General features: G+C 54.3%; 31 protein-coding genes, 2 tRNA genes, 1 rRNA gene and 1 pseudogene (1 of these 35 running past the window's edge). 22 read left to right on the top strand and 13 right to left on the bottom strand.

Features of this window, described 5'->3' with window-relative positions; genetic code table 11:
• Positions 1-616: ribosomal RNA gene (locus H8527_RS09750) — 16S ribosomal RNA — on the bottom strand; the annotation flags it as partial.
• 1,229 nt (positions 617-1,845) lie between these two features.
• On the opposite strand from H8527_RS09750, the gene H8527_RS07995 reads away from it, so the two are divergent.
• The 5 genes from H8527_RS07995 to H8527_RS08015 all read left to right on the top strand — a co-directional run bounded on the left by H8527_RS07995 (position 1,846) and on the right by H8527_RS08015 (position 6,331).
• The gene (locus H8527_RS07995; protein ID WP_187547184.1) at positions 1,846-3,138 is read left to right on the top strand and encodes an inositol-3-phosphate synthase; all 1,293 of its coding nucleotides are present in this window, start codon (positions 1,846-1,848) and stop codon (positions 3,136-3,138) included.
• 503 nt (positions 3,139-3,641) lie between these two features.
• The gene (locus H8527_RS08000; RefSeq protein ID WP_187547185.1) at positions 3,642-3,848 is read left to right on the top strand and encodes a hypothetical protein; all 207 of its coding nucleotides are present in this window, start codon (positions 3,642-3,644) and stop codon (positions 3,846-3,848) included.
• Positions 3,849-3,965: 117 nt separating this feature from the next.
• Positions 3,966-4,808 (top strand): threonine/serine exporter ThrE family protein, encoded by an 843-nt coding sequence (locus tag H8527_RS08005; RefSeq protein ID WP_222935135.1) that lies wholly within the window; start codon positions 3,966-3,968, stop codon positions 4,806-4,808.
• 77 nt (positions 4,809-4,885) lie between these two features.
• Positions 4,886-5,413 (top strand): threonine/serine exporter family protein, encoded by a 528-nt coding sequence (locus H8527_RS08010; RefSeq protein ID WP_187547189.1) that lies wholly within the window; start codon positions 4,886-4,888, stop codon positions 5,411-5,413.
• Positions 5,414-5,425: 12 nt separating this feature from the next.
• On the top strand, positions 5,426-6,331 hold the full coding sequence (locus H8527_RS08015) for a LysR family transcriptional regulator (protein ID WP_187547190.1): 906 nt from the start codon (positions 5,426-5,428) through the stop codon (positions 6,329-6,331).
• A gap of 241 nt (positions 6,332-6,572) precedes the next feature.
• Here H8527_RS08015 and htpG read toward each other — a convergent pair whose 3' ends face one another.
• Positions 6,573-8,630 carry a molecular chaperone HtpG gene (gene htpG, locus H8527_RS08020; RefSeq protein ID WP_187547192.1) on the bottom strand — a complete coding sequence of 686 codons (2,058 nt, stop codon included), beginning with the start codon at positions 8,628-8,630 and terminating at the stop codon, positions 6,573-6,575.
• A gap of 229 nt (positions 8,631-8,859) precedes the next feature.
• Here htpG and H8527_RS08025 point away from each other — a divergent pair, with 229 nt between their 5' ends.
• From H8527_RS08025 to H8527_RS08035, 3 genes are all read left to right on the top strand, one after another.
• The gene (locus H8527_RS08025; protein WP_187547194.1) at positions 8,860-9,675 is read left to right on the top strand and encodes a class I SAM-dependent methyltransferase; all 816 of its coding nucleotides are present in this window, start codon (positions 8,860-8,862) and stop codon (positions 9,673-9,675) included.
• 898 nt (positions 9,676-10,573) lie between these two features.
• A tRNA-Leu gene (locus H8527_RS08030) sits at positions 10,574-10,657 on the top strand.
• Between the two features lie 12 nt (positions 10,658-10,669).
• Positions 10,670-10,742: transfer RNA gene (locus tag H8527_RS08035), tRNA-Gly, on the top strand.
• A 165-nt stretch (positions 10,743-10,907) separates the two neighbouring features.
• Here the strand turns inward: H8527_RS08035 and H8527_RS08040 are convergent.
• The 4 genes from H8527_RS08040 to H8527_RS08055 form a co-directional block, all read right to left on the bottom strand.
• A complete protein-coding gene (locus tag H8527_RS08040; RefSeq protein ID WP_187547196.1) occupies positions 10,908-14,663 on the bottom strand; it encodes a T9SS type A sorting domain-containing protein in 3,756 nt (1,251 codons plus the stop codon).
• A gap of 117 nt (positions 14,664-14,780) precedes the next feature.
• Positions 14,781-16,571 (bottom strand): SusD/RagB family nutrient-binding outer membrane lipoprotein, encoded by a 1,791-nt coding sequence (locus H8527_RS08045; protein WP_187547198.1) that lies wholly within the window; start codon positions 16,569-16,571, stop codon positions 14,781-14,783.
• A 21-nt stretch (positions 16,572-16,592) separates the two neighbouring features.
• A complete protein-coding gene (locus tag H8527_RS08050) occupies positions 16,593-19,973 on the bottom strand; it encodes a SusC/RagA family TonB-linked outer membrane protein (protein ID WP_255498553.1) in 3,381 nt (1,126 codons plus the stop codon).
• A 315-nt stretch (positions 19,974-20,288) separates the two neighbouring features.
• Positions 20,289-20,963: a lipocalin-like domain-containing protein gene (locus H8527_RS08055; RefSeq protein ID WP_187547202.1), complete on the bottom strand. Its 675-nt coding sequence runs from the start codon at positions 20,961-20,963 to the stop codon at positions 20,289-20,291.
• Positions 20,964-21,685: 722 nt separating this feature from the next.
• On the opposite strand from H8527_RS08055, the gene H8527_RS08060 reads away from it, so the two are divergent.
• Positions 21,686-23,185: a PepSY-associated TM helix domain-containing protein gene (locus H8527_RS08060; protein ID WP_187547204.1), complete on the top strand. Its 1,500-nt coding sequence runs from the start codon at positions 21,686-21,688 to the stop codon at positions 23,183-23,185.
• 185 nt (positions 23,186-23,370) lie between these two features.
• Here the strand turns inward: H8527_RS08060 and H8527_RS08065 are convergent, their stop codons facing one another.
• From H8527_RS08065 to nadC, 7 genes and pseudogenes are all read right to left on the bottom strand, one after another.
• Positions 23,371-24,555, bottom strand: a complete 1,185-nt coding sequence (locus H8527_RS08065; RefSeq protein WP_187547206.1) for an AAA family ATPase — start codon at positions 24,553-24,555, stop codon at positions 23,371-23,373.
• 269 nt (positions 24,556-24,824) lie between these two features.
• Positions 24,825-27,056, bottom strand: coding sequence for a ferrous iron transport protein B (gene feoB / locus H8527_RS08070; protein WP_187547208.1), 2,232 nt, complete (start codon positions 27,054-27,056; stop codon positions 24,825-24,827).
• Between the two features lie 1,157 nt (positions 27,057-28,213).
• Positions 28,214-30,937, bottom strand: a complete 2,724-nt coding sequence (ppdK, locus tag H8527_RS08075) for a pyruvate, phosphate dikinase (protein WP_187547210.1) — start codon at positions 30,935-30,937, stop codon at positions 28,214-28,216.
• Positions 30,938-31,193: 256 nt separating this feature from the next.
• Complete coding sequence (locus tag H8527_RS08080; protein WP_187547212.1) at positions 31,194-33,215, bottom strand: bifunctional (p)ppGpp synthetase/guanosine-3',5'-bis(diphosphate) 3'-pyrophosphohydrolase; 2,022 nt, start codon at positions 33,213-33,215, stop codon at positions 31,194-31,196.
• A gap of 79 nt (positions 33,216-33,294) precedes the next feature.
• On the bottom strand, positions 33,295-34,947 hold the full coding sequence (locus tag H8527_RS08085) for a dipeptidase (protein ID WP_187547214.1): 1,653 nt from the start codon (positions 34,945-34,947) through the stop codon (positions 33,295-33,297).
• Between the two features lie 71 nt (positions 34,948-35,018).
• A pseudogene (locus H8527_RS08090) lies at positions 35,019-35,591 on the bottom strand (virulence RhuM family protein); the annotation flags it as partial.
• Between the two features lie 80 nt (positions 35,592-35,671).
• The gene (gene nadC / locus H8527_RS08095) at positions 35,672-36,526 is read right to left on the bottom strand and encodes a carboxylating nicotinate-nucleotide diphosphorylase (RefSeq protein WP_187547218.1); all 855 of its coding nucleotides are present in this window, start codon (positions 36,524-36,526) and stop codon (positions 35,672-35,674) included.
• A gap of 1,074 nt (positions 36,527-37,600) precedes the next feature.
• Here nadC and H8527_RS08100 point away from each other — a divergent pair.
• The 13 genes from H8527_RS08100 to H8527_RS08160 form a co-directional block, all read left to right on the top strand.
• Positions 37,601-39,115, top strand: coding sequence for an alpha-L-fucosidase (locus tag H8527_RS08100; RefSeq protein WP_187547220.1), 1,515 nt, complete (start codon positions 37,601-37,603; stop codon positions 39,113-39,115).
• Between the two features lie 16 nt (positions 39,116-39,131).
• Entirely contained in the window at positions 39,132-41,276 is a 2,145-nt protein-coding gene (locus tag H8527_RS08105; protein WP_187547222.1) for a GEVED domain-containing protein, read from the top strand.
• Positions 41,277-41,485: 209 nt separating this feature from the next.
• Positions 41,486-44,497, top strand: a complete 3,012-nt coding sequence (locus H8527_RS08110; protein WP_187547223.1) for a glycoside hydrolase N-terminal domain-containing protein — start codon at positions 41,486-41,488, stop codon at positions 44,495-44,497.
• Between the two features lie 320 nt (positions 44,498-44,817).
• A complete protein-coding gene (locus tag H8527_RS08115; RefSeq protein ID WP_187547225.1) occupies positions 44,818-47,727 on the top strand; it encodes an ATP-binding protein in 2,910 nt (969 codons plus the stop codon).
• A gap of 525 nt (positions 47,728-48,252) precedes the next feature.
• Positions 48,253-48,888, top strand: coding sequence for an outer membrane lipoprotein carrier protein LolA (locus tag H8527_RS08120; protein ID WP_187547227.1), 636 nt, complete (start codon positions 48,253-48,255; stop codon positions 48,886-48,888).
• Entirely contained in the window at positions 48,863-49,327 is a 465-nt protein-coding gene (locus H8527_RS08125) for a hypothetical protein (RefSeq protein WP_187547229.1), read from the top strand. The genes H8527_RS08120 and H8527_RS08125 overlap by 26 nt, the downstream gene beginning before the upstream one ends.
• On the top strand, positions 49,302-49,655 hold the full coding sequence (locus tag H8527_RS08130) for a hypothetical protein (RefSeq protein WP_187547231.1): 354 nt from the start codon (positions 49,302-49,304) through the stop codon (positions 49,653-49,655). Before H8527_RS08125 ends, H8527_RS08130 begins: the two co-directional genes overlap by 26 nt.
• Positions 49,648-51,105 (top strand): glycosyltransferase, encoded by a 1,458-nt coding sequence (locus H8527_RS08135; protein WP_187547233.1) that lies wholly within the window; start codon positions 49,648-49,650, stop codon positions 51,103-51,105. Before H8527_RS08130 ends, H8527_RS08135 begins: the two co-directional genes overlap by 8 nt.
• Positions 51,080-52,573, top strand: coding sequence for an NAD(P)/FAD-dependent oxidoreductase (locus tag H8527_RS08140; protein ID WP_187547235.1), 1,494 nt, complete (start codon positions 51,080-51,082; stop codon positions 52,571-52,573). Before H8527_RS08135 ends, H8527_RS08140 begins: the two co-directional genes overlap by 26 nt.
• A 28-nt stretch (positions 52,574-52,601) precedes the next feature.
• Complete coding sequence (locus H8527_RS08145) at positions 52,602-54,089, top strand: NAD(P)/FAD-dependent oxidoreductase (RefSeq protein WP_187547237.1); 1,488 nt, start codon at positions 52,602-52,604, stop codon at positions 54,087-54,089.
• 374 nt (positions 54,090-54,463) lie between these two features.
• Positions 54,464-55,810 carry a phenylacetate--CoA ligase family protein gene (locus H8527_RS08150; protein WP_187547239.1) on the top strand — a complete coding sequence of 449 codons (1,347 nt, stop codon included), beginning with the start codon at positions 54,464-54,466 and terminating at the stop codon, positions 55,808-55,810.
• A gap of 12 nt (positions 55,811-55,822) precedes the next feature.
• On the top strand, positions 55,823-56,956 hold the full coding sequence (locus tag H8527_RS08155) for a 1-acyl-sn-glycerol-3-phosphate acyltransferase (protein WP_187547240.1): 1,134 nt from the start codon (positions 55,823-55,825) through the stop codon (positions 56,954-56,956).
• Positions 56,953-57,671 carry the start of an MMPL family transporter gene (locus H8527_RS08160; RefSeq protein WP_187547242.1) on the top strand. It continues 2,782 nt past the right edge of the window, so only the first 719 of its 3,501 coding nucleotides appear in the window; its start codon is at positions 56,953-56,955; the stop codon falls past the right edge of the window. Before H8527_RS08155 ends, H8527_RS08160 begins: the two co-directional genes overlap by 4 nt.

A 57,671-nucleotide genomic window follows, 5' to 3' on the forward strand; every position in this document is an offset into this window, starting at 1 on the left:
ACACTCTTTAACCGCTGACTTAACAGTCCGCCTACGCTCCCTTTAAACCCAATAAATCCGGATAACGCCTGGACCTTCCGTATTACCGCGGCTGCTGGCACGGAATTAGCCGGTCCTTATTCTTTCGGTACATTCTTCCCAGGGACACGTCCCCGTCGTTATTCCCGAACTAAAGCAGTTTACAACCCGGAGGGCCGTCATCCTGCACGCTACTTGGCTGGTTCAGACTTCCGTCCATTGACCAATATTCCTCACTGCTGCCTCCCGTAGGAGTTTGGACCGTGTCTCAGTTCCAATGTGGGGGACCTTCCTCTCAGAACCCCTACTGATCGATGGCTAGGTGGGCCGTTACCCCGCCTACTACCTAATCAGACGCATCGCCATCACATACCAATAAATCTTTGGTTTAGTCTCCATGCGGACTCTAAACAACATCAGGTATTAATCTTACTTTCGCAAGGCTATCCCTGAGTATGTGGTAGGTTCGATACGCGTTACGCACCCGTGCGCCGGTCGCCGGCACAGAAAGCAAGCTTTCTGCCCGCTGCCCCTCGACTTGCATGTGTTAAGCCTGTAGCTAGCGTTCATCCTGAGCCAGGATCAAACTCTTCATTGTAAATATAATCATTTGTTTGTTTCTCTGTCGTTGCTCAGAACCTATCCTTATATGAGTAGAATTGAACGGTACAATTTCATTTCACCCGAAACCTCGATTGCTCATTGCATTCGTTGTTTCATTGTTGATTGTTCCTTGTACTTCTCTACAATCTGTTATGTAATTCTTTCAAAGAGCATATTGCAATCTTTCCTTCCATCCCACCCACCTTGCGGCAGAGCGTATCGAAGTGAGCAAGATAGCCTTGCGTCCCGATTGCGAGTGCAAAAGTACAACAAACTTCCGTTACCTCCAAACAATCCCGCAGAAAAGTTTTCAAAAAAGTTACAACACCGCGATTTTGATGCTCCTATTTGACAGAAATCGCTCATAAGCCCGATTTTCCTCCCTTCACCCCTTCCTCCCGCTTTCTGTCTCCTTTTTTGTCCCGACGTACATCCAAGAGCCACAAAACTGCATCTGAGATAAATCCAACTAACTCGGAGGTCGTTTTTTCTATCTCTGAGGTAGAAAAAATTATCTCTGAAGTAAATCGAACTATATCAGAGGTAGAGCAAATCATCTCGGAGATGGACAAAGCCTCCTCCCTCTTTCAACACCAAGCCCAAAAAGTAGCGCTCCCCTACTCTATCCACTTTTCTCTCGCACGCGTGCGCACATTACGCGCATACATACACTATAATCCCATGTTTTTTGCCTTCACTGCCTTCACTACCCACAGAAAAACACCTCGCAACGGCCTAATTTGCATTTAGGGCCTTGCTTTTCAACTCCATGTCTTCACTCTTTCCCTTCACCTTTGCCTTCACCCCTATTCCCCTGATTTTCAACCCCTCTCCCCCAATGGTGAAGGAGTGAAGGCAATTTGCAAGCACTATATAGTGTATACGCGCGTGCGCGCGAGAGGGAATGAGAATAAAGAGAAAAGAGGAAAGAAACAAAAGAATTGTCTACCCCCACTTTCTGAGAAAGTGCCGACTCATAGAAGCGCTTCGATGGCCTAAATTCCCCTTTTTATCGCCAAAACCTCATAAACGACACGTCTTTGGTTGATATTACAGAAAAACGCAGAAAGAAAAACGTTTTTATCCGAAAAAGTTTTGTACCTTTGCAAACAACATAGAGCGGAGGGCAATTTGCTGCGGCAGAAACTTCATCGTTTGAGTTCTCCCCTCGGTCTATGCTTTTGTCAATCATTCATCTCATCCTGAAAAAGCAACAAAAAAAAAATGAAACCTGCAACAGGTAAACTCGGTGTGATGACCGTCGGACTCGGTGCGGTCAGTACTACATTCATCACAGGCGTGCTGATGGCTCGCAAGGGTTTGGCCAAACCCATCGGCGCCCTCACCCAGTATGACAAAATCCGTGTGGGACATGGTGTAGAAAAGAAATACCTCCCGATGGGTGAAATCATCTCGCTCGCTCAGCTCAACGACATCGTGTTTGGCGCTTGGGACGTCTATCCCGCCAACGCCTTTGAGAGCGCGGTAGAAGCCGAGGTGCTTCGTGCGAAGGACATTTTGCCTGTGGAGGACGAACTGAAAGCCATCCGCCCCATTCCCGCTGCTTTCGACCACAACTATGCCAAGCGCTTGGACGGCAACAACGTGAAAGACTGCGCCACCCGCTGGGAAATGGTGGAAGCTCTGCGCGAAGACATCCGCCGCTTCAAGAGCGAGAACGGTGTGGACCGCATCGTGGTGCTGTGGGCGGCTTCGACCGAAGTGTACGTGCCCGTCGATAAAGCAGTGCACTATCATCTGGCCGATTTGGAAGCTGCGATGAAAGCCGACGACCGCGAACGCATCGCCCCCTCGATGTGCTACGCCTATGCAGCGCTGAGCGAAGGTTGCCCCTTCGTGATGGGTGCCCCCAACACCACCATCGACATACCCGCCATGTGGGAACTGGCAGAAAAGACCAAGATGCCCATTGCCGGCAAGGACTTCAAAACCGGACAAACCTTGGTGAAGAGCGGTTTCTCCCCCATCATCGGTACGCGCTGTCTGGGCCTAAACGGATGGTTCTCGACCAACATTTTGGGCAACCGCGATGGCCTCGTGCTCGACGAGCCTGCCAATTTCCACACCAAGGAAGTGTCGAAACTCTCAACGCTCGAAAGCATCCTGCGGGCAGAGGATCAGCCTGACCTCTACACCAACTACTACCACAAGGTGCGCATCAACTACTATCCTCCGCGTGGTGACGACAAAGAGGGTTGGGACAACATCGACATCTTCGGATGGATGGGCTACCCGATGCAGGTGAAGATCAATTTCCTCTGCCGCGACTCCATCCTCGCTGCTCCCCTCTGCCTCGACCTCGTGTTGCTCATCGATGCCGCTGCCCGTGATGGTCGCTACGGCACGCAACGCTTCCTGAGCTTCTACCTCAAAGCCCCCCAACATGACTATACGCAGGGAGAGGTACCTATCAACCATCTCTATCAGCAATACACCCATCTCAAGAACGCCATTCGCGAAATGGGAGGTTACGAAGCTGATGAAGAGATAGATTGATAAGTAGGTGTTCAAAATTAATTGATAGTATATTTGTTTGATTTTTTCGCCAAGTCGTCTTTGTGAAGAAGGAGTGTAGCTCGCTACACGAGGGATGATCAAAGGCAAGACGGCAAAAAGGTAACAAAGAGGGTATCAAAGTAGAAAACTTACTACGACTAAGATAACTACGATTAATTCTGAACACCGACTTACGACCCAAACTCCACTTTTCCACCGGCTCCACGCGCCTTTCGGAATGCGTGAAGCCGGGTTTGGAAATCTCTTTCTACACTTTTTTTCATCCTTACGGGAAGAAATTTTAGCGGGTTTTATCGGTGTAACTCCACTGAAAATGAGCGTCCTAACGATTTTTATGGGCGATTTCGATACTTACTATCGAATCAAACCATAAGAAAGACTGTTGTTCGGCAGGAAATGTACGTACCTTTGCACTGTCAAAACGAGGAAGCCCTCTCCGACGGACATCAACAACAGTACAAATCCTAAAATTCACAACCATCATGACACTCCTTGCAGCCCTCCAAGTTCACACCAATCCCTACGCCCCCTTCATCATTGCCGCTTTCATCATCGTGACCGCTGCTCTCTATTGTGTGCCCACTCTCTATCGTCTCGTGACCCACAGCCGCCACAACATCTTGGAGAGCCAAGACGACCTCTACACCTGCCACGATGAAGCCTTTCTCCACCACGGCGTAAAGGCATAAGTAGGCGTTCATAGTTATCTTAGTTGTAGGTGGCTCTCGACTTTGATGCTATCTTTGTATTCATTCTGAACACCTACTTAAGCCGTGCGAAGGGACACCCGAAAGCGCTCGGACCGAATGCGGCCAAAATCTTCCCTATCAACGACGCTCAATCTCCTGATGCCCACCTCCACACGCTCTCCACAGGAAGAAACTCATCAACGGCTCAAAGTACTTGCCAAGTTTTTCAGCGACTATGCTGGTGCCCTGCTCAGCAGCGCCGCTTCGACCATGCGCATTGAGCGCAACCTCAAACAGATGGCCGAATCTTGGCAAGTGAAAGCCCAGTTTACTATCCTCCCGACCAACGTCATCCTCAACCTTTGGGACTTGTCGGGCGAACACTCTTATACCTGCATCTCCCCAATCGGTCATGCGGGTATCAATTTTGATACCATCACTCGTCTGAGCCGCCTCAGCGACGAGGTGCTCACGCAAAACCTCGACCTGGAAGAGGCGCGCCGCTGTTTCCTCGAAGTGCAACAAATCCCTCGTCTCGATGGGCGATGGGTGCTCCTGCTGGCCAGCTTGGCCAACGCCTCTTTCTGCCGCTTGTTTGGCGGTGACTGGGCCGCCATATTCATTGTATTTGTGGCCACGCTGTTCGGATTTTACCTCAAACAGCGGCTCACCAAATGGAAGGTAGACTACCGCGCCGTCACCATCTTTTCTGGACTGACAGCGGCCGTCATCTCCTGCGCCGGCTTCGTGTTCCACTTGAGCGGCACGCCCGATATCGCTTTGACCACCAGCGTGCTCTATTTGGTGCCGGGTGTCCCCTTCTGCAACGCCGTGAGCGACCTCATCTATGGGCACTACGTCTGCGCTATGAGTCGATTTTTTCACGCCATGATGATTGTGGTCAGTCTCTCCATCGGCCTTTGTTTGGGACTGATGCTCATCAATATCTCGATGTTGTAACGTTGTCTCCCTTTGCCGACCATCGATCTCGTCCTCAGCGCCTTCTTTCGTCCCATTTCTTTACGCCCAACTCCTCTATGGATTTCACTCTACAACTCCTCAATGATGGTTTCTTTGCCGCCATCGCTGCTGTGGGCTTTGCCAGCATCAGCAATCCCAACCGCGGCACTTTCCTCGCCTGCGCACTCTTGGCAGCCATCGGGCACATGACCCGCTTTGTTCTGCTGGGCTATGGTGTCCACCTCACCCTTGCCTCCTTTGCCGGCGGCATCGCCATCGGTGTGCTCTCTATCCCTGCGGCCGTATGGGTCAAGTCGCCCGCCGAAGGGCTTTCCTTCCCCGCCCTGCTCCCCATGGTGCCGGGTAAGTTTGCCTACGGCACCATCCAAGCGTTGCTCGAATGTCTGCGCCATAGCGGTGAGGACGACTTCATGCACTATTTCTACCTGCTCAACTACAACTGGCTCACCTGCTTGCTCACCATCGTGATGATGGTCATCGGGGTAACCATACCGCTCTTTACCTTCCGCAACCATGGGATGGACATGCTCCGCAAAGCCCGCCGGCAGCTCCATCGCGCCCATATTCTCAAAGCCACAAGATAGTTCGCACACCTTATGGAACTCCGACAACTGCGTTATTTTATCAAAGTGGCTGAATGCCAAAGTTTTTCCGAGGCTTCGCGACAACTGCACGTGACTCAAAGCACCCTCTCTCAACAAACCAAACAATTGGAAGACGAGATTGGTGCACAGCTGTTTGTGCGCGACTCTCACCACGTGGGGCTGACCGATGTGGGGGAGGCGTTCCTGCCCTCAGCCCTCCGTGCCGTGAACGAGGCTGATGCTTGCTTGGATAGTATTGCCGAAGTGACGCACTGCGTACGCGGAACGGTGAACATCGGCGCGACCTATACGTTCAGCCCCATCCTCAAAGAGGCTATTCTCCTCTTTATGAAGGAACATCCCAACGTGCGTCTCAACGTGGTGAGCCACGCCATGAGCGAACTGATGCAGATGCTCATGCGACGCGAGGTGGACTTGGTGCTTTCCTACAAACCGACACAAAACTACGAGCGCATCGAGTCGCACTACCTCTTTGAGAATGCCCTCTGCGTGGTGGTGAGCGACACGCATCCACTGGCCGAAAGCGCCTCCATCACGCTCGACGAGCTGCAACACCAGCGACTCGCCCTTCCGGCACAAGGATTGCAGGCACGCAACAAGTTTGACGCGCTGCTTCAAAACCGCAACCTCGACTTCAACATCTGTCTTGAAATCAACGATGTCAACGAACTGGTGCACTTGGTGCGCGACAGCCGGCTTGTCACCGTCCTCTCCACCGCCACCATCTCTCAAGCACGCGGTGTAGTGGCCGTCCCTCTGGCGAGTGTCGACAGCAGTATGGAGGGCTCGTATCACTTTCTGAAAGGAGCTTACAAGAAAGTCGCGGTGCGAGAGTTTCTCCGCATCCTCTGCGAAAGCAAAAGTTATGGTATGGCACAGATGGAAGTGGTGCACTAACGCCCTCGCTCGTCGCTGCCACGCCCTTTCCTCCCAATGCTGCCTCCCACTCGGTCGCATCTTCTCACGAAGACTACTCAACTTTCCCGCGCCCCCCTATCGTTCTCTTCAGAATGCCCCAAAAACATCGAGGCCGAACTTCCACGCAGAAGTTCGGCCTTTTCTTTGAGGAAAAAGAAAACGGAGGAAGCACCACCATAAATAGTGCTTCCTCCGAGGTGGAAGGATGAGTAGAAGAAAGTTAGATAAGTTCTACCGAACGCTTGACAAAGGCGTTGAGCGCTTCGCCACGAAGGAGACCATTTTGCAAGAGCGCAAGGTCGATGAGTTGCGGCACGAGTTTGTTGGTGCGAGCATAGTCGGCCAGCGCCTCTTCGCGGAGTTTTTCTTGTACGGCAATGTCGTCGTTCACCTGTTTGCGGTCGGCCTTTTCAGCCTCGGTGAGGTCTTCAGACTTGGTGTTCTGCTGTGCCGTTTCGATGGCTTGTCGGCGTGCGTTGAGTCCGCGGAGTTCGGCATCGATGGGCGCCAGACGATCGGCAAGAGAAGTGTTGAGCTCGTCGTTCACCTGCTTCACCAGTCGGTGGTCGGTGTTGAGCACGAGACTATACATATCGGGCATCTCACCATAGAAAGCCATACCCTGTTGCAACTGCGCCATTTCCTTCATGCGGCGCATATATTCGCTTTGGGTGATGACCACCGGTTGTGCCTCTTCGCCCATGGCTGTGGCATCGACTTGGAAGTCCACCTTTTCCACTTTGGGGAGCATTGTCTTGAACACGGTGCTGAGATTGGCGCGTACTTGCTCGTCGGCTTCGCTCACGGTCTTGTCGTCCTTTTGAATGAGGCGTTCCACCGTGTCACTATCCACGCGGACAAAGCGTGTCTTTTCCCACTTGCGTTCCAGTTCGCTCACAAGCGGTGCATCCAGTTGGCCGTCTAGCAAGAGGACGTTGTAGCCCTTGGCAGTCGCTGCCTCCACGTGGGCAAACTGTGCCTCACGGTCGTTGGTGTAGAGGCAGATAAGGTTGCCGTCTTTGTCGGTCTGCGCTTCTTTCGTGGCTTCACGATATTCGTCGTAGGTGTAGTACTTGCCTTCGATGTCTTTGAGCAAGGCAAAGTTTTTGGCCTTGTCGTAGAAGTCCTGCTCCGAGAGGATACCATAGTGGATGAAGAGTTTGAGGTCGTCCCACTTTTGTTCAAACTGCTCGCGGTCGTTTTTGAAGATGCCGTTGAGGCGATCGGCCACTTTCTTGGTGATGTACTGCGAAATCTTCTTCACATTGCGGTCGCTCTGCAAGTAGGAACGGCTCACATTGAGGGGTATGTCGGGACTGTCGATGACACCATGGAGGAGGGTGAGGAAGTCGGGAACGATGTTCTCAACAGAGTCGGTGACGAACACCTGGTTGCAATAGAGTTGAATCTTGTTGCGATGCACCTCGATGTTGTTCTTAATCTTGGGGAAGTAGAGCACGCCCGTGAGGTTGAAGGGATAGTCCACGTTGAGGTGAATCCAGAAGAGGGGTTCATCCTGCATGGGATAGAGGTCGCGGTAGAACTTCTGGTAGTCCTCATCGGTGAGGGTCGAAGGCGTCTTTGTCCACAAAGGAGTGGTATCGTTGATTTGGTTCGGCTCTTCTGTGTCTACCTGCGTGCCGTCTTTCCATTCCGTTTTCTTGCCAAACACCACGGGGATGGGGAGGAAGCGGCAATATTTGCTCAAGAGGCCCTCGATGCGCCCCTTTTCGAGAAATTCCTTGTTGTCGTCGTCAATGTGGAGGACGATGTCCGTGCCGCGGTCGCTGCGCTCGGCATCTTCGATGGTAAACTCGGGCGTTCCATCGCAACTCCACTTCACGGCCTGTGCGCCCTCGCGGTGACTACGCGTGATGATGTCTACACGGCTTGAAACCATGAAGGTAGAGTAAAACCCTAAACCAAAATGTCCGATAATGGTGGCCGCATCGTCCTTGTACTTCTCAAGAAAGTCCGTTGCGCCGGAAAAGGCGATTTGGTTGATGTAACGATCTATTTCTTCAGCGGTCATACCGATACCACGGTCGCTCACAGTGAGCGTGCCGGCATCGGCATCAATCTTCACTTCTACGTTCAGTTCGCCCAATTCGCCCTTAAACTCACCCTTTGCAGCAAGCGTTTTGAGTTTTTGGGTGGCATCGACCGCATTGGCCACGATTTCACGGAGGAAGATTTCGTGGTCACTATACAAGAATTTCTTGATGACAGGGAAGATGTTTTCGGTCGTGATGCCGATATTTCCTTTTTGTGTTGCCATGTTGTAGATGGATTTATGTTTGTGATAATGATTTGCTGTGATTCCTTTCTGCAACATTTGTGCCAACAAACATTTTGGCAGATGCCACTGCCGCAAAAGAGGGAGGCAGAGAGCAGCCACCTTGGCAGAAATACCCCTATTTGGGTATTGTCGGAGCAAGAAGAAAGACCTACTTTTGCAGCAGATTTATCCCATATCATATCTACGATTTTCAAACTTTCAAGTACTCATGGAAGCAAAATCTCTTTCTGCCATTCCCGAAACCATGCTCATCCCCCTTTGGGCAAAAGCCACCGAACAAAATCGCCACTGCCCCATCCTCGTAGACAAGACGGCTGCCGATATCATCTCTAAAATAGACTACGACTTCTCGCGTTTCCGCAATGCCACTATGTCGCAGGTGGGCTGTTGCGTCCGTGCCGCCCTCATCGACCGGGAAGCGCAACAGTTTCTGACACAGCATCCCGATGCCGTCGTCATCCAGCTCGGGGCAGGGCTCGATGCGCGCTATCAACGCTTGGGACAGCCGGTCTGCACGCACTGGTACGACCTCGACCTGCCTGAAGGCATTGCTTTGCGCAGGGAATACATCCCCGAAAGCGAACACAACACTTACCTCTCGCTGTCGCTCTTCGACGAAACGTGGATGGAGCAACTCGCCCAACAGCACCGCCCGACCCTCATCATCATCGAAGGCGTGTTGATGTACTTCGACCGAGCCGAAGTGCAGGCCTTCTTCACGACCTTGTGCCGGCACTTCGATCGGGCCACGGTGCTGATGGACATGCTGGTCTATTGGGGAGTAAAGCACAGCAAGCGCCACGATGCCGTCAACAAAACCGATGGAAAAAATGTCTTTCGCTGGTCAGAACTTCATTCCGAAACCCTCGAAACGTGGCACCCCCACCTGCATCTGGGCAGGGAATATTTCATGAGCGACCACGACCAAGGGCGCTTCCCCTTCCTCATGCGACTACTCTACAAGTTGCCCTTCTTCTACCGCCGCGGCAACCAACGCATCATCCGTCTCGAAATCCAACCGTGATATGCGCTTTGGCACTCACGCGTGCGCGCGCACTCCCCTACAATAGTCAGTGTTTTTATCCTTCACGCCTTCACCAGAAGGATAAATCCCTGATAAGCAACCAGATATGGGTGAAGGCAATCCTCAGAAAGCCTTCACCCCTCTTTTTCTTCTCCTTCCCTTTTTCCGAGCAAACAAGCACCTATTCCTTTCACCATAAGTCGTTGATACAGAAGGTTATTGTCCACCGGGTGAAGGCAGTGAAGGAAAAATGCAGGGACATAGTGTAGTGACGCGCGCGTAAGGCCATCACTTCTTCCTCCGAAAGAGAACTCGGAAGAAAGAGAATTCGGAAGAAGGGTAACGTTCCGTTTCAACTACCTCAGAGGTAGTTTTTCCTACGTCAGAGGAAAATCAAACTACCTCTGAGTTTTGTTTTGAGTGATCCACACCCCCGAAGTGTTAAATCAACGTTAAAGTCGATAGCCAGTGGCTGAAATGGAAAGCGAGATGTCTATATAGTAACAGGGGGGACAACTACAGAGGCAACTACAACAACTAAGTAGGTCTTCAAAATTAATCGTTGTTTTCTTCATCGTAAGATGTGCTCTACTTTGAGACCCTCTTTGTTTCCCTTTTCCGTCATCTCGCCTTTGTTCATCAGTCGTGTAGCCCGCTACACTCCTTCTTCGCAAAGACAAGTTGACGAAAAATTGAAACAAATAGAGTATCAATTCATTTCGAACACCTACTTACCCTTTCAAACTTTTCATCCAAAAGCTTGGTTATTTCAGAAAAAAGAAGTACTTTTGCACTCGCAATTAGGAAGCAACATGAGTTTGTCAGCCTAAGGCACTCTCTTCAAGAAGAAAATAAATACCCCCTTATTTTTCTATATTCTTGTAGTGAGTGATAGAATGGAGAGGTGGCGGAATTGGTAGACGCGCTACTTTGAGGGGGTAGTGTCAATTGCGACGTGGGAGTTCGAGTCTCCTCCTCTTCACTTCTTTAGTTTGCGGAAATAGCTCAGTTGGTAGAGCACAACCTTGCCAAGGTTGGGGTCGCGAGTTCGAGTCTCGTTTTCCGCTCTCAAATGAGTGAACGTGCTAAAACAAGGTTTTAGCACGTTTTTCTTTTCCGCTCACCTTTCGGAAATCTCCAGCAATGCCTGAAGTCTCACCGGTAAAAAAGCAACCGCCCCACTTCTGCCGAAGTGGGGCGGTCTTTGTTAGCACGCGAATGCGGTGAGGAGATTAGTGCTTGATGAGCTTAACGGTGCGCACCAGTTTGCCATCACGTTCAACGCGGAGGAGATAAGTGCCCGGAGTGCCGAGACGGAGGCTGACATTGTTACCCTGGGCAATGTTGGCTGCCTTTTGGGCCACCATCTGTCCGGCAACATTGTAGAGCGAGATGTTGTAGCGGCCGGCTTGTTCAAACTCAACCAAAACATTTTCGCCAACAGTTACGGCCTTGAAATCACCCATCTGAGCAGTTTCGATACCGCTGATACCTGTGCCGACTTTGACCACGGAGAATGTCTTACTGTCGCTACCCAAAGCATTGGAGAGCGTGAGGGTTACATCGTAAGTGCCATCCTTGGCAAAGGCAATCTTAGCAGAACCGGCTTGGTCATTGCCCGTGGCATCGGTAATGGTGGCTTTCTTCGCTGTCCAGCTGGCAGTGGTTGTTACGGGGAAGGCAGTACCTGCAATGAAGGGACATCCGGAAGTATAGGTAGGTTCTACCCAGTTGATGTTGCCCTGACCTTCGCCACCGGAAGCTACGTAGTTATGCAAACCTGCATCAACCGTGAGGGTACCAACAGATTTGAACTTCTTATCAGCAGCCTTATCCTCAAATGTCCAGAGTGCAGCGAGACCTTCGGGGAGCGCTTCCTTCTTGAGGGTCTTCATCGAAGTTTGAACATCGGCATTGGTAATAGCCCTGTTCCAAACTTGGAAGTTGTCGATGACACCATCAATACCTGCACGGCCGTGGGCTGTACCACCTGCGGCAAGTACCATGCCATTCGTAATCGCGTAGACATCAGATTCGAAACCAACGGGGGTAGTCTTTTCCGCGCCACCATGCTTCCATTTCGTTACTTCTTGTTTGATACCATTGACATAGAAGTCGGAACGGAAAGCACCACTGGCGTCATACTCGAAGTTGTAAGCGAGGTGCACCCAGTTGCCTACGGGGAGTTTGGTATTACCAAAGGTGTATTGCAACTCCTTATTATTGGTCGCATCAGTGCCACGGAACGTGTAACTACCGATTGTACCATCTTGGTTGAGAGAGGTCCAAATCCAGCCCCAGTCAGTCTTGGGCCATCCATCCTTCTTGCTGGCTACGCTGAGAAGTTGCGTGGATCCTGCGGAAAGCTTGTTGATCTTGAGCCAGTAGGCCACACCGAAACTCTTATTGCCTACCACGTTGATATCGGCAGCAGGAACACCGAAGCGTTCTTCTTTGAGTTCTACACCTTGAGAGCCGGAACCATCGGCTTCGCGGCCGGTGTAGGCAAACTGAGCAGCTTCATTGACTTTAATCTCGATGTTGGAGGTTTCACCGTTGGCGGTGAGCGTCTTGATTTCGGGGAGAGCACCCACTTCCTTGCCGGAGATCTGAACGAAGGAGGCAAATTCACGAGTGGTTTCCTTACGGCCTGTAGAGGTTTCTTCGTTACCTACCAGCTGGAGCGTGTAGCTACCCACATTGGCTAAACCAGGCACTTGAACCTTATTGCCCGTTCCGGTGAAGACCACAGCGCCATTGGCATCAAGCAGTTTCCAAGTTCCGTCTTCATGGAGAGGATCAATGTAGCTCATTTCGAAAGCTTCGTTGGGCTTGATGGTCTTTTTGTTGATTTGTATATCGTCGCTATAAGCGTAGTCGGTCGCTTCGAGGAACTCTGTCCAAGTAATGGCCGATTCTGTCTTATGGTCGAGTGAGAGCGCCGAAACACCCAGTTTAACTTTGGCTTTTGTTTCGGTCAGTTCAAGAGGAATGTTGTAGTACATTGCAGCCCAAGAAGTGGTTACGCCCATCAGTACGGGAGCCTTACCTTCTTGTTGAGCATAGATCTTGAACATAGAGGTCTTCACATCGCTATTGTAGCAAGGTTCACCGGCAGCTTTGTTGTTCTGCATATTGAAGATGAGCTTCGCATCGACACCACTACGACTGAAAGCAAGCAGCTTAGAAGAAGTGATTTCAGGAGCGTTGGGAGTAGCTACAGCCACAGAAGGACGAGAGAGAGAGAATTCACCCAAGTAGAAGTCGAGGTTGTCGGCATTCTCGAGGTGAAGCGCAACAAGTGCCAACTTCTTACCATTGAAAGCGTCGGTAAGGGTGAACTTCTTTTCTACCCAGACATCCTCATCGGCTTCGTGAGTCGTTGTGAGCACATTGAAGTCGCTTTCGTTAATTACGGTGCCTTCCGCGCCTTCGGCTGTGAGAGCCAGGCGTACATCTGCCTTACCACTCTTCACCTTGTAGCGCAGTGTAATCACATCGCCTGTGGCAAGGGCATATTGAGTTTTGAAGAGGTGCAGATACTCATTGGCAGAAGTACCATTGATGCGCAAGCTGGAACCACCCATATAGGCTTCATCCCAAGAGAATTCTGCGTTCAGTCCATTGGCCACCACATCGCTGCTTTCACGACCGAGTACCTTGTTGGCAAACCACCAGCGCCAAGTGGGCAGGTAGTCTTGCACACCAATGTTGTACCATTCGCGATTGTTCTGCTGCTTACCCATCCAGTTGAAGTACTTACCATTACCCAAGTTGAAATAGGTGATGAAAGGTTCTTCAGCCAAATCCCAAGACAATGTGGAACGTGCAGACATCATGCTCGACATACCGGGGAAGTCGAAGTTGTCGGCATTGTACTGGAGCGAGTTCTTCATCGCGGGGTTATTGGCCGGGTTGCGCGTACCGCCGGTGAACCAGCGTTCGGTGCGCAGCATATACGTGCGTTGCTTGATGTCGGGAGTTGATCCCTTTTCACCACGGCTCTCCCAGAACATATTCTGAGTGTGCGCTCCCCAAAGACCGATAGAGATGGGATAATCTTTAAGCAGCGTCCAGTTGATACCATTCTTCGGCTCACCTCCCTGCATATTTACACCTGCATAAAGATAGAGAGGATCACGATTGATGCTCTTGGCGTATTTTACGGAGTTATCCAAGAGCCATGTTTTACTCCAGTTGTAGTTAAAGAAGAGAGATGCTGCAGGCTTGCCATCTTTACCGAAGTTGTCGTCGTTGTGTGTACCAAGCCCGTTGTCAAACATGATAGAGCCCTGGTCATTCGTGCCATCGTACCACATGTTTTCAAAGATGGGGTTCTTGTCCTTCATTTTTTCATTCAGGGCAACGTGGAACTCACGAATAGCCTTAGTAGGAGCATAGCCACCGCCATATTCAGAGTTGTAGCCAAAGCCATCTACACCGTAATAGTTGAGGAACTGAGCAGCTTTGTCTGCACCAGCCTTGCTCATCTTTTCCAAACATTCCTTCCAAGAATAGGCCAAAGAACCATAAGGGATGCCGGCGACAGAAGTGACTGCCACACCATTCTTGTGGGCTGCATCCAAGAAGGCAGCAGGAACGCGGCCGAGTGGTGCAGACCAGTTGCCCCAGTGGTCAACGTAGTTCCACATGGAAAAGACTTCGCTGTCGAAAATGCCATTGGGCAGAGCGTTGGTCTGAGGGTCATTTACCGGAACCCAAGCCACAAGACGCTTGTCAATGGTGGGATCGATGCCCAAACGCACCTGTGTGGCATTGTTGCGGAAGTGCTTGCGCGGCTTCACGCGAGAGATGAAGAAGTTGTCGTCTTCTGAGATTTGGCTACCGGGCGTCCATTTGGTGAGTTCTTGACCAAATTTTTCGCTGCTGTAGCCCCACGTGATGTAGCCATCTTTGAGGTGTTGAGCACGACCATTCATGGCCATCATAGCCAATACGGATGAGATGAGTAGAGTTGCTTTTCTCATAGCATGTTGATGTTTAAGTATTCAACAAAGTTGGTTAGTTGTAGTGATAAAAGAAAGAGAGGCTTCTGCACAGAGCCGATTGCAACTATGCAAAAGCCTCTCCGTTAAAGGTTTCGATTAGAAATTAGGGGCATTGACGTCCCACCACAAGCGAGTGGACTGGAGGTCTTCACCACCTAAGGCATTGAGACCCGTAGCCTCGATGTTGCCCTTGGTGATGGGGTCGGTGGCATTCCAAGGAATGCGACGGATAAGGTCGCCATATTGGAGCGAACCATCACCATCATCGGCATTGAGCACAGGGAAAAGCTTGGGATAGCCCGTGCGACGAAGTTCCGTCCAAGCTTCTGTGGAGAGGGGGAAGAGAGCAATATACTTCTGAGTCATGATCTTTTCGAGTTTCACTTCAGGCGTATCACCATCATTCCACTTCACACCTACTTTCGTCACCGAAGGCCAGTCTTCACCACCCATGGGGTCTTTTTGGACGTAAGCCGTAGGAGTTTCTTTCTTGAGATAGTCTTCGATGAGCTTGCTATAGGGGCTGCTGCCGATGAGAGAGGGATCTTCCACGTAAGCGTGGCGGACACCTTCATTGTAGAAATGTTCGGCAGTGCCGCCCATGTTCCAACCGCGCAAAGCACCTTCGGCACGCAAGAAGCAGACTTCGGCGTACTTCACGTAGTAGAGAGGAGCATTCTGCATCACATCGAACGCAAAGGAGGAGTAGCGTCCATACTGGTTGCCCGATGATTTCTTGCCTTCGCCCACGAACGTACCTACGCGAATACCCACAATGCGATCATTGTCGGGCGTCACTTCTTTCTTGCTATTCGTGATTTCGCCACTATTGTTTTTCCACAAGTAGTGGGTGGTGGGATGATCGAGGCTCATGAGGAGAGATTCCAAGGAGGCGCTCAGGCGAGAGTCGTCCCAGTTGACCATAATTTCGGCCAAGGCGTGCTTACCGCCCATCTTCTTGACAAAGATACCGTGTTGATCATTGACACTCTCTATCACACCACTCTTCACAGCCTCTTCTGCCCATTTCTTTGCCGTTTCGGGCTCTACTTTCACGATGTGCATCGCCATACGTAGTTTGAGCGAGTTGGCCAAAGCAATGTAGCTGCGCATACCTTCAAAACCACGTTCGCTGTCGAGATTGCTTTCATTGTAGGTCATGCAAAGGTCGGTGATACCTTCTTTGTACCAATCGGGGCGTTTGTCATAGGCTTTGAGTGTAGCCACGATGGTATCAATGTTTTGCACGATGCCATGGTAGATGGTCTTCAAGTCGTTGTAGACTTTCGGATTTTGCGAGTTCTGCTTATCTTCAAGGTAAGTGAACGGACCTGCCATGTCTGCACGTTCTTGTGCACCAATGCAATAGTAGAGCAGGTTGATGGCTTTCATTTCAGGGATGCTGTCCGACATGGGATGGTGCAGAATGGGCATCAACGCATTCTTAGCCCCTGTGTAAGCTCCGAAAGGCCCACCATTGAAGTCGTCGGATACACGATAACTGGAAGTGAGACGACCACCGAAGTTGTGAGGGACAACGAGATAGCCTGCATAGGCATCCGGACCGAGCGTATAGAAGAACTGATAGTTGTGAGGGCTGGAAGGCACTAAGCCCCAATTTTCAGTCTTTCCTCCACGCAATAAGCATTGAGCGGTTTTGCTCTGAGGATAAACATCTTTTTCGAGCACTTCGCGTGCTTTGGCGAATCCCTCTTTGCTCACCTGCTTGTGGTAGTCGATGACATCGACATTGCCCACATAGACCGTATTGTCGATGGTACGATCGTTCACTTGCATCGAGTCGAGAGGATCATCATAGTCCATACATGACTGCACGCCAAGAGTGGCGCACGCCAAAAGACCAATGGCATAGATATTCTTGTTCATGATAATGTTGCGATATTAGGATTAGAAATTGAGCTTGACATTCACACCAAAGGAGCGGGCAGAGGGGAGGTTGAAGATTTCGAAACCGCCCAAGCCGTTGGCAGTAGAGAGAGAAATGTCGGGATCGACGGGAGCATCCTTGTAGAAGAAGAAGAGGTTGCGTCCGATGGCCGATACGCTCACATTCTTACCTTCGCCCAAGAGGTTGCGCCAAGTGTAGCCCAAAGAAAGTTCACGAAGACGGAAGTTGGTGGCGTTATAGATGTAGTCGATGGCGCTACTGCTACCCACGGCTTCGTAGTACTTACGACCATTCACGATGTCGCGACCTTCGTTGATCGAAAGTCCCCATGAGCCATCAGCAGCTTTGAGACCGGTGGCTTCAGCATGACGACGAGCATCTCCTGTGCGCTTCGACACTCCCAAACGGTCGAGATAACCTTCGGTGAGCGATACCACTTTTCCGCCAATGCGACCATTGATGAGAAAGTAGAGCGAGAAATTCTTGTAGGAGAATGTATTGCTCCAAGAGAGCTGTACGTTGGAGTTCATATTACCTACATTCAGCCCAAAACGTTCACCGCCTTTGTCGACACGCACATTGCCTGCAGAGTTGACATAGCGCTTCTTACCATCGAATGAAGGCTGACCTTGGTCGTTGATGTAGATGTCACCAGCCTTGTGGACAAGCGTACCATTGCCATCGGAATTGAGCTTGCCGTTGGCATCACGGTAAACGTCATCGCGCCAGCGAGTGTAGTCGTTGACATACATTTCGCCATAAGGACGGCCCACTTTATAATTCACCTGCACCTTACCACCGGCCACTGTGATGGCCATTTCCTTGTTGCGGCCATCTTCCACATAGGTCTTCTCGATACGGTTGTGGTTGTAAGAGAAGTTTACACTCGTTTTCCAGCGAAGGCCGGGGATGATGTTGTTCCAGTCGTATCCCACCGTAGCTTCGATACCTTGGTTGCGGATGACACCACTATTCACCGGTTGCGACTTACCATTGGAAGCGGCGATCGTGAGGTAAGAGTTGTGCATCGCTGCGTTGTAGTAGGTCAGGTCGATGTTCAGGCGATTGTTGAAGAACTGAGTTTCAACCCCCGTTTCGAAAGAACGCGTCTTCTCTGGAATGGGCCAGAAGTTGTTGTAACCCAGTACGCTGGCAGCACCGGTACGGGGGTCGATACGCACAGCATTGAAGAGGACGTTAGGAATGGAGTTACCCACCTCGGAGTAGCTGACACGATACTTCACATATTCGTCCTTCCAATTGAGAAGGCTTGAAAGGATGGCGTTGGCACCGAAGCCAAAGTAGCCATAGTTGTCGGGCGTACCGAGGGCAGAGAATTGGCGGAAGGTGCGATACCAGTCACGACGATAGGAACCGTCTACATAGACCATATCGCGCCAACCTACTTGTGCGGTGAAGAGGGCTGCTTTGTCCCAGTTGCTCGAGATGTTCTTGCTCGTTACGCCGGCACCACCCGAAGAGGGGTCAAAGCGGTTGATGACAGTGGGCAGTTCTTTCAGCAAGTAGCCCTGAGAGGTGTCATATGTGGCGTTCGTGTAGGTGCTCACGTCCGTTCCCTTGATGATGTGCCCCACCCATCCGGCTGTTGCCGAAAGACTCCAATCTTGGATTTGCTTGTTGTAAGAAAGGAGGTAGTCGGTATAGATTTCGTTGGTGCGGCTGTTGGCCAAGTAGTAGGTTCCATAGTCGTTCATCGCCTGAGGTCCCCAGGTAGAGGCGTAAGTCTTGCCCTCACCATTGTACTTAGAATGGTCAATGCTCACACGCGCTTGGAAAGCCAAACCGTCGTAGATATCCACACGTCCTTGCAAACTGCCATAGAAGCGGTCGTCACGTGCGACACTGCGGTTCTGATTGAGCAGCCAATAGGGGTTGTTCTTTTCCGCCGTTTGGAATGCCCATTCTTGGAGCGGTCCGGCAAGTTGAGCGCGCCCACTCACCTCTTTATAGGCACCGGTCACTGGGTCAGCCATAAAGTAAGAACGTTCGGCCGACTGCCACTTACCTGCTGTCGAAAGGTGGTTGCGATAGTAGCCGAGGTCTACGTTGCGAGGCATCGTGTAGAGGTCGTAGAGGGGATTGCCCACCGTACCACCACCTATGCGGTTGTTGGTTTTCGTCTGCACGTAGTTGGCATTGACGTCTATGTTTACTCGCTTCCAGAAGTTGTAACTTTGACGGAAAGAAAGTGTGTTACGATTGTAATTGTTGCTCTCCAACATACCATTGGAGTGCGAGTTGGCAAACGAGAAATAAGTCTTGATTTTCTCCGTACCACCAGAGAGAGAAACTGAGTTGTTGGCTGTCACGCCTGTACGGAAGAAGTTGTTGATATCGTCATTGGCAGAGTTGCGCAGGTGCACTTCGCGTGTGCCGCCAATGGTAGGTGCAGCGTTCACCGTAGCCGTATAAGCGCCACCACCGGGCATCTTGTCGCCCCAGCTGCCGAGCGTCAGACCGCTTGCCGTGACTTCAGCTCCATAGAGGTTTTGCACCTTGGGGGTGAGCAGTGGGCTTTCGAAAGTGATGTTGGAGGTGACATTCACATCGAGTTTGCCTTCCTTACCTTTTTTGGTCGTAATCATCACCACACCATTGGCAGCTGCCGAACCATAGAGCGCTGCGGCATTGGCGCCCTTCAGCACGTTCATCGATTCGATGTCGTCAGGGTTGATCATGGAGAGAGGGTCGCTGCCTTCCGTAACACTCGAATAAGTGAGATTAAAGACATCGCTGGCCTGTCCGCGCACGTTGTTGGTCATGGGCACACCATCCACTACGATGAGGGGAGCATTGTTACCCTGAATAGATTTGTTACCACGCAGCGTGATTTTCGATGCACCACCGGCACCACCGGCAGAAGGCGTGATGGTCACACCCGAGATTTTACCTTCGATACCATTGATGAGGTTAGGATCTTGCACCTTCATCAACTCGTCGGCGCGGAGCTGTTGGGTAGAGTAAGTGAGCGAACTGGCTTTACGAGTGATACCCATGGCCGTCACCACCACCTCGTTGAGGTTGGCGGTTTCTTCTTCAAGGGTGATGTTGAGTTCAGACGTTCCGTCCCACTTCAGCGTTTGCGATTTGTAGCCGATGAGCGAAACTTTGATGGTAGCGCCGGGCGCCACATTCTTAATTGTGAATGAGCCATTGAGTTCAGCAGTCGCTCCGGTACCCGCACCGACAACGATGACGGAAGCCCCGACTGCAGGCTCACCTGTGGCGTCGAGCACCCGTCCTTTAAGGACGGCTTTCTGTTGCACAATCGAAGAAGCAGCATGCAGCGTTGTGGGGACAAGGCTGCTTGCCCCACCGGTCAGCATTGCAATCAAGAGCATCGCTCTTACAGATAGCATAGGCTTAATCATAGTATGTTATATTTGTTTTTGGGCCCCTGACTGATTTATATGCAGGGAAAGTGAATTATGCGGTTTTTATTGCTATTTTGTTAGGCGCGGTAAGCATTTTCAGAGCAAAAGTACAAAGAAAGTTTTTAACCCCCAAATGTTATGCAAATTATTTTAGTATTATATCCTGAGTTTATTCCCTTGGGGCTTTCTCCTGCAATAAAGCCCACTCATCAGATCGGCCATAAAAAAAGAACGGCCTATGTACCACTGTACACAGATCCGTTCAAGAAACTATAAATACGAGAAATGCTTCAAAAGATATTATACTCTCTTCATTTGGAGGCCGATGTGCAAACCAGAATAGTTGCTGATGATGCTCGAAAGCATGCTCATCTGCGTGCTGGATTGACCTAAGAGAGAGGAGATGCCGCCTGCCAACGTGAGCAGTTTGTCGGCTTCGAAGAGGACGGAGATGCCACCGGCAGTGCGCGCCACTTTGGGCGAGAGCGTCATGAGGCCCATCATCGTGGAAAGGGTGAGTGTGCGGTTCTTTTCATCGAACTTATACGTCCCTCCAAACTTTCGTCCGCCCATAGAGACGGTGAAAGTGTTGTCACGATTGAAGGTGAAGCGAGTGACGTCCTTCTTGATGCCGTACTTGGCCAACTGGGTGTCCACTTTGCTTTCAATCTGCGAGGCAATGACAGTTCCTCCGGCTTGCGCCAAGAGGTTTTCGCTCTCAAACACGGCATCGCTACCGGTGTAGCTCCAAGTGCCGATGAGTTCTCTTTGAGTGAGCGGGCTGCTACGGAACAATCCCGAAAGGACATTGTCCAAAATGCCTGCTCCTGAATTGACGAGCGTTTGTGTGGTTTGGTTTTGCTTTCCGTTTCCTCCTTGGAAGAGAGAGTCGGTCAGTGCCGAACCTGCTGTTCCACACGAATGAAGTGTGAGGCTTACCGTGATGACGGCGACAGCGATAAGGATTTTCTTCATGCTGTTGTTTGATGTTACAAAAATAGAGAATGTTTTTGAAGTGTAAAAATATTATCGATGAAACCACCGGTTTTGACGACCAATGAGACTTTTAGAAGAACTGCGTCCTCAAACGCCTTCTTCCGCTTACTGGTTTTGGCTCAAAATGGGTCGCGTAATATATTGTGTAACATGCCGCACAAGATATGCCCCCCGAGCAGAAAAGCCAGAAGCGGCGCAAAGGTACGCATATTTTTGGGAAATAAGGCGAGCGACCCGCCACAAAAACATGGACAAAAAAGACACACAAAACAAAATACGCTGCCCATCACGAAAAAAATCCACTCTCGCAAAGGCAGGAAATCGACCTTATCTTCAGGAGATTGACCGAGAGAGAGGAAGAGACGTGGAAGAATGCGCTTTTTTTCGTATCTTTGCACTCTCTTCTCCCCCTTGAATAAAACAAAAGAGTAAGTAAACAAACATTTTTTGAAACGGAAAAACTTCTCTAAGTAAGGCGCAATCTATAAACCAAACTTTGAATTATATAAACCAAAGCTTGAATTATATAAACCAAACCTTGGTTTATAGATTTCCTTTGGAGAAACGAACTTTTTCGTTGAACCAAATGAGTATGCTCCAACGAAGGATGAGTTTTGAATCAGGCCGTCGCAAGAAAACGCCTGTCTATCAACACCAGTCCGTAAAACAATGAAACGAGAGTTCTTCGCAAATACATCTTTATGAAACCGAAAACATTCCGTCGCCTCCACAAGTGGATAGGCTTGGGCTTTTGTGCCTTCCTCATCGCTTTCTGCGTGTCGGGCATTGTGCTCAATCATCGCAACGCATTTTCCGACTTAGGCCTTTCACGCCGCTACCTTCCGGAGCTATTTCGCTATAAAGATTGGAATCAAGGTCTGCTGCGCGGCACGCTGCGCGTAGGCGACAGTGTGTTCATCTACGGAAATTCCGGGATTTGGAGCGCCGACACGTTGGGGCAGAAGGTGGCGGATGCCAATGTCGGTCTGCCTCACGGCATCGACCATCGCAACATCCGTGCTTTGGCGCAAACCGGCGATGGGCAACTGTGGGCCATGGGACAGTTTGGGCTGTATCGACGCTCTGCTCCACACGATGCGTGGCAATCCGTGGTCCTTCCCGCGGGCGATGAGCGCTATTCCGACCTCACCCTCCGAGGCGACAGTTTGGTCGTGGTGGGACGCTCCTTCCTCTACGTGGCACGCCCGCCCTACCGTCGGTTTGAGCGCATCACGCTGCCCAAAGCCATCGACGATGATGGGCGGATCAGCCTCTTCCGCACGGTGTGGCACCTCCACAGCGGTGCCATCTTCGGCCTGCCGGGACAGCTATTTATGGATGCCGTCGCCGTTTTGCTCATTGTCCTGAGTTTCACGGGAGTGCTTCACTTCCTCTTTCCTCATTGGCTCAAACGCCTACGCACCTCTTCGCGTCGTCGCTTTGTGGCACGCCTTTTCGGGCAAAACCTGCGCTTTCACGACTGGATAGGGCGAAAGACCATCGTGATTCTCCTCTTTGTCGTACTGACCGGATGGAGTTTGCGACCGCCTTTACTCTTGGCGCTGGTCAACCTCTCCACACCTCCGATACCCTTTTCGACGCTCGACAGCGACAACCCATGGCACGACCGCCTGCGCATGTTGCGCTACGACGACCAAATGGGTGATTGGCTACTCTCAACGTCGTCGGGATTTTATGCTTTCAAGGACTTTCACGAACTCCCGGTGCCCATCGACAATACGCCTCCTGTGAGCGTGATGGGCCTCAACGTCTTTGAGCGGGAATCCGATGGCCATTGGCTGATAGGCTCGTTCAATGGTTTCTATCGCTGGCAGCGCCAGATGAACGCCTCGGCCGACTACATGACCGGCGAACCCGTCGTTCGTCCCTCTCGCATGCCTTTCGGCCAACTGGCTGTGGGCGGGTTCAGCAGCGATTTTCGCAACGTCGACGGCACGCCCCGCCCTATCGTGGTGAGCCACTACGGCGGCACCGACCGCTTGAAGCAGCCGGAGTCCATGCGCCATCTGCCCATGTCGCTTTGGAATGTGGCCTTAGAGTTGCACAACGGCCGCCTCTACACATTCCTCATCGAGCCCAGCCTATTCTATATTTTCCTGGCGGGCATCCTCTGCCTGCTCATCCTCTGGACGGGATGGAAAGTGCGCCGCAGATCCCGACAAGTAGGTATCCAAAATTAATTGAAACAAACATGGTATCAAACCAGGGAATTGCTTACGACTAAGATAGCTACGATTAATTCTGAGCACCTACTTAATCTCGGCCGATGGCACAAAAGAAACGATCTCAAAGGCGCAATCTGCACCTTTGAGGTCGTGTCTTTATTTCTTTGAGGAGCGTCTTTGAGAAGTCCCCTCTGCGGTGTTTAGTAGAGGAAACCGAAGAGCCAAAGTGGGATTTCGTTGTCGCCACGTCCCACTTCCGTGTTGTAGCGCGCGAGCACGGTGTAAGGGTCGCTCTTCACACGCTTCGAGCGGTCGCACACACAGATATCGGTGTTGCTGTTGATGCGATAGAGGGTGTCGCGTTTTCCGCGATTGACCGTGTGGTGACGCCAAAGGGAGTTGACGAAGAAAGTCTCCATGATCTGTTGCTCCGAAATCTCGGGCGAGTAGATGGAGTAGATGAGGTTGGGGTTGTGCAGAAGCACGGCTGCCGGTTTTTTGGGAAAGCTTTCTCCCTCCTTATAAATAAGGTTGACCAAACGTGCCTCTTCGAGGTATTTGAGATAGTTCATCACCGTGGCTCGCGAAGTGCCGATTTCCTCGGCCAAGCGGCTCACGTTGGGCGACGGAGAGTCGCTGACGGCGAGGAGGTAGAGGAGTTTCTTGATGCGCTCCAGATATTTGAGTTCAATCTGCTTGATGAAGAGGATGTCCACCTCAATCATCGTGTTCATGGCGCGCAAGAGGTTTTCGGTGAAATTCCGATTTTCGAGGAAGAAGGGATAGTAGCCGTGATGGAGATACTGCTGAAAATACTCCCAGGGGCGCACCTTGGGCAGAATACTTTTGAGGATGCCTTTGTGGTCTTCGAGCAGTTCTTTCAGCGTATAGGCTCGGAAGTTTTCGCCCGTCTGGAGATTGATGAACTCACGGAACGAGAAGCCGTGCAGCCAATACTGGCGTGCGATAGAGTTGAGCTCGGTGTGGTCGTTCTCTCCACCACGCACTGAAGTGGTCGAATAGACGATGCGAAGGTAAGGGAAGCGTTCATAGCATTCGATGAGCTGTTCTCTCCAATTGGGGAGCTTGAAGGCCTGGTCGATGAGGAGCACTTGTCCACCAGCTTTGATGAAATCGCCCGCAAAGTCCACCAACTTACGTCCCTGGAAGTAGAACGAGTTCATGTTCACATAGAGACATTGACGCAAGCGCGAGTCAAAATTCTCTTTGGCATAGGTGAGCAGAAAGGCAGTGCGTCCCACTCCTCTGGGACCACGAATACCAATCAGTCGATAGCTCCAATCGATGGTGTCCATCAGAGCTCTACGCACAGGGGCGCTGGTATGCTCAATGAGGTAGGCATGGGTTTGAAAAAAGGTCTCCATAACTAAAAGTGGGTGATAGGATTGAGAATTAGATTCGTGGACAATAGTGCATTCGGAAAACGCGATTCACCGGAGTTTACGAGTGCAAATGTACAACCTTTATTTCAGAAATGCAAACTAAATCTTACAAAAAGTTTGCAGAATGTGATTTTTTTTGTATTTAGCCCGTGCTTTTGCTCAACGAGAAAAGAAGATGGCGGTATTTTTTCAGAAAGAAAAGCATTTGGGGAGGTAAATCCTCGGTATTCAGTCGGCTGCGAACGCACTCGTCAGAGCGATGCGAGCGTAAAGGCAAGGAACGCCGCGACATAAGCCAAGGCCGTGGAATACAATCCGGCAAAGAGGGCGTAGCGCCAGCGACCACTCTCACCTTTGATCGCCACAATCGTGGCCAGACAGGGGATGTAGAGCAAGGCAAAGACCAAATAGGAGAGGCCCGAAGCGGGGGAAGTCGAAGCCCGCAAGGCGGTGGTGAGGGCAGTGTCGGCCGCCGCATCATCACCTGTGCCTGCGGCCGCTGCCGTGTCCTCATCAATATCGTAGAGCACACCGAGCGTAGACACCATCAGTTCTTTGGCCATAGCGCCTGAAAGCAACCCCACACCCATGCGCCAGTCAAAGCCCAGCGGTGCAATGACAGGACTGATGAAGTGGCCGGCACGACCCAAGTAGGATTGTTCCTGCTGCTCGGCGGGCGTCACCTCGCCTTCGGCACGCGGGAAGTAACCCAAGGTCCACACGGCAATCGAGGCCACCAGGATGAGCCCTGCCATCTTGCGCAGATATTGACGTCCCTTTTCCCAAGTATGGGTCATCACGCTTGAAGCGACAGGGCGGCGATAGGGGGGTATCTCCATCACGAAGTGGTTTTCTTCGCGGCGGTGATAGCCGCGACTGATGAGCCAGGCCGATGCAAAAGCGGTGAGGATACCACCGAAATAGAGTGCAAACATGACCCATGTGGCATAGCGCGGGAAGAAAGCGGCCGTGAAAATCGTGTAGACCGGCAGGCGTGCCGAGCAAGACATGAAGGGCAGTGTGATCATCGTGATGAGACGACTCTTTCGGCTCTCGATGGTGCGGGTGGCCATCACCGCCGGCACATTGCACCCAAAACCGGTGAGCATCGGGAAGAACGATTTGCCATGCAGACCGACCCGCTGCAACAGAGGGTCGAACAGGAGCGCGGCACGTGCCAAGTAGCCACTGTCCTCTAAAATGGAGATAAAGAAATAGAGGATGAGGATATTGGGCAGGAACACGATGACGGACCCAACGCCGCCGATGACGCCGGACGTGATCAGGTCACGCCACCAAGTGTCGGGCAGATAGCGGGCCACTTGCTCGCCCACCCACGCCACACCGGCATCCATCCAGTCCATCGGATATTGACCGAGGGTGAACGTGGCATAGAACACCAGCCAGATGATGGCGAAAAAGGCCAAAAATGAGAGCCAACTACCGGCCAACCATCGGTCGACCCGTGCGGTGAGGCGCACGGCACGCCCTTCGTTGAGGTGGTAGATGTCCGACAGATAGTGGTGAACCAGCGCGTGAGGGTCGGCCGTGCTGTGGGGGTCGGTCGTGCGCTGATGGCGCGTGTGGCACACCTCATCGCTCTCCGCCGCTGCATGACACTCATCGGCCAGACGCACTGCCTGCCGGATAGCCTCATCGACCCCGCGCCGACGGCTCGCCACACAAGGCACAAAGGGCATCCCCATGTGGCCCTCCAAGCGCTCAATGTCGAGCGTCGAACCGCTCTCTTCAAATTCGTCGTACATGTTGAGCACTCCCACCATCGGCACCCCCATGTCGCGCAGTTGGAGGGTGAGCAGCAGGTTACGCTCCAGATTGTTGACATCGAGCACATTGAGCACGACATCGATTTCTCCCTTGCGGAGTTCGCTCATCACGTAGGCTTCTTCGGGCGAATAGGCGTGGAGACTGTAAGTGCCGGGAAGGTCGACAAATCGCAGGGTGCGCCCCTCAAAGGTGGTCTCTCCCACCACGCTCGCCACCGTGACGCCGGCATAGTTGCCCGTGCGTTCGTGACCGCCGGAAGCGGCATTAAACACGGTGGTTTTTCCACAGTTAGGATTGCCCACAAGGGCGATGGTCAGGGTGCCATCTCCCTTCGGACCTAACTTTTTGCGCGGTCCGCATCCGGGGCATCCCCCGCAGTTGTCGCCCTCGGGCGCTACAGCTTCCGCTGTCGGTGGGGCAGCAACGTTGGATTTTGCCACCCGCTGTTCGTCGGCATAGTTTTCAATCGGTCGTTCGGTACTGATGGCGATGTGGTCGGCTTCGGCCTTGCGCAGCGCCACACGTTGCCCCAGCATGGAGAAGACGATGGGTGTCCCCATGGGCGAAGCATAAAGGCGGGTCACCTCCTGTCCCGGCACAAATCCCAGTTCTTCAAGTCGCAGACGAAAGGAGGGGCTGCCTTCGGGCGTCACCACAAAACCAGTTTCATTATTCTTTAAGTCGGATAGTTTCATTCTGAAGAAGTAAATAGATAGTTGGCAAATTTACGCATTTCTTCAGAGACGGGAAATACCCACATTTGGTGATACGACCCTTCTTCCTGCACAAAACCACCGCCCAAATATCATCACTTTTAGTGAAAAGGTCATATACTAACCCACTTCTCTTCGTTGAATTCGGACAGACATTCAAGATAAGCAGCATTCATTTTGAAAACCTACTTAACTACGAATCATTTTAATCACCGACTTAAAGGAAATATCTCACAGACAGACTGCCGCATCGCGATGCGAATTGTGTGGTTGCCGCAACTTCATACAAACATCAGGTTCAACAAGGCTTATTCACGCGCGCGTATACCCTACAATAGCACGCACTTTTTGCCTTCACTCCTTCACCGAGGTCATTAAAGTGCAAGATTACAAGCATTTATGGGTGAAGGCAATGGATAGTTTTTTCCTTCACCTGCCTTCACCCGAGGGAGCGATAGGCAAGCGGAAGCAGCAAGAACCCGATTTCGCAAGCTACTAAAATTCAAGGATTTACCAGCGAGGTGAAGGCAGTGAAGGCAAAAAGAGGGGACTATTGTAGTGTGACGCGCGCGAGGAGGGGAACAGAGGAGAGGGAGGAGCTCATCTCCCAAGGTTAAGAGGTCTGCTCCAAAGACGGAGATTTTTTGTCTCAAAAGAGAAACGAAATATAGGTTGGTATCTTCTCCACGCCTGCCGGCCTTGCGGAGCAAAAAACTCAGAGGTAGTTTTTTCCAGCTGGGAGATAGAAAAAATTAGCTCTGAGGTAGTGAAAGCCAGTATCTGGATAAATGAGTGAAGTTTCTCCCACTGTGAGACCTCAAAGTGTTAAATTCGTGTTAAACTTCAAGTGGAGTGGCTTTTTTGAGCGGTGAGATGTCTATATATTCAAGGGGGACGATACGAAAAGAGGGTGGAGAGTTCCGGCCATCGGGTGCATCTAATTTCGCCACCTTCAGAGCAGGAGAAATTGCGCATGGCACGCCTCTCGCCATCGGAATTTACACCATTTTATTGGACTACATCGTAGATGGGCCGATTTTGCATATTCTGCATTGCGCTGATCGTAATAAAACGAGTTAGGCGGCAAGCCTCTATCAGAGACTTACCGCCTGACTCGTTAGTAGAGAGGGCTTAACGCCTTATTCCTCGACCGCTGCCTGCGCAGCAGCGAGGCGGGCGATGGGCACGCGGAAGGGCGAGCAGCTCACGTAGTTGAGACCAATCTTGTGGCAGAACTTCACGGAGGAGGGTTCACCACCGTGTTCGCCGCAAATACCGCATTTGAGTTCGGGACGAACGGAGCGTCCTTTCTCAACGGCCATCTTGACGAGCTGACCTACACCATTTTGGTCGAGTACTTGGAAAGGATCCACCTTGAGGATTTTCTTCTCGAGATATACGGGGAGGAAGCTGGCGATGTCATCGCGCGAATAACCGAAGGTCATCTGCGTGAGGTCGTTCGTGCCGAAGGAGAAATATTCCGCACGAGTGGCGATGCGGTTGGCCGTAAGGGCTGCGCGGGGGATTTCAATCATCGTGCCGACTTTGAAGGGTACTTCCACGCCTTCTTCGGCAAAGAGCTTGGCAGCCGTGTCGCGGATGACCTTCTCTTGCGCCTCAAACTCATAGAGAATACCGGTGAGGGGCACCATAATCTCGGGTTGCGGGTTCAGGCCTTCGCGCTTCAACTCGATAGCTGCACCGAGGATGGCGCGAGTTTGCATGGCGGTGATTTCGGGATAGGTGTTGCCCAAGCGGCAGCCACGGTGTCCGAGCATGGGGTTGGCCTCCACAAGGCTCTGTACGCGCTGACGGATGTATTCGGGCGTCACGTTCATGGCTTTGGCCATCTCTTCTTGTCCTGCCTTGTCGTGAGGAACGAACTCGTGGAGAGGGGGATCGAGCAGACGAACGTTGACGGGCAGACCGTCCATGGCACGGAAGATGCCGAGGAAGTCGGCCTTCTGATAGGGGAGAATCTTGTTGAGTGCGTTTTCGCGACCTTCTGCTGTCTCGCTGAGAATCATCTCGCGCATAGCCACAATCTTCTCGGCTTCAAAGAACATGTGCTCCGTGCGGCAAAGGCCGATGCCCGTTGCCCCGAAATCTTTGGCCACCTTGGCGTCTTGAGGAGTGTCGGCGTTGGTACGGACGTTGAGGCGGGTGTATTTTGCACAGAGTTCCATGAGTTTGGCAAAGTCGCCACTAAGTTCGGCCGCCTCGGTGAGGATTTCGCCGGCGTAGACGCAACCCGTAGTACCATTGAGCGAGATGAAATCGCCTTCTTTCAGCACCGTTCCATCGATGGTGAGTGTGCGCGCTTTGTAGTCGATAACGATAGCACCGGCACCGGAAACGCAGCACTTACCCATACCGCGTGCCACAACAGCAGCGTGCGAGGTCATACCACCACGTGCGGTGAGGATACCTTCGGCAGCCACCATGCCGGCGAGGTCTTCGGGAGTGGTCTCAATGCGCACCATAATCACCTTCTTGCCATCAGCATGCCACTTTTCGGCATCGTCGGCGTGGAAGACAATCTGACCGCAAGCCGCACCGGGAGAGGCAGGCAGACCGCGGGTTACTTCTTTGGCAGTGGCCAATGCCTTCTTGTTGAAAACGGGGTGGAGGAGTTCGTCGAGCTTGTTGGGCTCGCAGCGCTTGATGGCCGTCTTTTCGTCAATCATGCCTTCGCTGAGGAGGTCCATAGCGATTTTGACCATTGCCGTACCGGTGCGCTTACCATTGCGAGTTTGGAGGAACCAAAGTTTGCCTTCCTGCACGGTGAACTCCATGTCCTGCATGTCGTGGTAGTGCTGTTCAAGCTTGTGTTGCAGCGCGTTGAGTTCGGCATAAATTTCGGGCATTGCCTCCTCCATCGAGGGATATTTGGCGACACGTTCGGATTCTTCAATGCCGGCACGTTCTGCCCAGCGTTGTGAACCGATTTTGGTGATCTGTTGAGGCGTGCGGATACCGGCCACCACGTCTTCACCTTGTGCGTTAACGAGATATTCACCGTTGAAAAGGTTTTCACCATTGCCGGCATCACGGCTGAAGCAAACACCGGTGGCAGAAGTTTCGCCCATGTTGCCGAACACCATAGCTTGCACGTTCACCGCGGTACCCCATTCGTCGGGAATGCTTTCCATCTTGCGGTAGAGGATGGCGCGGTCGTTCATCCAGGAGCGGAACACTGCACACACAGCCCCCCAAAGTTGCTCTTTGGGATTGGTGGGGAAGTCGTGCCCCGTTTGTTCTTTGATAGCCTTCTTGAAGCGCTCCACAAGCCCCTTGAGGTCTTCGACCGTAAGTTCCTGATCGAGCTTCACCCCGCGGGCTTCTTTCACTTCTTCGATGATGGCCTCGAAGGGATCGATATCTTCCTTGTTTTCGGGCTTCATCCCAAGCACTACATCGCCATACATCTGCACGAAGCGGCGGTAAGAGTCGTAAACGAAATGAGGATTGTTGGTCTTTTCAACCAAACCTTTGGCCACCTCATCGTTCAAACCGAGGTTGAGGATGGTGTCCATCATGCCGGGCATCGAGGCACGAGCACCCGAGCGTACGGAGACGAGGAGCGGATTTTTGGGATCGCCAAATTTGCTGCTCATGGCTTCTTCGGTCTTGGCGATGGCGGCATTGACCTCTGCCTCCAATTCGGCAATGATGCCCTCCTGGCCGATGCGGTAGTAGTCGTTGCAGGTGTCGGTGGTGATGGTGAAACCCGGAGGTACAGGTACCCCGATCTTATTCATCTCAGCGAGGTTGGCACCTTTTCCGCCGAGGAGTTCTCTCATTGTAGCATCTCCTTCGGCCTGTCCATTACCGAAGGTGTAAACTCTTTTTACTTTTTCCATTTGACTTATGATGTTTTTTAGTGTATTATTTTACTACTGCAAATATAATTAAAGTTAGAAACATGGCAAAATCTTTTGAAGGTTTTGTCATGTAAACATTGAAAAATAGTACATTCTTTACGCATTTCCCACTTCTTGCAAACGAATTGTAGATGAGAAGCTCCCCCAAAAGTAGAAGAACAGTGCTCAGTTTGTCTTTTCCTGTCCTTTCTTCTGAGAGAGGGAGTGCGCAAAGATCATGCTCTAACGACAGAGTTTATCGACTCACCGCCTTCACACCCTTCACGGTGCGGAGTTTTTTGAGCAGCGTACTGAGTTGCGTGAGGTCATTGACCAGCACGGTGAGTGTGCCGTAGAAAAGGCCGTCGTTGCTCTCGATGGCGATGTTGCGGAGCATGATGTGCTCTTCTTTCGAGATGATAGAGGTAATGTTGTTGATGATGCCGAGGTCGTCTTGTCCCACGACATGAAGCGTGATGGGATAATTGCTGCTGCCTTTTCCTGCCCATCGTGCCTGAACAATACGGTAGGGAAAGCGGTTGCGCATTTGGTGGGCATTGGGACAGGTGGCGCGGTGGATTTTAATGCCGCCCGAAACGCTCACAAAGCCAAACACTTCATCGCCATAGACCGGATTGCAGCAGTGAGCCATTTGAAAATCAAGGCCTTTGAGGTTGCGGTCAATCACCAGCACATCGTCCATATCGGCGTGGCGAGTGTCGGCACGTTCTTGAAAATGAAATTCTTCCGCACTGCGGATTTCAGCACGCTCGCCAACACCGGCTTCACGTTTTTGAAATTCGACATAGAGATCGAGAATGTTATTGAAGTCGGCTTTGTCTTCGACGATGGTCGAATAAAAATCGGCCGCCTCCTTAAATCCCAACTTTTTGATGACTTGGTTCAGTGCGCTTTCATCCCAATCCAATTTGCGGTTTTTGAGTTTGCGCTCCAGTATCTCACGCCCCATCGTGCTGTCACGGCTTTGAATTTCGCGCAACGCTTGGCGGATTTTGGAGCGGGCATGTCCCGACACCGCGATATTGAGCCATTCGGGACGCGGCTGCTGGTTGTTGGAAGTTTGCACTTCCACCTTTTGACCGCTTTGCAGCACCTGCCTCATCGGTACATTCTTTCCATTGACGATACCTCCCACACAGCGGTTGCCCACTTTGGAGTGGATGAGGTAGGCAAAGTCGAGAAGGGTGCTTCCCACGGGGAGTTTGAAGAGATCGCCTTTGGGGGTAAACACATAGACCGAACTTTCTTTCAGACCGGCAGAGGCCTGTTCGTCCACCTGTGGGTCGCGTCCGGCTTCAAGGGCGGTCCGAATGCCTGCAAGCCAGTTGTCCACACCGCCCTCACTGCTTTTCACACCTTTGTAACGCCAGTGCGCCGCCAACCCATGTTCGGCCACTTCGTCCATACGCTCTGTGCGAATCTGCACCTCCACCCATTTGTTTTCAGGGCCGAGCACCGTGACGTGCAAACTCTCATAACCGTTAGACTTGGGCACAGTCACCCAATCCCTCAAGCGCTTGAGATTACTCTCGTATTGGTTGGTGATGAGCGAAAACACCTTCCAGCATTCCGCCACCTCTTTCGATGGTTTGGAGTCGAGAATGATGCGGATGGCAAAAAGGTCATAGACGCCTTCAAAGCCGCAGCGTTGCTTTTTCATCTTCTGCCAAATGGAGTGAATGCTCTTCGTGCGTCCCTTCATGTGGTATTTCAGCCCCGCTTCAACCAGCATTTGATGAATGGGCGCGAGGAAGTTTTCGATGTAGGCATCGCGGCTCTTCTTCGTCGCATTGAGGGCTTCTTTGATGGCATAATAAGCATCGTGCTCCAAGTATTTGAGTGACAAATCTTCGAGTTCCGATTTGAGTTTGTAGAGCCCGAGCTTGTGCGCTAATGGAGCATAGATGTGTGCAGCCTCAAGCGAAAGTCGCCGTTGGGCTTCGAGCGCAGTTGTACCTTTGACCCGACGCATCAACACCACACAATGGGCAATGAGCATCAGCACCACACGCATATCGGCCGCTTGCGAAACCAGCAGGTTGCGGAAATTGTCGGTTTTGAGCATTTCCTCGTTCATCGCTTCGAGTTCGTACACGCGCTGAAATGCTTCAATGTCTTGTGGGGTAGGTGTCCAATCTTTCAAACCGATTTCTTCTTCGGCGAGGGCGATGGCAGCTTGTGCAATTTCTGTGGCATCAAAACCAAAGGCGGCAATGAGCGCGCCGTCCGTAAAGTCGGGTATAGTAGTTGGCTGCATAGGGATAGCGTGTTAAAGGCGATGGGAAAGCAGAAAGGTGATTCAATGTTGCAGAATCACCTTTCCGTAAGATTGTAATTTATTTTTTGGCCGGCATCAAGAAGCGGTCGCCCGTTTCTTTGATGAGTTTCTCACGATATTCTTCGGGATAGCCGGGGCGCTCTGTCGGAACGCAGATGCTGTCGGGAGTGAGTTTCCACTCTTCATCTTCCGTTTCGACCTTAATCACCTGGTCGTTGTATTTGATGATGAGGTATTCACCCAGTTGTTTCCAGACGTTCATCATGTGGCCGGCGTAGAATTTCGTCTGATCGGTCAGATAAGCCACACCGTTGGCAGGATTTGCTTTTAAACGCTCCTGTCCCAGTTCATCACTGGTGCGGAGGGTCTTGATATAGAATTCTTGAACTTGATCGCGCCACTTTTTCAGAGTTGGGAACATCTGCTTATAGCGGGGATAAACCATGTTCGACACCCAGTTTTGCATCCAGAAGGCCGATTTCCAAGTGAATGTGTGGTCGTTGCCGGTGCTGTCGGCATAGCATTCCGGCACCTCTGTGGCACTGCAGTACACCGGTGTGAAAGCAATCATGTTGGGATCATCATTGCCAAACCAAAGTACGCCGCCCACTTCGCGTGGTAGCCATGAGCGGAGTTGGGCAATCACCACATAACTGGCCTGCTGAGTGGAGATGGGGCGCTCGTTGAAGTACTTTTTACCTTTATGTTCCCACATCAGCGGCGAAGGCTGATAGGGTGCGCCGTAAACGCCACCGGCCAAGGTGCTGTGAAATTCAAAAGGCGTGCCTTCATAGTGGTCGCGCATGGCTTCCATCACATCTTCCAAACTCAACAGATGTTTGGGCTTGAAGTAGAGAGGCATCTCTTCGCTTTGACCGATGTGATAACCGTCCACATAGGGTACGTATTTGTCCATTCCTTCCACAAAGTGATTGAAGAAACTCCAAGCACGCGCATCACAGAAGCGCTGACTGCCGAAGTCGGCGGGGGAGTAGGCTGCGGAGAAAGAGAAATCGGCATCTTTACCGGTGAAGTAGCCTTTTTCGCGTGCAAACTTAATCACATCTTTGGCATACATCACGTTCTGCTTGTCTTTGAGGTCAAACTTGTGAATGCGACTTTGATTGGCGTGTGCCGCGATGCAGTCGTCGGGAATGCGCACAGCCACCCAGACAGCTCCTTTTTGGGCATCGCCTTTACCGATCATTTCCATAATCCAAATTTCATTGGGATCGGCAATGGAGAAAGATTCCCCTTCTGAGGAGTAACCATACTTGGCCACGAGGTCGGTCATCACCTTGATGGCTTCACGTGCGGTCTTGGCACGTTGCAAACCGAGGGACATCAACGAAACGTAGTCGATACCGCCTTCCTTTTGCTTAGGCCACAACTCTTCGCGTCCTCCGAAAGTGGTTTCAGTGATGGCCACTTGATATTCGTTGATGTTGCCCATCACGTTGTAAGTAACGGGGGCTTCCGGAATTTCGCCGAGGTAGTGATGCGTGTCGCCATCGACGATGCGACGCATCGTTCCGGGGGCGTGGGTTCCGGCAGGATAGTGTACCAAACGTCCATACATGCCCCAAGAGTCAGCGCTGTAAGAAATGAAGCATTCGCCGTTTTTTGAAGCTTTTTTGCCGACCAAAAAGTTGGTGCAGGCCGAAGCGGTTATGGCTACAAAGGTCGCCAAAAGAAGCAGTATTTTTTTCATATCAAGATTTGTTTTGGATAAGTAGATGTTGTGAGGGTTAGTTGGCTTGGTTGATGAGGTTGACGATGACTTTGACCGATGACCAAGCGCTGATAGTCGTAATCATCGAGGGTGTCGAGCGCATAAGTGTAGTCAATCACCACATCGAAGAGGGCGCGGCTTTCATCGGTCGTAGGGAGAGGAGGCTGTCCAAGTGTGCGCCCGACCACTTGCACCAACTGCCGAAGTTCGGCAATCTGCTGTTTGCGAATGTTCTGATGCACCACATAGCCTTTGAGGAGATACTGTTTCAGCACCTTGGTGGCCCAGCGCCTAAACTCTACACCACGTTTACTCTTCACCCGATATCCCACAGAGATAATCATGTCCAGATTGTAGTGCTCTACTTCTCTCGTGATTAAACGTTTACCTTCCGTTTGAACTGTCGCAAATTTTGCGACAGTTGAGTTGTCATCGTCTAATTCTTCTTTTAAGGCGTTCGCAATGTGCTTGCCGATTGTCTTTACATCTCTGTCGAACAATTCGGCAAGTTGCTGACGATTCAACCACACCATTTCGCCGCCCAGCTTTACATCCAGCTGAGTGCTTCCATCTTCGCTTTGATAAATGACAATATCATTCTCCAAGTTCACACTTGCTGTCATGGCTTAATCTATTGAGAAAAGGTGAGAAAAGATGGATGGTCGCTCTCCTTGCGAGGGGGAGTTCTTTCTTCTCTTTGCGTCTATGCATCCACCGCCTTAAAACTCATGTCAAGTCCCTTGACGGAGTGAGTGAGCGCACCGACCGAGATGAAGTCGACACCGCATTCGGCATAGTCGCGGAGGGTGTCGTAGGTGATGCCACCGGACGATTCCGTTTCAAAACGGTGATCAATCAAAGCCACCGCCTTTCGGGTGTCTTCGACCGAGAAATTGTCGAGCATGATGCGGTGAGCGCCACCGTGTTCCATCACTTGGCGGATGTCGTCGAAGGTGCGGCATTCAATCTCGATTTTCAAATCCAGCCCCTTTTCTTTGAGGTAGGCTGCACAGCGGTCGAGCGTTTTGGGGATGCCGCCACAGAAATCGATATGGTTGTCTTTGAGGAGAATCATATCAAACAAGCCGATGCGGTGATTGGTGCCGCCGCCAATCTTCACCGCCTCTTTTTCCAACATACGCATGCCAGGTGTGGTTTTGCGGGTGTCGAGCACGCGGGTGCCGGTGCCTTCGAGTCGTTTCACGTAGCGTTGCGTCATAGTGGCAATACCGCTCATGCGCTGCATGATGTTGAGCATCAATCGCTCTGTTTGAAGAAGGCTTTGCGTCTTTCCGCTCACCACGAAAGCCACATCACCGGGCTTAACGTGCGCACCATCTTCAAGGAAAACTTCCATCTGAAGCGTAGGGTCGAATTTGCGGAACACTTCGCGGGCAATGCGCACACCGGCCAAGATGCCCTCTTCTTTGATGAGTAAACGGCTTTTGCCTTCGGCTTCGGCCGGGATGCAGCAAAGTGTGGTATGGTCGCCATCACCGATATCTTCGGAAAAGGCGAGTTCTATAAGTTGGTCATTAAGTTCTTCTACAGTGTACATGTGCTTTGAATTGATAGATTGGCACAAAGATAGTGCTTTATTTTTGAAAAATGAAGTTTTCGGCCAAGTTTTTCTCCCTTCTGACTTTGTTGCACTTCGATTTTGAAAGAACATCATTTTGAAAGGGCGCTATCATATCCATCAATTCTGAACATCTACTTTAGCGATGATGATTTTTTGAGTACCTATTATTATACTCACGCGCGCATACCTTACAATAGCACATGTTTTTCTCCTTCACTCCTTCACCGAGCCCTTTAATACACACGATTACAAGTATTTATGGGTGAAGGAAATGGACTATATTTTCCTTCACCAGCCTTCACCCGAGGGTGCGAGAGGCAGCCGAAAGCGACAAGAACTCAATTTTCCAAGTTGCTAAAATTCAAGGATTTACCAGTGAAGTGAAGGCAGTGAAGGCAAAAAGAAGGGACTATTGTAGTGTGACGCGCGCGAGAAGGGGAACAGAGAAGAGGGAAGAGGGAGGAGTTCATCTCCCAAGATGGAGAGGTCTGATCCAAATACGGAGAAATTTGTCTCAAAAGGAAAACAAAATCCAGATTGGTATCTTCCCCACGCCTGCCGGCCTTGCGGAGTAAAAAAACTCAGAGGTAGTTTTTTCCAGCTGGGAGATAGAAAAAATTAGCTCTGAGGTAGTGAGAACCAGTACCTCATTCAATGGACAAGATTTTCCAAGCGGTGATGCGTCAAAGTGTTAAAGTCGTGTTAAACTCCAATGGGAGTGGCGTTTCTGAGCGACGAGATGTCTATATATTCAAGAGGGTGAGCAGAAAAAGAGGAGGGTAAACTCTCGGTCATCGGGTACGCCCGGCTTTGCCACCTTCAGAGCAGCGCGAATTCCGAATAGTTATACCTTCTTTCTTCAAAAGAGGCGGCATAGTATACAAAAAACAGGTTTTGCTTGGTCGAGATTGAAAAAGTTTGTATTTTCGCGAGCAAGAACCAGCGCTCTGTCACATAGAGTTGCCGTTCTGTTTTCATTTGTCACAAATTCTGTGCAAATTTTTCTACAGAAACTCAATCTTCAATCTTAATCTTTTCCCCTATTCATCCATGAGAACCTCTTTCCGACTTGCATTGCTTTGCCTTTGGGCAACTCCGATTGCGTTGTGCAGTCAAGGATTTCAGCTCAAAAATGAGGTACTGCCTAATCCCGACAACGAACCCGCTCCTGTGCATCCCGTGCCGCACCCTCGCCAACTGAAATGGCAGGAAACCGAGTTTTATGCTTTCTTTCACTACGGCATGAACACCTACACCAACAAGGAGTGGGGCTATGGCGATGAGAGCGAAAATCTCTTTGCGCCCACAGCAGCGCCCAATCCCCGGCAATGGCTCGAAGCCGCCAAAGCTGCCGGCATGCGGGGCGGCATCGCCGTGGTGAAGCACCACGATGGTTTCTGCCTGTGGCCCACGGAAACGACCACTCACAACTGCACAAAGTCCAACAATAAGTTTGCCAAAGAGACCAACATTCCTCGCGATTTTGCCGCTGCAGCGCGCGATTTGAATATGAAATATGGTTTCTACATCTCACCTTGGGATCGCAACTCTGCCCTCTACGGCACGGATCGCTACGTCAAGGAAGTGTTCCTGCGTCAGGCAGCCGAATTGGCACAATATGGCAGCGACCAGTTTGAAATGTGGTTCGACGGTGCCAATGGCGGCGATGGCTACTACGGCGGGAAGAACACGAAAATCAGCACCGACCGCGCCATCTACTACGACACGCCCAACCTGCGCGACACCATCCACAAGGTAGCCCCCGACTGTGTGCTGTGGGGCGAAGGCGGCGAAGCGCGCTGGATCGGCAACGAAGCCGGATGGGCCGGACAGACCAACTGGGCCACCGAAAACCGCGGCTATGCCAGTGAAAACAACGGTATGTACGGCACCGAAAACGGCTGGTTCTGGTTGCCGGGCGAGTCGGATGCCAAAGCCACCAACAAAGGTTGGTTCTGGCACGAAGGCGAAAGTCCGCTTTCGGCCGAACGCCTCTTCCAGATGTATCTCGAAACGGTGGGCCGCAACGCCACGCTCATCCTCAACATTCCGCCCAACAAGGCCGGTATTCTTCCCCCGGCTTCAGTCAAAGCACTGAAGGACATGGGACAGCTCATCACCAATCGTCTCAGCCACGACTTTGCCAAGACGGCCACCGTAGAGGCCAGCGAGGTGCGTAATGCGGGACTGAATCGTAACTATGCGGCCACCAACCTTACCGATGGTAATAAAGAAACTTATTGGGCTACCAACGATGGCACAAAATCGGCCACCCTCACCTTCACCTGGGACACGCCTCAGCCTGTGCGCTACGTGGAGTTGATGGAATACGTCGCCAAAGGACAACGTGTAAGGGATTTCAAGATTGAAACCAGTGCAGATGGCAACAACTGGACCGAACAGGCCACAGGAATTGAAACGACTACAATTGGTTACAAACGTATCGTTCCGCTCGTAGGGCCAACTTCAGAAAGCTACAAAGCACCTATTCAGGCGAAAGCAGTACGCGTCACTATTGTTGATGCCAAATCCTGTCCTCTTCTCAATCGTATAGCCATCTACTAATTCATTCTGTCTCATCATGAATTTCAAACATATCTTTGCCATCGCTGCAAGTGCACTTCCCCTTGCCGTTGGCGCACAAACCATCGATTTCGAAACCACCACGTGGAAACAGTTGGGGGTTTACGACACTTGGGAAGCCTCGCCTTTCCGCAAAGGGCAACTCTCGGGTCATGTGGCCGTCATCGACAACCCGACCAAAAGCCAGCTCAACCCCTTGACCGGCGAACCCATCAACCCCTCTGAGAAGGTGCTGGCCGTGCAGCGCTCCCGCTTTGGGTCGAACACGTTTGGCGCACGCATCGACTTGGCAACGCCTTTTGATCTCCCCAGCAAAGACACCTATCTCCACGTTTGGGTCAACCGCCCTAAGACGGGCCGTGTGATGGTGGTCGGTCTGGGCAAACGCACCGACCGCCTCGGGCAAAGCGCAGAAACCGAGCAGTTTTGGGGTATGACCACCACCCAGGTGGAAGCCGGTGAGTGGACGGAAGCCGTAGTGACTTTCAAGGGCAATCCCGGCATCAAAATTTACAGCCTCGTCATTGTGCCCGACTGCGAAAGCCCACACGAACTCACGAGCGATTTTGTGGCCTACATCGACAACATCAGCATCAACGAAAGTGCGCGTCCCTCACTGGTGAAGGGCTACTACCCCATTGCCTACGACAAGCAGCAGAAGCAGACGCGCACCGACCGCCGGCTCTCCGCTGTCGGACTGGCCCAAGGCGACCAACAGCAGACCTACTCAATCCTCGACACGCACCTCCTCTATACCAACGAGACGAGCAAGACGTTCACCGCCAAAGCAGGCGAAACCCTCACTCCTAAATTCTCCTACGTCGGCTCATGGATGAACGGCTACGTCTATCTGGACCGCAACAACGATGGTGCTTTCTCGGCCGATGCCACGGACGGCAAGATTGCCGAAGGATCGGACTTGATGGCCTTCTCCCACTATCAGAAGTTCGACTCGAATGGGCAGGACGCCAATGGCAGCAAAATCAATCCTCCCGCCTTTGTCGTGCCGGCCGATTTGCAGAACGGATACTACCGCATGCGCTTCAAAGTGGACTGGGACAACATCGACCCCGCGGGCAACACCAGCTCCGACAACTCCATTTTGAAAAACGGTGGCAGCTTTGTCGACATCCGTCTCAACGTGCACGGCGACATGGTCAGCGTGAACGATGCCAACCGCAACGGCGAAGTGCTCTCGGCCGATGGGAAGAAGCTCGTCAAACTCCAAGCGCCTTTCGGTCAAGACTTCAAAATCAAGATGAACCCCGAAAAGGGCTTTGAATATGCCGGCATCATCGTCAAGCATGGTTACAACCTGAGCGGCGACAGCATCGTGAAGGACAACGTGCAGTGGGAGCGCATCCGCTTCCCGCGTCGTTTGTTCAACGAGAACGACCACACTTTTGTCATCCCCGGCCAATACATGGACGGAGATGTCGAAATCGAAGGTCTCTTCATCGAACAAGGCACCTACGTGCCTGAACCCGAACCGGCCGCTCGCTACAAGACGACCCGCATCGTGGAAGGCAAGTTTAAGGCCGGCACAACGTGGTACACCCTCCAAATCGGTCAGCAAGGCTACGTCATCTCCAGCAACGGTCAGCAGTCCATTCCGCTCAACAACACGACTCCCAACATCGACGACCCCAAGCAATTGTGGTGCTTCGTGGGCAACGATGCCGAAGGATTTCGCCTCTACAACATGGGGACGGGCGTAGCCAGAGTGCTGGCCGCCCCGACCACCATGTCGGCCAAAGACGGCGGCAGCAGTTTCCCGACCATGCAGCCGGCTTCCAAAATTCCTGCCGGCTACACCGAGGTGTGGAACTTTTCCGACAGCAACGACTTGGGCACCGGCACACAGTATGCCTACCTCTACGAGCAAGGATTGCCCACGCACAAAGTGAACAACCGCGACAACAAACTCGCCTTCTGGAGTGGCGGACAAGATGCCGGCTCTACCCTGCTCATCACCGAAGCCAAGGTGACGGACAATCCCATCGCGGCCATCCTTTCCCTCAAGACAGCCAACGCCTCCCACACTTACGACCTCAACGGACGCCGCACTGCCGACACGACACACGGCCTCTACATCCTGAACGGACGGAAAGTCTGGGGAAAGCAAGTAGGTGTTCAGAACTAATTGATGTTAGATTTGTTTCCATTTTCCGTCAGATTGTCTTTGTGAAGACGGAGTGTAGCGGGCTACACGACTGATGAACAAAGGCGAGATGGCGGAAAGGGGAAATAAAGAGGGTATCAAAGTAGAGAATACCCTACTCAGAAGATAGTTACGATTAATCTTGAAGACCTACTTAGGCATCGCCCCTATCCACTTCAATACTTCATTTCATGAAAAAATACTTCTCCTTACTCCTCCTTCTCCTGTGCGGATGTGTGCCCCTCATGGCACAAAGCGAGCAGCCCACGTTCAGCACAGCCGACAAACCGGTCTACTTCAACATCGTGTTCAAAACGGGCGGTTGTCGCTTGCAAGACAATGGTGTCGGTGAGTGGCTCACCATCAAAAATGCCAAGCAGAGCAGCGGCCAGCGCTTTGCCCTGATTGGCAACAAAAACAGTTTTCTCCTCCTTTCGGACAAGGGCAATTACGTCGGTCTCAAAAGCGAAGGTCAGGACCAGTTCTTCTGCGCCACGAACCAGACGGCAGCCACTGCACTGACCCTGCTGAACAGCAACGGCTATTTCGAAATTGCCAAAACCACCGACAAGACAAAAGCCATGAACCAATGGCAGGGCGCACAAGACGGCCACAAACTCGGGCTTTGGAAAACGGGTGACATCAACAACCCACTCGCCTTTGTCGACCCCAACACTGTCACCGAATATGAGGTGCAAGGGCTGAGTCAATTCACTCCCCAGCATCCGCTCACACTGTGGTACGACCGCCCCGCCACCCTCACCGGTGTGGCCAACGTTTGGATGGAATACTCCCTCCCCATCGGCAATGGTGTTTTAGGCGCCAGCCTCTTCGGCGGTGTGAAGACCGATGAAATCCAGTTCAACGAAAAGACTGTCTGGACGGGCGGCCCCAACGACATGGGCTCCTACGGAAAATACCTCAACTTCGGCAACCTCTACGTCAAGAACCTCAACGACGTCCCCTTCACCAACGGCAAGGCGGTCCACGACTACGTGCGCTTCCTCGACATCGAGCAGGGCATCGGTGGGGTGAACTTCACCGACGGAGACGGCACAGCCTACACCCGCCGTTACTTCTCCTCGCAGCCCGACGGCGTGATTGCCGTGCGCTACACGGCCAACGGTGCCAACAAGCTCCACCTCCTCTTCTCCGTCAAGGCGGGCGAAGAGACCAACGCCGGCACCCCCACTTATACCGCCGACGGCTACGGCTACTTCCAAGGCAAACTCACCACCGTCTCCCACCACCTGCGCTTCAAGGTTGTCCCCGTGGGCGGCACCCTCATCCGCAGCGACAAGGGACTTGAAGTCAAGGATGCCACAGAGGTGCTCCTCGTGCTCTGCGGCGGCACCACCTTCGACAGCAACGTAGCCGGTCGCAGCCGTGGCACCGTGGTGACGCTGGGCAACAACATCAAGAAGACGGTCGACGCTGCCGTGACCAAAGGCTGGGACAGTCTCTTGGCAGACCACGTGGCCAACTTCACTTCCTTCATGGGTCGTGTGCAGCTCAACCTTAACAACGCTGCATCGAACCGTAACACCGAAGAGCTCATCAAGTTCTACAACGCTTCGGAATCCAACAAGCAAAGCACCGACGGCATTTTCCTCGAACAACTCTACTTCAACTACGGCCGCTACCTCGCCATCTCTTCGAGTCGCGGCAACATCAACGTCCCCTCCAACCTCCAAGGTATCTGGAACAATGTAGCCAACGCTCCCTGGAACTCCGACATCCACACCAACATCAACGTGCAGATGAACTACTGGCCCGCCGAGCCCACCAACCTCAGCGACTGCCACCTGCCCTTCCTCAACTACATCATCGACAACGCCAAGTCGGCCAACTGGAAGGCAGCTGCCAAGCGCGGTGGACAAGACAAGGGTTGGACAGTGTTCACAGAATCCAACATCTTCGGCGGTATGTCCACCTGGGGCAGCAACTACTTCGTGGCCAATGCGTGGTACGCCACCCACCTCTGGCAGCACTACCGCTACACCCTCGACCGCGACTATCTCAAGCGCGCCTTCCCCGCCATGTGGGGGTCGGCTCAGTTCTGGATGGGCCGCATGATCAAGGATCGAAAGGTCAACGACGGCACATGGGTGTGCCCCGACGAGTACTCTCCCGAGCAGAACGACCACCCGAAGGAAGACGCCACGGCTCACGCTCAGCAGCTCGTCATGGACAATCTCACCAACTGCCTCTCCGCCATTGAGGTGCTCGGCACGAAAGATGCCAAAGTCACCGAAGCGGAACTGAACACCCTCAAGGACTACATCAAGAACACCGACACCGGTCTCCACCTCGAAACCTATAAAGGAGACTGGGGCAGTTGGGCCACTAACAACGGCATCAAGACCGGCGACAAGCTCCTCAAAGAGTGGAAATACACGCCTTACAGCGTTTCCAACGACAAGGGACACCGCCACATGAGCCACCTCATGTGCCTCTACCCCCTCAATCAGGTGCAGCAAGGCGACGCCTACTTCCAAGCCGCTGTCAATGCCCTCAAGCTCCGCGGTGATGCCGCTACGGGATGGTCAATGGGCTGGAAGGTCAACCTCTGGGCACGTGCCAAGGACGGCGACCACGCGCGCAAGATTATCAAGAATGCCCTGCGCCATTCCACCTCCTACGGCACCGACCAATACGCCGGTGGTATCTACTACAACCTCTACGATTCCCATGCTCCCTTCCAAATCGATGGCAATTTCGGCGTCTGCGCCGGTATCGCCGAACTTCTGATGCAGAGCCAAAACAACTTCATCGACATCCTCCCCGCCCTCCCCACGGCCTGGAAGAACGGCAGCATCAAGGGCCTCAAAGCTGTAGGCAACTTCACTGTCGACATCGAATGGCAAAACAGTAAGCCCACCAAGGTGAACATCACCAGCCACAAGGGCACACCGCTCCGTATCGCCGCTCCCGCCCTCCACGCTGTGGAAGTGAAGGTCGATGGCAAAGGCGCTGAAGTCGTGGCCGAAGAGCTCGAAGAGGGTCGCCCCGCCATCTATCGCATCAACAATGTGGCCGCAGGCAGCACCGTGAGCATCGACTTCTCCCGCCCTGCCCTGCCCACGAGCATCGGTCGCCTCGCTGCCACAGCTTCCAACCTCACCTACGACCTCGCCGGCCGCCGTGTCTCACACGATGCCCACGGTGTCCTCATCGTCGGTGGTCGCAAGGTGGTGAAGTAAACTTCCTCAGTTCTCATCATCTCTGATTTCTCATCTCTCCTTGCTCCCCAATGCAGCCCTCGTTGCATTGGGGAGTTTTCTTTCTGTCATCGGGCGCACGTTTCGCCTTCTGCTCCCATCGTCCCTCCCCGTTTTTCGGAAAGAGTTCCTGTCTCGTCCTTTTGAGAAATGGCAAGAATGATTTTTTAGCAGAAACGTGAAAGAAGGTTTTGCCATTCAGGTTCAAAAGCGTATCTTTGCGCCTATTGAAAACAAGGTCGTTGCCCAGTTCTGCCTTTCAAGACCTTGCGCATTCATCCACCTCGCTAACCCCTCTCCTGATGCCACACTTTCCTCCAACCGTCTCCAACCGCACGTTGCCCTCGGCCGGACGTTGCCTCCTGCATACTCTCCGTGTGGGAGGAGGACTGGCGTTGGCGCTGCTCTCCCTCCTTCCCACCGCCTGCAACAAGGGGACAGAGAGGGTGGAAAGTCAGGAACGGCAAAAGGTGGACAGCCTGGTACGTGTCGCCACGAGCATAGACTCTCTCGCCCGGCTGCAACGCCGCTTTGAGGCCGAGGGTAATCGATTGGGGAGCATCGTAACCTTGCGCGAATGGGGAAAAGCCTTGCGCAACGAGAGCCGATTTGACGAAGCCCTGCGCGTGCATAGCCAAGGCCTGCACGAAGCCGAGAGTCTGGGCGACACCATCGAGTGGGTGCAGGCGCTCAACAACATCGGCACCGACTATCGCCGCATGGGAGTGCTCGATGTGGCACAGGAATATCACTACAACGCGTGGAAACTCAGTGAAGAGTCCACCGACACGACCTTTCAGGCTCGCAAGAACCGTGTGGTCTCCCTCAACGGACTGGGCAACATCTATATGGCGCTGGGCAACTACGAGCGAGCCGACAGTGCACTACGCCGGGCGCTCAAGGGCGAACATGAACTGAAGAGTGCTGTGGGACAAGCCATCAACTACGCCAACCTCGGCGCTATCTTTGCCCACCGTCACCAGCTCGACTCGGCTTGGGCTTACTATCGCCACTCGATGGCGCTCAACACCGAGGCCGGCAACGAACTGGGCATTTCCCTCTGCCACACCTACTTCGGGATGCTCTATGAACAGGCCAAGGACTACGACCGCGCCACTCTCGAATACGAAACGGCCTACGGAATGATGCGCTCCTCGAAGGACGACTGGCACGCCCTCAACTCGCTCATCGCCCTGGCCGGCATTCACCTCACTACCGGGCAGACGGAGCGGGCAACGATCCATCTGGGCAAAGCCTTGCAGATGGCCGAGCGCATCAAGTCGCCCGAACATTTGGCCGACATCTACACCCTCTACTACAAGCTCCACAAGCGTCAAGGCCGGTGCAGCGCGGCCCTCGCGGCCTTCGAGAAAGCCACCGCCCTGCAAGACAGCGTGGTCGACTTGGAGAAGATGAACCGCATTCAGAACACCAGTCTAAACATCGAACGCAACCGACAGCGCCGCCAAATCGGCGAAGCACGGCACAAACTGGAAGAAGAGCGCAACACCCGCTATGTGGGCTTTGCCATCTTTGGCTTTGTGATGCTCATCCTCGCGGCCGTGCTCACCATCGTGCTCTACACCAACCGACTGCGGCGGCGCAGCCACATCGCCTTGAAGCACATGGCGGCACTGCGGGAAAACTTCTTCACCAACATCACCCACGAGTTCCGAACTCCGCTCACCGTCATCCTCGGCCTGACCCACGACCTCAAGTGCGGAAGCCCCACCGCAGCCGAAGTGCAGGAGAAGGTCGACGTCATCGAGCGGCAGGGCAACGGGCTGCTCGCCCTCATCAACCAGTTGCTCGACATCTCGAAAATCAAATCGGCCGTCGGCAACCCCGACTGGCACCGCGGCAACATCACCGCCTATCTCGCCATGCTCGTGGAGAGCTACCGCGACTATGCCCGCACCCGCCACATCGACCTCGCCTTCGCCGCCGATGGGCCGGTGGAGATGGACTTCGTGCCCGACTATGTAGCAAAGGCCATGAACAACCTTCTCTCCAACGCCTTCAAGTTTACGCCCCATCAGGGCAAAGTGAGCGTGGCCGTGAGCCGAAAGGCCGATCATCTGACCATCAGTGTGTCCGACACGGGAGCGGGCATGAGCCGCGAAATTGCCGCCCACGCGTTCGAGCCGTTCTACCAAGGGCGGGACGACGGCCGCAACGTCGGCACAGGGGTTGGACTGGCGCTGGTCAAGCAGATTGTCGATGCCATCGAAGGGCACATCACGGTCGACAGCCGTCCGGGCGAAGGCACCACCTTCTGCATCAGCCTCCCCATCCGCCGCAACGCCTCCGTCCTCCCCTCCCTCGACCTCCTCGCCCATCCGCTTCCCGAGGCCCTTCTGCCGGAAGAGCGAGAAATCCCGTCCGACACCCTCAGCGGCGATGCCGATGCCTGCCGCCTGCTCATCATCGAGGACAACGCCGACATCGCCGCCTACATCGGTGCGCAATTCCCCCAAGACTACGCCCTCGCCTATGCCGACAACGGCATCGATGGGATGGAGAAAGCCCTGCAACTCGTGCCCGATCTCATCATCACCGACCTCATGATGCCCGGCATCAACGGGCTCGAACTCTGCCGACGGGTGCGCGACAACGCCGTGCTCAACCACATTCCCATCATCGTCGTCACTGCCAAAATCTCGGAGCAGGAGCGCATCGCCGGTCTCCAAGCCGGGGCCGACGCCTATCTCGCCAAGCCCTTCAACAGCGACGAGCTCCGCACCCGTGTGGAAAAGCTCCTCGAAGGGCGCCGTCTCCTGCGGGAGAAATATCGGCTGTCGCTGGATGCCTCCACCTCGGCCGACACCTCCACCACCCCCTCCGACAAGAGCGCCGAGGCCGACCGCCTCTTCCTGAGCAAAGTGACCGACACCATCTACCTCAGCCTCAGCCACCACCGCGACATCAGCGTGGCCACGCTTGCCTCTGCCATGTGCATGAGCAGCAGTCAGCTCTATCGGAAATTGCTCGCCCTCACCGACTGCCCTCCGGCCACCTACATCCAGCAGATCAAAATCAAAAAGGCCAAACACCTCTTGGAGAGTGACCCACGCCTCACGCTCAACGAGGTGGCCGAACGCTGCGGTTTCGAGGTCTACGCCTCCTTCTCCCGCGCCTTCAAAAACGTCTGCGGCATCAGCCCCAACGACTTTCGAAGACAGCAGACCGGCGAAGCAGAAACCGCCATCTGACCACTACCAAAATGAAACAAAAAGTCGACCTCTCTTTCGGGAGGTCGACTTTTTTGATATCGCAGGAACATGTGGCACACACGTTGCTCTCCCCCTCAAGGAAATGGGCGACAGCCTCAAAGCGTTGATGCACGGAGAGGGAAGGAAAATCAAAGGAAGCGGAGAAAAAGTTGATGACAACAAAGATATTCTATAAACCAAGGTTTGGTTTATATAAACCAAAGTTTGAATTACATAAACCAAGGCTTGAATTATATAAACCAAACCTTGGTTTATAGTTTGCGACTTGTCCGCGTAAGTTTTTCTACCGAGAAAACAACTTTTCCGTAGAGGCTGAAAAACAGACTCGTCCATCGGCAGCAACTTTTTGCGGCGCGGATGGGCACTCTCGACAGCCTCATTTTCACGTCCATCTCCCATTTTCCTCCCGGCAAACCCTCCTTTTTCTCACCGCTTTTCTTAACTTTGCAGCGCTTTGGGGCGCTGCCCCACCCTTTTCCTTTTCCACCAAAGTCTCCCGACCTCATGAAGTCCCTACTCTCTCTTCTCTTTCTCGTCGCTTTCGTCCCCGTCGGACTATCCGCCCAGAAAGCTGTCGATGCCGCCGAAGCCGCACAGATGATGGCCCAAATCAACGATGCCGCGCGCACCACCACTTCTCTACAAGCCACCTTTGTGCAGACCAAATCGCTCCGCGTGCTCAACAGCCGACTCGTGGCGCGCGGCACGATGCACTACCGGCAACCGGCGCAGCTCCGTTGGACCTACACCACGCCCTACCGCTACACCTTCGTGCTCAACGGCCGAAAGGTGATGCTCAAGAGCGACAAGCAGACACAGGTGGTCGATGTGGAGCAAAACAAGGTGTTCCGCCGCATTGCGCAAATCATGATGGACAGCATGACGGGTCGCTGCCTCAACGACCGGCGCAGCTTCAAGGTGGCCATGTTCAGCGAGGGCAACCACTGGGTGGCCCGGCTCACGCCTTTGCAGAGCGAGATGAAGCAACTGTTTTCCTCCCTCAGCCTCACCTTCGATGCCCTGCGGCACATTGTGGTGCGCGTCGAGATGAAAGAGAAAACGGGCGACACCACCCTCATCGAACTTCAACAAATCAAGAAAGATGCTCCCATCGATGCCCAGCTTTTCAAAGTCGACTAAGGCGCGGATCCTACTCCTCGGGCTGCTGTTCGCTCTCGCGCTTCAGGCGCAATCCGCTATCCCCGACGCTACCCCCGACTCCACCGCTGCTCCCGACCGCTGGCGGGTGCACCTCACCTTCGACAAGGCAGCGCTGAGCGGCCTCTGCTTGGTGCGCACACTGGGCGACACGCTCGTAGGCGCCGTGGTCAACGAGTTCGGCCTGCAAGCCTTCGACTTCGTCTTCGACCGCCGGCGCGGCAAAGTGCAGCTTTCCCACCTCCTCCCGATGCTCGACCACTGGTACATCCGCCGCACCTTGCGGCGCGACCTGGCTCAGTTGCTGATCGACTACCGACCGGACGCACCGCTCCACTATCACAACGAGCGGCGCAACATCGACTATCTCTTCACCCCTCTGCCTGACGACTCGCATGAAACTGCTTCACCACCTTTTTAATCTCCTCGACGAGCGGATGGACGCTTCCACCGAGGGCCGCTTCCGTCTCCGTCTCAACGCCGAGCACCCCATCTTTGCCGCCCACTTTCCCGGACGCCCCACCCTGCCGGGCGTTTGCACCTTGCAGCTCGTGAGCGAACTGGCCGAACGGATGGCCGGTCGGCCGCTGACGTTGCGCACAGCCAAGAACGTGAAGTTTCTCGCTCCCATCCATCCCGAGGCAACGCCCGAAGTGGAAGTGCGCTTGTCGATGGACGGCGGTCGCGTCACGGCCCAAGTGGAGGACGGGCCGGTGTGCCACGCCAAACTCTCCCTGCGCTATGAATAGTCGCATCTGTGTGGTCATCCCCACGTTCAACAACGCCGCGACCCTCCCCGCTGTGCTCGATGGTGTCCTGCACCACGTGGACGACGTCATCGTGGTGGACGACGGCAGCACCGATGCCACTCCGCAGTTGCTGGCCGAGCGTTCCGGCCGGCTCGATGTGGTCACGCTCTCCCACAATCAGGGCAAAGGTGCGGCCTTAGTGGCCGGTTTCCGCCGCGCCATGGATCGCGGTTTCTCCCACGCCGTCACCCTCGACAGCGATGGCCAGCACCGCCCCGACGACCTTCCGGCATTTCTCACCGCCATCCGCCGCCATCCCGCTGCCATCATCGTGGGCAACCGTTTTGCGCCGTCGCACTTCACCGAAGAGAACGCCGCCAACATGAACACCCGCAGCAAGTTTGCCAATCGGTTGAGCAATTTCTGGTTTCGCGTCCAGACAGGCGAGGCGCTCCCCGACACCCAAACGGGCTTCCGCGCCTATCCTCTCCACCGATTGCACGGCCTACGGTGGCTCACCTCCCGCTACGAGGCCGAACTCGAACTGCTCGTCTTCGCTGCTTGGCACGATGTGCGCTTCCATGTTCTACCCGTTCGGGTCTACTATCCACCGCGCGAAGAGCGGGTGAGCCACTTTCGCCCCACGGCCGACTTTGCCCGCATCACCCTCCTCAACACCGCCCTCACCACCGCGGCCTTTGCTGCCGTATGGCCGTGGCGCTGTCTGAAGGTGTTGGCGGGCTTTGCTGTGTTGTTTCTTCTGCTCATCGTGATGCTCGTTGTGCAGGTGGGGCTGTTCCTCTTCTTCCAAAGCCACCGGGTGAGCGAACAGGAGCGCCTGGCCTACCATCGCTGCATTCAGCGCGTGAGCCGCCGATTGCTGCGCCTGCTCCCCGGGGTGAGCCACAGCGTCCTCAACCCGCGGGGCGAAACCTTTGAGCGGCCCGCCGTCGTCATCAGCAACCACCAGAGCCACCTCGACCTGCTGTGCATCATGCTCCTCACGCCGCGGCTCGTCATCCTCACCAAGCGGTGGGTATGGTTCAATCCCCTCTACGCGCTGGCCATTCGCTATGCCGAGTTTCTGCCCACGACCCACAACGTCGAGCAGAACGCTCGACGCCTGCAAGGACTGGTGGCACGCGGTTATTCGGTGATGATTTTCCCCGAAGGCACGCGCTCCGCCGACTGCGAAATCCTGCGTTTCCACCAAGGGGCGTTCCACCTCGCGCAACGCTTGGGGCTTCCCCTCCTCCCCATCTTCCTCCACGGCACCGGCCTTGTGCTGGGCAAGCGCGACCAGCGCCTGCGCTCCGGCCATATCACCATCGAAGTGGGTGAGCGCCTCCCGATCGACCAAGGCCGGTGGGGCACGACACCGCTGGCCATCGCCAAGTCCATTCGCCACCTATACATTGAGCACTATGAAGAGATGCGTCGTCATTGGTAGTGGGCTGGGCGGCCTCTCCACCGCCGTTGTGCTGGCGCGCCATGGCTGGACCGTCACCGTCTTGGAGCAAGGCACGCAGGCCGGAGGTTGCCTGCAAAGCTTTGTGCGGAAAGGCACAAAGTTCGAAACGGGGATGCACTTCATCGGGAGCGCCGACCCGGGGCAGACGCTCCACCGCCTGCTGCGCTTTCTCGGCATCGATGGCCTGCCGCTGAGCCGCCTCGACCCAACGGCCTACGATGTGGTGCGGCTCGAAGGAGAAGACTTTGCCTTTGCCAACGGGCGCGAAGCCTTTGTCGAAACCCTCGCCTGCTCCTTTCCTCACGAGCGTGACGGATTGCATCGCTACTTCGACGGGGTCGAACAGGTGGCCGCGGCCTCCTCGCTCCATTCCCTCAACGCCTCGCCCTCGGCGCTGGCCCGAAGCATGGAGATGCAGACGCGCAGTGTCAATGAGGTCGTAGCGAGCATCATCGCCGACCCTCTCTTGCAGCGTGTGCTCGTGGGCAATCTGCCACTCTATGCCGGCCGGCGCGACCGCACGCCTTTCGCCACCCACGCCTTCATCACCGACTTCTATAACAAGAGCGCATTCCGCATCGCGGGAGGCAGCGACCGCATCTGCGCGCTCCTGCTGGAACAACTCCAGCAACAGGGTGGACGCATACTGACGCGCTCACGTGCCGAACGCATCACGTGCAACGACCACCAAGCCACAGGAGTGACCACGGCCGACCACTTCTATCCGGCCGACCTCGTGGTGGCAGCCATCCATCCCCGGCGTCTGCTGGACCTCCTCCCCGACACGCCTTTGCTGCGTCCGGCCTATCGCCGCCGCATCAACGCTCTGCCCGAGACGGTGGGCAGCTTCACCGTCTACCTCCGTTTCCATCCCGACCGCCTGCCCTATCTCAATCGCAACTACTACGTCTACGACCACGGCGGACCTTGGGACTGCGAAGCCTACACTGATGCCGACTGGCCGCGCGGCTTTCTCTATCTCCACCTCTGCCACGAGGCAAATCCGCAATATGCCCAGGCGGCCGAAATCATCAGTTACCTGCGCTTCGACGACGTGGCTCGCTGGCAGGGCACGCACATCGGTCGCCGCGGACCGGACTACGAGGCGTTCAAGGATGCCCACGCCGAACGCCTCATTGCTGCGGTGGAGCGCGCCTTCCCCGGCACACGTGCCGCCATTGCCGACATCTACACCTCCTCACCGCTCACCTATCTGGACTACACCGGGACGGAGCGCGGCAGCCTTTACGGGGTGGAGAAAGACCTCACCCTCGGTGCCGCCTGCCACGTGCAGCACCGCACCCGCATCCCCAACGTCCTCCTCACGGGACAAAACGTCAATTCGCACGGCATGCTCGGCACCCTCGTGGGCACGATGGTCACGTGCAGCGACCTCATCGGTACCGAAAGACTTTACGCCGAAATCCGCGATGCCGGCCACGAATGAACCCACCCAACGAACACTTCCCCTATCCATGCAACACTTCCTCATCATCGGCGGCGGCCTCGGCGGCCTCTTCACCGCGGCATTCCTCGCCAAAGAAGGGCATCGCGTCACCGTCCTGGAAAAGAACGCCATCGCCGGCGGCGGCCTCCAATCGTTCCCCCGCTACGGCCGGCTCTTCGACACAGGGATGCACGTGGTGGGCGGTTTTCACGAAGGCGGAAGCCTCCACCGCATCTGCCGCTATCTGGGCATCCTCGATGCCCTGCGTCTGCACCCGGTCGATACCGACTGCATGGACGAAATCACCTATCTTTCCGACGGAACGACCTATCGCATTGCCGGCGGACGAGAGGGATTTGTGGAGAGTTGGGCGCGCCACTTCCCCCAAGAGCGAGGGGCGTTGCAGGCTTATGTCGATGCGCTCTATGCCTTGACCGAAGAACTTGATGCTTTCTACCTCCGCCCCGCCGGCGAAGAACTCTTTCAGCACTCCGAACCCTTCCTCTGGGCGGCCGATCGCTTCATTGCCCACTACATCACCGACCCTCGGCTGCGCGATGCCCTGGCCTACATGAACCCGATGTACGGCGGTGTGGCGGGCGAAACACCGGCTTTCGTCCACGCCCTCATCAGCGTGTTCTACCTCGAAGGCACCACGCGCTTTGCCGGTGGCAGTGTTCACATGGCCGAAGCCCTCACGCGCTGCATCGAAAGCCACGGCGGCCGCGTGCTCACCCGCGCCGAAGTGGTGCGCATCGCTGTGGAAGAGCGCGAAGTTCGGTGGGTGGAGACGCGCGACGGCACCCGACACACCGCCGACTGCTACATCTCGGCCGTCCATGCCCACGAACTGTTGCGTTTGGTGGGCGAGGGAGCTTTTCCCAAGGCCTACCGCCGCCGGCTGCTCGACCTCCCCATGAGTCCCTCTCTCTTCTGCGTCTACATCGACTTCAAGCCCGAAACTTTCCCTTACATCAACCACACCTGCTACGTGCAGCGCGACTACGGCCGACTCTGGCAACTGGCCGACTACGACGAAAGCCGCTGGCCCGAAGGCTTCCTCTACATGACACCGCCCGAAGCTGAACAAGGGCCGTGGGCCGGGCAGATGATTGTGAACACTCTGCTGCCCTACGAGGTAGTGAAGGCTTGGGAGGACACCACCACCGGTCGCCGCGGTGCCGACTACGAACACTGGAAACAGCGGCACATCGACCGCGTGCTCGACCTCCTCGAAACGCGCCATCCCGACATTCGCCACGCCATCCGCCACGTCTTTGCCGCATCCCCCCTCACCATCCGCGACTTCTACCACGCACCGCGCGGCTCGATGTATGGGTTCAGTAAAAACTGCCACGACATCGTGCGCTCGCAAGTGCCCGTTGTCACAAAGGTGCGCAACCTCCTCCTCACCGGCCAGTGCGTGGGACTCCACGGCATCTGCGGCGTCCCCCTCAACGCCATCACCACCGCCGAAGCCATCGTGGGGCGCAACACCATCGTCCGTCGGCTCTGACGCCCCTACTCCTGCTGCCACGCTGCCGACACCACCTCCTGCCGATGCTCCTCGACGGCTCTCATCGATGGTGGGCACGGCCTCCTCGTGCACGGCAGTAGTGGTTCACTCGTGTCTCCTGTCCGTCTCTCTGCCGCAATCCGCCATCGTCCCTTCGGGAAGAGACGAATGTCCCCTCGGGAAGAAACAAACGTCCCTTCGGGAAGGGACGAACGTCCCCTCGCGAAGAGACGCTCACCAGACGGCTGTGGGCGACCGCCGTCTCCCACGAGTGGGACAGCCCCTCACACCACGACCAAGCGCGTCCTGCCCATCCGCTCCACAGCGAGCTTCCGCCTCTGTTCCTCCCCTTTTCCACCTCTCATCTTTTGCCCATGCAATCTCTCGACATCGAATTTCAATCGCCTGCCGCCATCCGCGCTTTCCAGGAAGACCTTCTGCGCCGGCAGATGGCCTATCTCGCCGAACACTCTCCCTTCTACCGCCGCTTGTTTGCCGAGCACGGCATTGACCCGACTCAGGTGCGCACCCTCGACGACCTCACGCGCCTGCCCTTCACTGAGAAGGAGCACCTCCAACGCTTCAATGACGACTTCATCTGCTGCGACCGCGCCGACATCATCGACTACATCACCACTTCCGGCACCACGGGCGAGTCGGTCACCTTTGCCTGCACCGATGCCGACCTGGAGCGGCTCGCCCTCAACGAGGCCAAGTCCTTTGCCATGGCAGGCGTGGGGCGGGAGAGTATCGTCCAGCTCATGACCACGCTCGACAAGCGCTTCATGGCCGGCATGGCTTATTTTCTCGGACTTCGGCGCTTGGGGGCGGGCATCATCCGCGTGGGTAACGGCATTCCCGAGCTACAATGGGAGACTATCCGCCGCATCCACCCCGACACGCTCATGTGCGTGCCCTCCTTCATCCTGCGCCTCATCCAGTATGCCGAGGAGCACAACATCGACTACCGCCGCTGCGGCGTCCGCCGCATCATCGGCATCGGCGAGGGGCTGCGCGATCAGGACTTCCGCCTCAACCTCCTCGGCAGCCGCATCCATGAGAAGTGGCCCGAGGTGCAGCTCTTTGCCACCTATTCTTCCACGGAGATGGGTGCCACCTTCGCCGAATGTTCCGAGGGCTGCGGCGGCCATGTCCATCCGGAACTCATCATCGTCGAAATCATCGGAGAGGACAACCGCCCGGTGGCCGATGGGGAGACGGGCGAAGTGGTCGTCACCACACTGGGCGTCGAAGCCATGCCGTTACTGCGCTTCCGCACCGGCGACATGGCCAAAAAGTGTACCGAACGCTGCACCTGCGGCCGCCATGCCTACCGCCTGACGCCGCTCATCGGGCGCAAGCACAATATGATTAAACTCAAAGGAACGACCCTCTATCCGCCGGCGGTGAACGATGTGCTCGACCATGCCGACTACGTGGAGAACTATGTGGTCATCGTCCAAGATTCGGCCGCCGGCACCGACGAGGTGGTGGTGCGCATCGGGCTGCGCAAGGCTTCTCCGGAAGCCCAACGGCTGCTGGCCGCTGCCCCCGGCCACACGCCCGACCTCCTCATCAAGGACCTCAAAGACCGCTTCCGCTCCCGTCTCCGCGTGGCACCGCTGGTCGAGATTTGTCCCATCGACGAGATTGCCCACATCAACTTTCCCGCCAAGTCCCGCAAGCCGGTCAAGTTCATCGACCGCCGCACCCATCCCTAAACTCCTTCGCCCATGCTCTACCCCACCGAGTTCGACGACCTCCGCCCTTACACCGATGCCGAAATCTCCGCTGCCATGGCGCGCATCGCGGCTTCGGAATGGTTGCCGCAGTTGGCGGCGTTCGTCTTTCCCGACAAGACGCCCGAAGCCGTGGCGGCCCACTTGCTGCGCCTGAACACGATCGAAGCCTTTCAGCGCGAGGTGATGCACACGTTCAACGCTCAGGTCATCGCACGGAGCATCGACCGCTTCACCTGCGAAGGACTGCAACGGCTTTCGCCCGACACGCCCTACCTCTTCGTCTCCAACCACCGCGACATCGTGCTCGATGCCTCCCTGCTGCAATCTGCGCTGCTGGACAGCGGTTGCCCCACCGCTGAGATTACGTTCGGCGTCAACCTCATGTGCCATCCGCTGGTTGTCGACATCGGCCGGTCCAATCGGATGTTTCGTGTCGAGCGTGCGGCCGGCCTCCGCGAGTTCTACCGCCTTTCGCTCCACCTCTCGCGCTACCTTCACCACGTCATCGGTGAGCGGCGGCGGTCGGTGTGGATTGCCCAGCGCAACGGCCGCACGAAGGATGGGTGGGACGCCACCGACCACGGGTTGCTCAAGATGTTCGTCCTCGGCAGTCAAGCCCCGGCTTTGGAAGCCCTCGCCGGGCTGCACATCGTCCCGGTGGCCGTGAGCTACGAGTGGGAACCGTGCGATCTCCTCAAAGTGCGTGAAACCGCTGCTCGGCAGAATGGGCCTTACGTCAAGCAGCCGGGTGAGGACTTGCACAGCATCCTCACGGGTATCCGTCAGCCGAAGGGACACGTCCACTTTCACTTGGCGCCGCCGCTCACCGCGGAAGACTATGCGCCTTTTGCCCGGTGCTCCGAAAGCGAAGCCCTCAAAGCCGTGGCTGCACTCATCGACCGCCGTATCGCCGAGCACTACCGCATCATGCCCACCACCTACCTGGCACACGATTTGCTACACGCCGAACGGCGCTATGCCGATCGCTACACCGACGAGGTGAAGGCGCTGTTTGAAGCCCGAATGGCCACACTCGACACGCCCGACCTCCGCTCCCTTTTCCTTCACCTTTACGCTCGTCCGCTCCTGCGGCGGCGCGCCCTCCTTTCGTCCGACGCTCAATGACCGCTCTCCTGCTCCGCCTTTACGACCATCTCCATCGGCATCCCCGCCTGCGGTGGACGCTCCTCGTGCTGCTCCTGCTCTTCATGGGCGGGAGCGTGGCAACGTTGCATTTCAAGGAAGACATCACCGACTTCCTCCCGCTCTCACCACAACACCGCCGAGCGATGAGCGCCTATCAGCAACTCAACGCCTCCGACCGTATCTTGGTGGTGGCCGAAGGCGATGACCCCGATGCGATGGCCGCCGCGCTCGACCGCTTTGCCGAAGCCTTTGCTCGCGCCGACACATCGCGGATGGCCCGCCGCATCACAGCGTCCATCGACTTGGACAGTCTGATGGCCGCGGGCGACTTTGTGATGCACAACATCCCCTACTTCCTCACCGAGGCCGACTATCGACGCATGGACAGTCTGCTGGCGACACCGAATGCGGTGCGCACACAACTTGAGGCCGACCGTCAAATGCTCATGCTTCCCACCGCGGGAATGGCGCAACGCCACCTCCCGACCGATCCTTTGCAGCTCTTCTCGCCCGTCGTCGAAGAGCTGCACAACTTTCGGGCAGCGATGCACTACGACCTACGCGACGGTCACATTTTCTCGGCCGACCATCGGTTGGCACTGCTCATCATCACCTCGCGCTTCGGTGGGAACGAAACGGCCGGCAACAGTCGCTTGGTCGCCCTTGTCGAAACGGTGATGCAGCGGCTCAACAC

Origin of the sequence: Alloprevotella sp. Lung230, assembly GCF_014385435.1 — a bacterium.
GTDB lineage: Bacteria > Bacteroidota > Bacteroidia > Bacteroidales > Bacteroidaceae > Alloprevotella.

Bases quoted from the DNA above. Each gene is read 5' to 3' on its own strand.
- H8527_RS08125 (WP_187547229.1), top strand. From the start codon at position 48,863: ATGCCCAGCTTTTCAAAGTCGACTAAGGCGCGGATCCTACTCCTCGGG.
- H8527_RS08145 (WP_187547237.1), top strand. From the start codon at position 52,602: ATGCAACACTTCCTCATCATCGGCGGCGGCCTCGGCGGCCTCTTCACC.
- H8527_RS08100 (WP_187547220.1), top strand. From the start codon at position 37,601: ATGAGAACCTCTTTCCGACTTGCATTGCTTTGCCTTTGGGCAACTCCG.
- H8527_RS08055 (WP_187547202.1), bottom strand. From the start codon at position 20,963: ATGAAGAAAATCCTTATCGCTGTCGCCGTCATCACGGTAAGCCTCACA.
- feoB (WP_187547208.1), bottom strand. From the start codon at position 27,056: ATGAAACTATCCGACTTAAAGAATAATGAAACTGGTTTTGTGGTGACG.
- H8527_RS08105 (WP_187547222.1), top strand. From the start codon at position 39,132: ATGAATTTCAAACATATCTTTGCCATCGCTGCAAGTGCACTTCCCCTT.
- H8527_RS08005 (WP_222935135.1), top strand. From the start codon at position 3,966: ATGCGGCCAAAATCTTCCCTATCAACGACGCTCAATCTCCTGATGCCC.
- H8527_RS08115 (WP_187547225.1), top strand. From the start codon at position 44,818: ATGCCACACTTTCCTCCAACCGTCTCCAACCGCACGTTGCCCTCGGCC.
- H8527_RS08040 (WP_187547196.1), bottom strand. From the start codon at position 14,663: ATGAGAAAAGCAACTCTACTCATCTCATCCGTATTGGCTATGATGGCC.
- H8527_RS08050 (WP_255498553.1), bottom strand. From the start codon at position 19,973: ATGCTATCTGTAAGAGCGATGCTCTTGATTGCAATGCTGACCGGTGGG.
- H8527_RS08080 (WP_187547212.1), bottom strand. From the start codon at position 33,215: ATGCAGCCAACTACTATACCCGACTTTACGGACGGCGCGCTCATTGCC.
- H8527_RS08150 (WP_187547239.1), top strand. From the start codon at position 54,464: ATGCAATCTCTCGACATCGAATTTCAATCGCCTGCCGCCATCCGCGCT.
- H8527_RS08155 (WP_187547240.1), top strand. From the start codon at position 55,823: ATGCTCTACCCCACCGAGTTCGACGACCTCCGCCCTTACACCGATGCC.
- H8527_RS08065 (WP_187547206.1), bottom strand. From the start codon at position 24,555: ATGGAGACCTTTTTTCAAACCCATGCCTACCTCATTGAGCATACCAGC.
- ppdK (WP_187547210.1), bottom strand. From the start codon at position 30,937: ATGGAAAAAGTAAAAAGAGTTTACACCTTCGGTAATGGACAGGCCGAA.
- H8527_RS08000 (WP_187547185.1), top strand. From the start codon at position 3,642: ATGACACTCCTTGCAGCCCTCCAAGTTCACACCAATCCCTACGCCCCC.
- H8527_RS08025 (WP_187547194.1), top strand. From the start codon at position 8,860: ATGGAAGCAAAATCTCTTTCTGCCATTCCCGAAACCATGCTCATCCCC.
- H8527_RS08015 (WP_187547190.1), top strand. From the start codon at position 5,426: ATGGAACTCCGACAACTGCGTTATTTTATCAAAGTGGCTGAATGCCAA.
- H8527_RS08140 (WP_187547235.1), top strand. From the start codon at position 51,080: ATGAAGAGATGCGTCGTCATTGGTAGTGGGCTGGGCGGCCTCTCCACC.
- H8527_RS08130 (WP_187547231.1), top strand. From the start codon at position 49,302: ATGAAACTGCTTCACCACCTTTTTAATCTCCTCGACGAGCGGATGGAC.
- H8527_RS08010 (WP_187547189.1), top strand. From the start codon at position 4,886: ATGGATTTCACTCTACAACTCCTCAATGATGGTTTCTTTGCCGCCATC.
- H8527_RS08110 (WP_187547223.1), top strand. From the start codon at position 41,486: ATGAAAAAATACTTCTCCTTACTCCTCCTTCTCCTGTGCGGATGTGTG.
- H8527_RS08060 (WP_187547204.1), top strand. From the start codon at position 21,686: ATGAAACCGAAAACATTCCGTCGCCTCCACAAGTGGATAGGCTTGGGC.
- htpG (WP_187547192.1), bottom strand. From the start codon at position 8,630: ATGGCAACACAAAAAGGAAATATCGGCATCACGACCGAAAACATCTTC.
- H8527_RS07995 (WP_187547184.1), top strand. From the start codon at position 1,846: ATGAAACCTGCAACAGGTAAACTCGGTGTGATGACCGTCGGACTCGGT.
- H8527_RS08135 (WP_187547233.1), top strand. From the start codon at position 49,648: ATGAATAGTCGCATCTGTGTGGTCATCCCCACGTTCAACAACGCCGCG.
- H8527_RS08045 (WP_187547198.1), bottom strand. From the start codon at position 16,571: ATGAACAAGAATATCTATGCCATTGGTCTTTTGGCGTGCGCCACTCTT.
- H8527_RS08120 (WP_187547227.1), top strand. From the start codon at position 48,253: ATGAAGTCCCTACTCTCTCTTCTCTTTCTCGTCGCTTTCGTCCCCGTC.
- H8527_RS08085 (WP_187547214.1), bottom strand. From the start codon at position 34,947: ATGAAAAAAATACTGCTTCTTTTGGCGACCTTTGTAGCCATAACCGCT.
- nadC (WP_187547218.1), bottom strand. From the start codon at position 36,526: ATGTACACTGTAGAAGAACTTAATGACCAACTTATAGAACTCGCCTTT.